This is a genomic window from uncultured Alteromonas sp. (genome assembly GCF_963976965.1).
GTDB lineage: Bacteria > Pseudomonadota > Gammaproteobacteria > Enterobacterales > Alteromonadaceae > Alteromonas > Alteromonas naphthalenivorans.
Genome location: NZ_CAXBMP010000001.1, coordinates 1 through 57671, shown reverse-complemented (window position 1 = coordinate 57671; position 57671 = coordinate 1). Strand labels below are relative to the sequence as shown.

The following is a 57671-nucleotide window of genomic DNA, read 5'->3' as shown; positions in this document are numbered from 1 at the left end:
TTCAAGCCAAAATGTAGAAATCACGGTATCGACTTCTTCGCGAATTATGAAGTCGCGATAATCTAAATCGAGTTTGCCTTTATCTAACTTAGCGCTATCAAGAATATCGTTTAACAGGTGCAGCAGTGAACGTGCAGAGCGATTTACCGTGGTAAGGTGACCGTGCTGTTCTGGCGGCATTTTTTCTGCAAGCATTAAATCACTGAAACCAATAATGGCATTCATTGGCGTTCTTATTTCATGGCTCATATTGGCAAGAAAGTTTGTGCGAGCAGCGGCAGCCTGCTCTGCTCTTTCTTTTGCCGCTTTAAGTTCTTCTTCCATTTCCCTTCGGGCGGTAATATCAGAAATAAAGCCATCTAAATAAATAGTGTTGCCTTGCTCATCAAGGATATGAACACCATGTTCGGTCACCCACCGAATATCACCCGCTTTATTAATAATACGGTACTCAATACTGAATGCTTTATGGGCAGCCACTTCTGCTTCTACGCGCGCCACATCATCGGGGTGACAAAGGGAACCAAACGTAATTTTAGGGTGTGGCAAAATAAAATCATCTGCGGCATATCCCGTTATCTCGCTTACTGCTTGGCTGATAAACTCCATGGGCCAATTAGGCTCATTCAAACAACGATAAGCCATACCTGGGATATTAGAAATAAAACTCCTGAACTTAGCTTCACTTTCACGCAGCGCATCTTCCATTGCTTTGCGTTTTCTTAAGTCAGAGAAAAAACCAACGAATAAGGCATTACCATCTACCTTGGTATACCCAATCCCAACCCGAACAGGGATATATTCCCCACCTTTACCAACAATGACCACCTCTCGGCTGGTTCCAATTATTTGCTCAGTCGGTACTGATTTTTGTTCAAAGAAATCGCTGCTGTAAATTGATTTTTTGTCATCTGGCGCCAGTATTTTTCCTTGTTGACCAATAAGCTCCTCCGGTGAATATCCTGTCACCGCAGTGACTGCCGGGTTAGCTGTTTTAATAATGCCGGTACTGTCTACTGTAATAATGGCATCTACCGCAATATCCGTAATAGCCCGCTGAATTCGTTCGCTCTCGATAGCACGTGAACTGACATCTTTGTACTTAAACAACAAGGTAATACCCAGCACTAATGCAATGAGCGTAACCGTAACCATTGCAATTGAAAGTGCTAGATAAATTGATATTTCAGAAGGCTGTGAAGTAAACTCCATCCCTGGCGGCATAACAAATCTGGCTGCTAACATTCCCGTGTAATGCATACCTGCTATGGCAAGGCCCATTACAATACTTGCAATTAAAGCATCCCTTCCCAAGCTCGACTTTTTTATCCCCACAGCACTTAGGCCAAATTTGATCCATAGGGCCAGCATCGCGAGGCAAACTGCGACAACAATTGAGAGTATAAATAATGAAGGGCTGTAGCGAAGTAAAGGCGACATTTCCATAGCCGCCATACCGCTGTAGTGCATGGTGCCGATGCCTGACCCCACAAGCACGCCGCCAGTTAATATTTCGGTGAATGAAATGGTAGGCTTTGTCATGAGGTAAAGCGCTACCCAAGCCGCGGCTATGCCCGGTAATGCAGACGCTAAGGTTATCCCTACGTCATAGGAAACGGCGGTGCACAACTCAAAGGCGAGCATACCCAAAAAGTGCATGGCCCATATCCCGCCCCCCATGGCGATACTACCCGCACTGAGTAAGGTGTATTTTCTGAATTTATTAGTAGAAACGGCGGCCTGAGTGGCGACGTTAAATGCCATAAATGACGCAAAAATAGCAATCGTTAACGATAGTGCTACTAAGCCAAAGTCATAACTTCCATCGAGCAAGGTGACCTCTTGCCCTATCGTAAAATATTCTTGAATCATACTACCCAAAAGCGCGCATTTCGAAGCGAAGGAAATTTAAGAATTATCAAATATACCAAGGGTATATTTCTTCTTTTTCTATTATTAGGGTTACTTTTACCATTTTACGTTCACTAATTAAATATGCGCTGTAAATTAAATTGGCCAAGCGTGTGCCGGCAATCCCGCTTAAGAGCCGGGCTTATATATGAGCTTTGGCAATTAAGCGAAAGCTACCACCTTTGGTGCATGCAAAGGCTTTACTGAGAAATTTAGGATGGTCTGTATTGACAACAAAACAGGGGGTTAGCGTGAAGACATATAATGAAGTGAAGTAATTGAGAAATGAAAATCAAGAAGCTGTGCTTTAGAAACAAAAAACCCCGGCATAAGCCAGGGTTATAATGTGGTTGCGGGAGCAGGATTTGAACCTACGACCTTCGGGTTATGAGCCCGACGAGCTACCAGACTGCTCCATCCCGCGTCTGTTCTTTTGAACTACTGCTTGTCTCTATACTTAGACAACTCAGTATTTAAATCGTTTAATTTTCTGTGGTTGCGGGAGCAGGATTTGAACCTACGACCTTCGGGTTATGAGCCCGACGAGCTACCAGACTGCTCCATCCCGCGCCAGAAAATAACGTTGTTGGTTTGAGGTGTTTGATGTCTCCCTTCAACGTGGGGCGTATTATACATACGCACTTTTGTAACACAAGGACTTATTACTTAATTATTTCACTTTTCTGACTGAACGCTTTAATTTTAATCGTTACGTTCAATCGGCAAACAATTCAAGGTTAATAATTAAACGTTTAGGGTTTAAAGCTTTCCATTTTTGTTGCCAGTTTAAAATCTAATTCGCTTAAACCACCCACATCATGAGTAGTTAATTTCACTTCAACCCGGTTATAAACATTAAACCATTCTGGATGATGCTTTAATTTCTCTGCCCAAATAGCAATTTGTGACATCCAACCAAATGCACGAATGAAACTTTTAAAGGTAAATGTCTTTTCAATAGCATTATCGCTTAATGCCCACCGTTCGTTTTCCTCTAAACCTTCATTTAAAGTTTCAAGGTTGTCTTGAATTTGTTCACGGGTTAATAGCGTACTCATTTAAGCCTCCTTTTTTATAAGTAAACAATGTAAACAATACGCGTTATGAATTCAGCTTTTTAGATAAGAAAGTGATGAAGTAAAAATACAAATATTGGCGAGAATTCTTTACATAAAAAAGCGGCCTAAGCGAATGCGCATTGTCATGAGCACTCAGCATAGGCCGCTGGGTTTATTCAGGCTAAAAAGGTTGAGTGTTAAAACTCTACCGCTAACCGTGCATAAATTTGACGCCCACGGGGGTCATGCACTTTTGAATCAAAACCACTATTGGTAAACAACTGAGGAGGATCTTCATCAAATAAGTTCAATCCGCCTACAGTGACAACATAACTTTGTTCCGTTTCAAATAGCGAACCTAAGTCGATGTTGTACTGAGCATCTACTGTGACATGGCTATCTACTTCGTATAAACCATTTGTACAGGCACCTAAGTTTGTAGTGCCATCTGCGCAGTTTTGGTCATCATCGTACGAAGAAATGTAACGAACAAATAAGTTAGCCGCGTGAATGTCGTTTTTCCACGCAAGACCGAAGTTCATTCTAAGTTCAGGTGAAGAAACCCCGATATTGTTGAAGTTTCTGCGCCCTGCCCCGTCAATATTACCCGCTTGCGGATCCATCAGGTCATATTTCATGGTGTAGGTACCGTTTAAAGACGGCGTGAAACTACCAAACTCAGTGTCAATCTTGTAACTAGTCACAAAATCGATACCCGACGTTTCCATCTCACTTGCATTCACGTAAGTGTTGTTAACTTGTAACACAGGGCCATTTAACGGGTCGCCAGCACGAATAATGCGGTCGGTATCGGTAGGGTCAAGATTTAATACTGCTTGCGCATTTTCCTGAATGATTAAATCTTTGAACTCAAAGTTCCAGTAATCAAGCTCAATAGAGAAATCTCTGAAAGGCTCGTATGAAAAACCAATATTATATGCAGTAGATTCTTCTGGTTTAAGATCTTCGTTACCTGAAGTCCTCACCGCAACAAACGCCGTAGCACCTTGTACTGGGTCAATAAGTTGTTGTAGTGACGTAGCCCCACCTTGTGCTAAGAACACGGTAGGCGCTCTAAACGACGTAGATATCGATCCCCGTAGCGAGAATTCATCAGTTGCACGATACGAAACCGCAAGCTTAGGATCTACTGTGCTACCAATGCTACCGCCGTAGTCTTCATATCGAACGGCGAGTTGCATATCTAAATCTTCACTTAATGGTAAAGCAAGTTCACCAAAGGCAGCCCATATGTCTTGGCTTCCATCAATATCTGGATTACCTATAACGAAGGTGAAGCTGTCTTGGTTAGCCAAATCATCATAATCTTGGCTTAACTGCTCTTCGCGATATTGCACACCTACTGCTAACGCAGCAAACCCACTACTCATTTCAAAGATATCGAATGAAGTAAATGCTTCGAACACTTCAAGATCAGCTTTTGAATCTATGATTTCTGTGCCGGTGAACGAGTCAACTACATAATCAGAGTTAGGTGCTGACGAATAAGCAGTAGCAAAAGGGTTGAAGAATTCACAATTCCCTTCGCCAGGTGTTCCCGCAATAGGATCACATGCCGAGCCACCTAGACCATACAGCGCAAGCTGAAATTCAGTGTTTAATACATCAGGTACTTTGAATAAGAAATCATTCACTGCACGGGTATAACTCACCTCCCAGAAACCGCTGTCAGTCACACCTTGCAAATTGGTGCTGAATCTAAAGGTATCTGATTCTGTGTTTGCTGGATCACCATCGAAGCCATTTCCTTCAGCGCGGCCAAAGAAGGCAACAGACTGACCGAATGGATTTTGAGGGTGGTAATCAGGAACAATCGGTGATGTTAAAATAGGAAAACTTGGCGCTCCGCCACGTTCGGCACGGTTACGCGCCATACTAAGCTCAGCTGTCCATGTAATATCATTAGCAAACTCATAGTCTGCTCTTACATAGGAATTTATTCGACTTTCATCGGCAACATAAGAATAGAACTTACCAAAATCGAAGCCGCAGAAGCCAACCTCTAAGCCTGGAATTGTACCACTTGGAGCAAGCAAGCTTGGTGCACCACCGAATTCCTCACACCCGTATGGGTCTATGATAGGTAATGAGCCAGCGCCTGGAATAGTCACAAAGTATGATGCAGGGTTACCTAACGCACTGGTGTCATCTTCAGGACGACTTAGACGTCGGTCACTTAGAAAGAGCGGTGAACGGTTGGTGTAGCTTATTGCTGCTAGTACACTGCCCTTGTCACCTGTTGCTCCCCATAAACCTTGGAATATGTATTCTTTGTTATCGCCATGGGCGCCGTCTTGATAATCAACACTGACCATCGCACCATCGTAATTACGTTTGGTAATAAAGTTGACCACCCCTGCAACCGCATCAGAACCGTACAAGGCTGATGCACCGTCTTTTACGACTTCCATTCTATCAATGGCAATCATAGGCACGAGTGAACTTGTATCTACGAAATTTAACCCTTCGTTCGTAGGTTGAGCGGTTACCACTTGGCGTTTGTTGTTTAACAATACTAAGGTAGATGCAACACCCAACCCACGTAAGTTAATGTTTGAGGTGCCGGCTGTGGCGTTTTGTGTAAAGGCATCAGGGTTGTTCTCTGCGCCAGTATTAATCGTTAATGTTTGTGTAATATCCGCTATATTTTTAGCACCTATTGAATCGATAGCAACGCTGTCTACTACCGCTAACGGTGAAGGTGACTCAAAGTTCTCACTGCGACGAACAAAGCTCCCTGTAACGAGAATTAACTCTACATCTTTTTTACTTTTAGATTCAGCTTCAACTTCTTCGTTAGCATCTTGCGCATACGCTAAAAAAGGAGAACAAAATAAGGCAGAACTGACTAAGGCAGCTACTGCAGTCTTACGCGTTTTAAATTTCATAGTGTGATTCCAAATCTGGGCGCATCACTACCGGTAAAACCCACACTTTCCGCTAGCAACAGGCTGGACGATTTCTCATTGTTATTGTGAAAGGTCAATGAACAATCTTTGACCTGCAATATTGATGTTAAGCGTCATCACACACTTTGTAAATTTATTGTGAATAATACATTTACATTAATTTTACACATGGTCAGACCACACAAACTTTTGTCTAACACCTATAAAATTCATTTAGTTATTGCGTAGTTATTTCCCACTCTTGTATTTTTTGCTTATCAATTTTTCACCGCCAAAAAAACCGATTTAATTTTCTTTTACAAAACATAAAGTTAAAGAAAAACTATGACGGAATAAATCTTGAATAGACACTGCATATTGTTTGCTAAATGAAAGAGTTCTATGGATTTTCCGAATATTGATGACTTTTACCAACTGATAAACCAGAAGCTTGAGGGTTGGATCGAGAGCGGAATTAAGCACTTACCCAACTTTGTAGTAGCAATATTAATCGCTATTGTTTTCGGAATACTGGCAAAAGTAGTCGGAAATATTGTCGGAAAGGTAATGCGAAGAGCATTCGAGTCTCGACAAATCGCCAAATTACTTACCTCTATTATTAAGTCGCTCATTGTTGTCTTCGGTATTTTCATTGCGCTGGATTTTGTTGGCCTTAAGGGAACGGTTACTTCGTTACTTGCCGGTGCGGGTATTGTGGGTTTGGCCATCGGCTTTGCTTTTCAAGATATGACGGAAAACCTTATTGCGGGAATTGCGATGGGTATTCGTAAACCATTCGAAATCGGTGATGTGGTTAAAGCTGAGGGGGTTTTCGGCACGGTAGAGGAAATTAACCTGCGAAACACCTTGGTATCTACCTTTTACGGGCAACGTGAAATCATTCCCAATAAAATTCTCTTTAGAAATATCTTAACTAATTACTCAGTGGAAGGTATTAGACGTATTGAGGTTCCTGTTGGCATTTCCTATGCCGATGACATTGAAAAAGCCGCCGAAGTCATTACCGACGCTATGAATGAAAAAGACTATGTAATAAAGAAAGACGAAACGGCGGTTTACGCAGCGTCATTTGGTGATTCTAGTATTAATCTATTGCTTTGGTTTTGGATACGATACCCAGGCGACCCCGGCTTTATGGTGGTACGCCATGAAGCGATATGCACTGTTAAACGTGTATTGGAAGAAAACGATATCTTAATTCCCTTCCCTATTCGTACATTGGATTTTAATTCCAAGGGAAGCGATAACCTTAACAATATGCTTGAAAAGCAAGAGGCCACATTAGAAACCGAATCTAGTCCAACTCGCAGTTCTGGCGATCAACCAGATGCGGATGGCGAAGCAAGTGATGAGTAAAGCATCAAAGTAACATTGATTATTAAACCAGGAGATATGCCATGAAAAAGTCAGTTTTGTCGTCATTTTTAACATCGAAATTACTTAGAGGTAGTTTTACTGCCCTGTTGTTTTCATCTGCTGTAGTAGGTATGAATGGCTGTGCAACGGTAGAAGGTGCGGGAGAAGACATTCAAAGCGCTGGTGAAGCGATTGAAGAAGGTGCTGAAGACGCATCTAATTAACTTCACACGAATATTGTATTTAGGCCACGCTGTAGACGCCTATAGTCGTGGCTTACAATACAAATGCTTAATGCCAGTTAACGTCTTTCTATCGCTGGAATTTCAATATAGGCATCTGGATCTGACGCCTTTAACGCTTCCAGTTTACTCTTTCTTTTTGCTCTTTCGTCAATGGTTTCTCCAAAAACCTGTAAGTGTAAGTCAGCGATAAGCGCCTGCCCTTCGCCTTTGCTTATTACCCCAAGAAGCTCGCCTGCATGCATAAACCCTTGCACCCGGTATTTATCTGCATCTACGTTTTTTCCTTCTTTACTTGCGTTGTACAAACTAACAAGCTGAGTAGTACAAGCCTCCAGGAACTTAGTCGTTTCTTCTTCGTTATTCATCGCAGCGCTCCTTACTATTAATTTGTTATTGCCTCTAGATGAGCTTTCAGTTGCCCTTCTTGTAAGCATCCCTTGCCTAGAGTTTACCTATTTAAGTAATAGAAGTGGAATGACTAATTTATCTGTTTTATGTGCATTTCAACTAAAGTTCATTGGTAAGCTTTTAATATCTTACCTACGATTTAGGGAGTGTTAGAAACGTTTTTCTAGGAATACACCATAAAGAGTAGTGAGCACACCATGCGATTACAAATAGCTACAGGATTGATTACAGCCTTGGCATTTGCCCCTACTGTTGCTGCAAAAGGAAATGCTCATCATTGGCAAACGTCACCTCATCATCTTTCCGCCCTTGTAGGCACAACGTATACAGAAGAGTGCGGTAATGCGTTTACCCTAGGTATTGACTATGAATATCGTATTAGCGATTTCTTGGGGCTTGGCTTCGTTGCCGAATATGCATTTGAAGATTTAGACGCCTACACGTATTTACTGGTTGCGGACCTCCACATTACTAACCGCTTTATCGCCCAGATTGGCCCCGGGGTAGAATTTCACGGTAGCCATAAAATGGAAGTTGCACGATTAGGTTTTTATATGAGTTCGAGATATCTGGTATTACGGTCTCGCCGCAACTGCACTATGACTATCATAGAAACCATGAAAGCGCTGTGGTTGCCGGTCTTGCAATTGGTATGTCTTTTTAACGATTTGAAGATGAAAATATAAGAATAAAAGAAAAACCGATTTGCACTAACTTAGTGCATTTGTTTGGCGTTGAATCAAACAACTTCCCAGCTTACTTCTTCGCGGCCTAACACTGACACTCCTTTTAAGTAAAATCACAAACATGCCGCGACTACCCGTGTTGAAAGGCCTATAGTAATAACAATCAACGACTTTGCGGATAATAATAAACCCCGATACTCTTAATTACTCTCTAGATTCAATTGAGTAAACTTGGCTGGAACGTTATTTGCTGCATGTAAGTGTGTATATTCACGCATTGATTTCAAATCGGTCTTAGTGTGAATGACTTCGTCGCGTATTTGTATGTTATTGGTCAAGGGATAGCCATGCCAGAAGTTGACTTTGCAGGCTTACTGTTAGTGCCTGAATTAGTTATCACCTTTACTGTGATAATTGCGAACCTTTTTATGTTCTTAATTAAGCGCATCTTTCTACGAAAGTTTTTGTTGCTTACCGATCGCACCTCACATTTCTACGACTCGTTACTGGCACACTCTTTAAACCTGCCCCTCACCATCCTTATTTTCGTCATCGATATTTGGATTTTAAACTGGCTGTTCGACAAGTACGGTATTGTAAACGCGTCCTATGCGAGCTCAATTTCCCTTGCGTCTAAAATATTACTGATCACTGCCGCTATTCTTTTCTTAAATCGTTTTGCTGTTGGGTTACTTGCCAATCAAACACAGCGCTCAGATTCACTTAGAAGTAGCACGGGCATTATTAAAGGCATAGTGAAAGGCCTTATCGTAGGTATTGGTATATTAATAATGTTGGGTACGTTAGGCATTTCAATTACCCCTATTATCGCGTCGTTAGGTATCACATCGCTTGCCGTTGCGCTTGCCCTTCAACCCACTCTAGAGAACTTCTTTTCAGGGGTACAACTGGTTATGGACAAGCCTATTAGAGTAGGCGACTTCATTGAATTAGAGAGTAAAGAGCAAGGTTTTGTAGAGCGTATTGGTTGGCGCTCCACGTGGATAAAAATGTTACCCAACAACACTATTATTGTACCAAATAGTGTATTAGCTGAATCTAAGATAATTAATTATTTCTACCCGAGTAAAGAGTTATCAGTACCGGTTGATGTAGGTGTACATTATAACTCTGATCTTGAGCACGTAGAGAAAGTCACCCTTGAGGTAGCCAAAGAAATATTGGTTTCCCATGAATGGGGAATTGATGATTACGATACCTTCGTGGTGTACCACACCTTTGATAATTCCAGCATCAATTTCACGGTGATGTTGAGAGCAAAAGAGTACTTCCATCGCTTCTTTATAAAATCAGCATTCATAAAGGCATTACATAAGCGATATGCCGCAGAAGGTATTATTATTCCCTATCCAATACGCGCCATTAATACCGAACAAGAGAGCCCGCGTATTGATGTTCAAACTACCAACATCCCCAACAACGCGGGCGAGCCTCCTAGCCAGTAGAGTACACAGTAAAAATATAGTGTACTCACAGCGAATTTATTACTCGCTAGGTTGCATTACTGCCAACATAAGAAAAGTCCCCACCAGTGCTGGTTTGCCTGACGAGGCCAGCTCGCAGCTTGATTCCATTTTAAATAGTTTACCAGCAGGTTTGTTGACGACTTCTACCAATTTGAAGTGATATTTGATTGCATCGCCTGATTTCACGGGCTCCAAAAAACGTAATGAATCGATACCATAGTTAATGGTTGATGCAATTTCGTCAGATGCAGCAAGTACACCTTCAAAGGCCTTAGGCATAACCGACGCGGTGAGAAAGCCATGCGCAATAGTAGTTCTAAATGGGCTCTCTTTGTTACACCGTTCAGTATCAAGGTGTATCCATTGATAGTCACCCGTAGCTTCAGCAAACTGATTAATCATATCTTGCGAAATGGTGAGCCATTCAGCTTGTTCAAGGGTTTCCCCAACCTCTAAGTCGATGAGTGTTTTCATATTTTTTGACCAATGGTAGTTAATTTAAGACGAACAGTACTATTGATGTATTGAATATTTCAATTAACTTTTAATAATAGGTATTTATAAATAACCTTGTTACAATAAGGTAAAAATAATATTAACCAAAGAATTCGCCAGTTACTTTTTGGTATTTTCATACTGGCACTCGCCAGACAAGGATTGCGCAATGAATCTTAATAGAATTGATTTAAACCTCTTCGCCGTATTCGACGCCATATATACTGCGGGAAGCCTAACAAAAGCAGCTGATGTATTGTGTATTACACAACCTGCGGTGAGTAATTCACTGGCTCGTTTACGGGAAATGCTGAACGACCCATTGTTCGTAAGAACCGGTCATAGCATGACACCCACCCCTGTTGCACAGAATATTATTGTACCTGCGAGACAAGCCTTAGCCTTGTTAAGAAAAAGCGTGCAAGAGAGTCATACGTTTGACCCTTTAACTGCAGAAAAGGCATTTAACTTTGCTAGCAGAGATTTGCTAGAAGTTAGCATAATGCCAAGGCTGGTTTCGCGGTTACAAAACCTAGCGCCCAATATTAGCCTAACTAATTACGAAATTCCTCGTAGTCAGATTGTATCTGCGATGGCCAGCGGTACCTTAGATTTCTTCGCCGATGCGTCCACATTTAGCGATCCGCATTTATGCAAAGAAAAAATAGCGCAAGACAGATTTGTGGTTTTAGCACGAAAGAACCACCCTGCGTTAAAGAACGGTTTAGATTTAGACACCTTTTTACGCTTAGGTCACATTAATGTGTCGCAACGTAAATCAGGTGCCGGCCCTATTGATGTAGCACTAGATAGAATGGGTAAACGCCGTAAAGAAGTTATGCGAAGCCAACACTTTTTAACTGTGCCCAGTACAATTGTGAAAACCGACCTTATAGCTTGTTTGCCATTTCATCTAGCTAAACACTACGACTTAGCCATTTATGAATTACCTTTCGATCTACCTACCGTAGAGTACTTCTTATATTGGCACGTAAGTGCAGATCACGATTACGCCCATATGTGGATGCGTGAGCAGATTATGGAAGTGTCGAGCCACTTTAAAAGCCATTAACGTTTACTCGTTATTCCCTAAGGCACACCTCTTCTTAGTGGTGTGCCTTTTTTTGCGCTTACCCTTTCAACGCCACTTAGATATTAAACTGTATACCTTAGTATTAGACCAAGGCTTTCTAACCTCAAAAATTTTGCGTTTAATAGAACCCAACGAACGAACATACTTTTAAATTAAACCGAGGAATTGACCATGTTGAAAATCGTTAAAACTTCGCTAGTTATCGCAGCAACTCTGGGTGTATCTGGCATGGCGCAAGCCAACGTAAACGAAGCATTAGCAAACATTTGTACTATCGTACAAGCAGATGATAAAGGTGAGCTACGCAAGAAAATGCGTTCTGTAGAATCAGATTATCGCCTTAAACTAAAAGATTATTATTCGGGTGTTAGCTGTAGCGGCAACAGCCTGATACGTACAGCAATGCTGAGCAACGCTGTAGAAGCAGGTTCACTGCTAGTTAAAAAGATGCCAAAGAGTGATTTATCAGCACCAGAAACAGACGGTAAGACGTTGCAAGCATGGGTTGCTGAGAATGGTTTGGAAGGTAACGAAATTGCCACAGTCTTGAGCGGAAGATTATAAGCAGCCCTGAGCGGACGTTTACAAATAAAAAATTCACATACCATGTGAAAAGATTCAACATGGTTGCAGAGTAATCTGCACTTAAAGAGGCGACCACAAGGTCGCCTCTTTTCTTTGTATCTACTAGACGAGAGCTGGCTCGTTTGGTGCACTTGTTAGCGATTTAGCTATTTCTAAAATAGACTCACCGCTATAAATTCGGCTCAAGTAACCTTGATATACAGGCGTGAAGCCTGCCTCATCGCTTAAATCACCGAAAACACTGGTCACTTTCAAGAAAGACAAAGCATCATCTTGGTAACGTGAAGCAGCATTGTGCAATTCATCAGCAAGTTGATCTTGAATAACGAGCGGCGTACCTTTTTGCGACGTGCGTTTATCTGAATAGAAACTCCACGCTGCAAGTATTAGGGCACTAATATCAACTTTTCCACCATTTGCTAAGTTCTCACGAATGGTAGGTAACAAAAACACAGGAATTTTTGCTGAGCTTTCCAAACAAATTCTGGACAGTGAATCTTTAATGTACGGATTTGCAAATCGTGCTAGTAAAATATTTTTGTAATCGTGAACATCAATACCTGCAACCGGATCTAGGGTTGGCATTACTTCATCTACCATGAAGGTTGCTAGCAGAGAACGAAGTTCCGTTTGGGCTACACTTTCATGAATTGTATCAAGCCCGGCAAGTGAACCCGTTAACCCCAACACAGAGTGACCCGCGTTTAGCATTCTTAGCTTCAATTTTTCATAAGGTGCCACATTGTCTACAAACTGTGCACCAACATCTTCAAACGCTGGGCGTTCATTGCAAAATTTATCAGCAATAATCCATTGATCGAACGGTTCGCATACTACAGGCCAGCTGTCTTCAATACCTGATTCAACTAATGCCGCTTTGTCTTCATCAGTCGTTGCGGGAGTAATGCGATCGACCATTGAATTAGGAAAGCTTACGTTTTCCTCAACCCAATTAGCAAAATCGGTATCCGCAAGACGAACATAAGACAACAACATGGCTTTGAGTACATCACCATTATGTTGAATGTTATCGCACGACATCACCGTAAAAGGTGCGATGCCCATTTCTTTACGCTTTTTAAGTGCTGCCGTTAAATAGCCAAACACTAATTTTGGCGATTCTGGATTGGCTAAATCGTGCTGAACGTCAGGATTTTGTGCAATAAATTCGCCGGTAGTGGGGTCGAAGTTATACCCACCTTCAGTGATAGTCAGCGAAACAATTTTAATTGCCTCGGACGCCATTTTATCAATAATGGCAATGGGGCTATCGCCCGCAATTAAAAAGTCGGTAAGGGCACCAATAACACGGGCTTTACGTTCACCATTTGCGTGCTTTTCTACCAATGTATAAAGGTAGTCTTGCTCTTTTAAAAGTGATTGCATATGACGGTCAGCTTCACGCAGCCCTACCCCACATATACCCCATGAAGTGTCACCTGTTACGTTCATATACGCATCTACGTACATGGCTTCGTGGGCACGGTGGAAGCCGCCCACGCCAACATGAACAATACCGGCTTCTACACGAGATACATCGTACTGAGGTACAGCGATGCTCTCATCAAGAGAAGATAACGCAGTACGGTTCAAACGCATATTAGTTGCTGGTTGCATAAAAAACCTCTATTTCGCAAGTGCTTTGTGGCGACGCATTGACCAGTAAGCAGTAGTAAAGTAAATAATTGTGCATACGAAAGCCAAGTTAAAGAACATCTCTCTGTTACTTTCGTAATTGGCTACATCTGGGCTTAACGAGAAGGCATTAATGGCTAATAACGTCGTCACCAATAAGCTACCCCAAGACACAACTTTTAGTAATTTCGATAACATTGACGTGTCTATTGCAGGTGTTGGAATCTCAGCGCCTTGACGCTCCTGCTGAATTTCAACTTCTTTATCGAAAGCATCCATTTCTGCTTTTTCTTCAACGTATTGACGCTTTGCACCATACTTTGCGGCCAACAAGGTGTAAACAATAATGGTGAATATCCACGTTGGAATAAACAGGTAATAGAATGAAATAACATCCAATGCATTAAGACCAAATCCAAATACAAGCCCTAATCCCCAGGTCGCTACTGCAGGTGTGCTGTGGGTTAAGTTTTGGAAATGTGCCCAATAACGAGTGTAACCAATACGCGGGAAGATGACGTGTTCAGCGAATACAATACCGCCAACAGGAACTACTAATAATCCAGCATAGGTTAATAAGGGAAGCAGTTTAGTAAATACGAATGGGAAACACGCGATAACAACGGTAACCATGCCTACTGTGGCGGTGGTTTTAATTCGAGATTTATCTTTAAAAATAGCTTGAGCTGCTAAGCCCGCGCGGTACAAGTTAGCATTCGCGGTTGTCCAACCAGCAACAATAACAATGACCAACCCTGATAGACCTAATGCGTGGAAGGCGACATCACCTGGGTCTAATTCTGTAATAGATTTTTGGACGATAATAGCAGTACCTGCCCCCATAATACCTGCAGAAATCCATGCCACATAGTGACCGAAAAGCATACCAGCAGAAGTAGTAAGGCCGTAAACTTTACGTTTAGCAAAACGAAGCATAGCCATATCAATCAAACCAAAATGGGTGATTGTATTTGCTGCCCAAGAGAAGCCAATAACTTCGAGTAAGCCAATACCCTGTTCACCAGAGGGGGTTAAACCAGTCCATACCGACACAGATCCTATGTGCATGAAGTCAGCCCAACTTGTTAAGAATGTTTGACCAATTACTGCATCAGCCAATGCTGGCATTAGCACTAATGGACCACACACAAACATAGTGAATAACCAAGGTGCGCAAATACGAGAAAAATCAGACACCGCATTGAAGCCGTACATGGCGACAAACACCACGATGACGCCAACCGCTGCAACAACACCTACAAACGCCAGGTTCGTTGGATACCAATCAAGTTGGGCGGGAATATTCAATGCGAACCTGACCGCCGTAGCAGATACGGTTATCATTGCGGCAGATATAACGGTAAATATGATGACGTTGGCCCAGTTATAGAGCTTGGTCATCGAATCACCCGCAATTTTATGCAAGTAAGTATATAAACTTAGGCGTGTATCTACGGCGATGGGCGTAGTGATTAGCGTCCAACTAAGTACCGCTAATATATTACCGATAAGTAAACCAAACAGAATGTCGGTCATGGTTGCGCCTAAGGCAACAAAGGTAGCACCAAACACAAACTCGGTGGCTGCAACGTGCTCACCAGCATAAAGTCCCATGAAGTGCTTCCAGCCCTTCAATTGGTGTTTTGCAACTGGGAGTTGCTCGTCACCTATCTGTGCAATGTCGCCATTGCTTGAATCTGTTTTCATTTTCTATCTCGCTACTTTATTCACCGCTTTGGTATGTCCAAAGTGCATTTTACTGCTAGCTACCAAAACTACACTTGTTATGAATATTATTATCAGTACGTTAACACTCATAAAACGACGCCTTCACCCAAAACATAATTGGAAATTTTTAGGTTTGGCTCAGTAACCGTTAACCCAAATGGGCATTTGCCACAGCTGTGAGTTATTTCTCACGGGCAATACTTACATATCGATGTTTAAATGTAAACGGAATTAACAAGCCTAACGTTATAATTCGGTTAACAAGTTAATTTGTATCCAATAAATGTTATTACTTGTAGGTTCATTTTTGTTTGAATTTAACTGTTATTACTGTGCCTATAGGGGGCTTGTTGACTTAAAAACTCGGTAAGGGCACGATATGTTATGCGTAAGTAAAATAAGTATTTTGAAGTGATACGGCCTGGCAGCCTGTTTAATACTCTTTCGTCATTTACCTCAATGGAAGTATTCTACTGACAAAATGGTGAGAAATGATGAAGAATAGCCTGAAGAGGCGTTTTTTCCCCCAGTTGTAGCGTGTTAACCCAAAGGGCTTTCCCTTCATTTTACTCATAGAGCTAAATAGCTTAATTAGGTAAACTTGAATTGGTTTATTCTCGGGCTTGTACGTAAAATTGCTTCTTAATGGAGTACATGCGTATCTGGAATGCATTAAGGAATTACATGACAATTGAAAGCAGCCTTGTCATTTTCGACTGTGATGGCGTGTTAATTGATAGTGAAATGTTGTCGATGCAAAGCTGGCAGCGCTTACTTGAGACTTATGGAGTGTCGATTAACGCGGAATATTTTATCAGCAAATTTCTTGGCAAAAGTATGCAACATGTTGAACAACAAATTCATCATGATTTTGGCCTGACTGTCACCACTCAAATTAAAGATGAATTTCATATTTTGCTGAAGCGAAGCTTTGCTAAAAATTTGATGCCTACGCTGGGCATTGAAAGCCTACTATCTAGGCTAACGGTTCCCTATTGTCTTGCTACTAGCAGTTCGCCCGAGCGCACAGAGTACGCCTTATCTTGTACTGGTTTAAGCCAGTATTTCACTGGCAATATATTTACACGCTCTTTAGTAAAAAATGGGAAGCCAGCCCCCGATCTTTTTTTATACGCGGCTGAAAAAATGGGTGTTGCGCCTAAACAATGTATTGTTATTGAAGACTCCCCTGCGGGCATTGAGGCTGGTATTGCCGCAAACATGCAGGTTATTCATTACACGGGGGGGAGTCATTTAAAGGATATGCCAACAAACCACACGACAACCATTTCCCATTGGGATAACTTTATACAAGCCTACCCTAAGTTGGTATCTGATTGATGGAACAAGAATAAATGAGTAAAAAACAACAACTAGAAAATCAACGTCTCGACGAAGCCGCTCGTGCTGGCTGGCTTTATTATGTAGGCGGTAAGACACAAGACGAAATTGCGAAACGTTTAAATACTTCTCGACAAAGTGCCCAGCGCTTAGTGGCGCTGGCCATGTCTGAAGGGCTCGTGAAGGTGCGACTCGAGCACCCTATTGCCCGTTGCATGGAGTTAGCTGAAACTATTCAACAGCGCTTCGGTTTGCAATTTTGTGAAGTCGTGCCCTCTGTGGTTGGCGACGAAAACTCTACCTTAGGCTTGGGGCAAGCAGGAGCCAGTGCCATAGAGCGCTCGCTTAAATCTGACTCACCACAAACAATTGCATTTGGTACTGGCCGCGTTTTACGCGCGTGTGCTGACGAACTAGCATTAATGAACTGCCCGCAGCACAAAATTGTGTCTTTGGTAGGGAATATTGCCAACAATGGTGAAGCCACCCGCTATGATGTTGCAGTACACATTGCCGATAGAGTAAAGGCCCAACATTACCCCATGCCACTGCCTGTTATTGCGGGTTCTGAAATTGAACGCGAGCAACTGCATCAACAAGCTCACATTGCGCGAATTCACAAACTGGCTCGACAAGCAGACATTACTTTTGTAGGCATTGGTAATTTAGGCAACACATCGCCACTGCATGTTGATGGCTTCATTAACGATAACGAAACGCAAAGCTTGTCGTCTATGGGGGCCACTGGAGAGGTCATCGGATGGGTTTACAATCGTGAAGGCGCTATTGTGGATTGCGAAGTAAATCGAAGAGTAACCAGTAGCAAATTAACCCTAGCGTCTGATAAGCCAGTTGTGGGTATTGCGGCAGGTATGAATAAGAAAGACGCTATTTTAGGCGCGTTGCGATCTAAACTTATCAATTCACTCATTACCAATGAAACCACTGCCCAAGCCTTACTCAATAGCTAACAGGCTTTTTTCGTAGGCCGTATTTTTTAGTGAGTTTTTTTCTTAGAGCGTAGATGGGTAATCGTATTGGTTATTTATCTACGCCTATTAATAATGTAATTAAATGCTGCAGTTCAACACTACCAATTGATTGTGCTAATCAATAATGCTATTTAATCGCTCCACCACGCCCACTCTTCTTAATAAAAACAGATTTCCCTAAAACGCTGCTTTTATCTAACGATATTCAAACAAAGCGTAAAAAATTAGCGATTCTGAGCTGGATAGGTGAGCAAAATCCATGTCCATTTACCTTTTCAAATTTATTTTTCGCTTTTTTCACCGATAAGTTGACGTAGGTTTGCCGTTTCAATTTTTTCTTATACTTTAGGTTGGCACCTTGTAAATAAAGGGCTAGAACCCAACTCCCATCCCACAACTTTGGTATAAGGTATACTTTGGGATACCCTGTTATTTGCTTCCATGTTTTCTGACCTGCCCATTTGGTTTTTAATTATTCCCGAACCGAACAGACAAACTTTAAATTAAACATTAAATACGAAAGGAAATTAACCATGTTGAAAATTGTTAAAACTTCTTTAGTTATCGCAGCATCTACTCTAGCTTTCTCTAACGCAGCACAAGCCGATGTAAACGAAGCGCTAGCCAACATCTGTACTATCGTTCAAGCAGACGATAAAGGCGAATTACGTAAAAAGATGCGTCGTGTACAATCAGATTTCAAATTAAAATTACATGATTACTACTCAGGTATTTCGTGTAACGGCAACAGCCTAATCCGTACTGCTATCGTAAACAACGCGGTAGATGTAGGTACACTTTTGGTTAAGAAAATGCCAAGTCGTGAACTACAAAACCCAGAAGCAGACGGTAAAACACTTCAAGCGTGGATTGCTGAGCAAGGTCTTCAATCAAGCCCTATCTCTAGCGAGCTTAACGAACGTATCTAGTTTTAAGATACTTCGCACCATGTAAAGATACAGCAGTTCAACATGGTAACGGCAGGATGCCGTGCTTGTGGCCCCGAGAGGGGCCGCGCCCCTTTTCCCATATCGCTTTTCTCACACTTTCTTAAATAATCCTACGTTGCAAAATCAGTTATTTCTTTTGCCGCCCAATTCGCTTGCTCTCTGTGAACCCAATGTGTTGCCGTATCGTGATACACAATTCGTAGGTCGGGAACGTACACTGTTAAACCATTCAAGATACCTTCATCAAACGCATCATCTAAACGCCCCCATAATACCAATGTAGGTAAAGTGACGCGTAGAACCGGTACGCGTAAGCGTGACAATTCTGTTTCAGGTGCGTGCTCATCGGGTGCCATTTGTGGCATTTCTCGGTAATAGTTCAGCATGGCTGACAATGTTGGAGTATTGCGCCAACTACGAAGTAGTCTTTGCCCGTAGCTATCTGGGCTAGCTTTATGATCTTTATTTTTGGGCATGGCGCTTTTGGACATCGCGTTTTTGGGCATGTCTCCGTCAAACAGAGCAGAGCCGAGCATCCCCTTAAGCAACGCAAAATCGGTCTGCTTTAAAACTGCCTCTGCATCGTCTGCCACTAGCGATTTTATGTATTCACTTTTCTTGCGCTGAGCGCGACTGGTTTTAAGCGCTTGGGTGAAAGTGCTTGGGTGCGCGGCATTTAAAATAACCAGCTTAGTAAACAAATTAGGTTGAAAAGCTGCTAGCGGCCAAGCTATCGCCCCACCCCAATCGTGACCCACTAGTATCGCTTTTCGACCTTCGCTAACTGTTTCAACAAATTCCTTCATACGAGCAACCAAGGAAGGAACTTGGTAATCGCTCCTATCTGTCAATGGATCTGATTGATGGTAGCCCGGTAAATCAGGCGCAATAATATGATAATCAGGTGGCAAAGCATTGATGAGCGCTTCCCATGTATGGGCATTTTCAGGGAATCCATGAAATAAGATAAGTAACGGGCTATTTGAGGTTTGCCCTTTTCTTTCTAGATAATATATACGGTGATCTTGAATAGAAATGGTGTGAGATGTTACTGCGTTTAGTGGCATACCTAGCCTTTCGCAAAACGGTAAAGATAAAAATGCCGAGCAGGTGCTCGGCATTTCATTACATATCGTGTTTACTCGATAGCAAACATGCTTTCTGGCATAGACATAAGGTTGTCTGCACCTGAATGCATTGCTGATACAAGTGAACGGGTACGCGTTAGTAAGCGATCGAAATAGAAACCAGTAGTTAAGATTTTACTCTTATAGAACTCGGTCTCAGTACTACCTGCATCAAGTTGCTCTTGTGCTTTAACGGCCATTTTCAACCAGAAATAAGCGACTGTCACATAGCCTGAGTACATAAGGTAATCCACCGACGCGGCACCAATCTCATCAGGATTAGACGCTGCTGCTTTACCAATATTCATGGTAAGTTGCTGCCACTCATCTAAATGAGACGTTAATGCATTAGTCCATGCACTGAACTGCGCTTTACCGCGAAGCGATTCGCAATATTCACGCACTTCTTGCACAAATACATTGAGCAATTCGCCATTAGAGCCCATCACTTTACGGCCTAATAAATCGATGGCTTGAATACCTGTAGTGCCTTCGTACATAGTACAAATTCGCGTATCACGTGCTAACTGCTCCATGCCCCATTCTTTGATGAAACCATGCCCACCGTACACCTGCATACCGTAGCTAGTGCTTTCTTGCGCTGTTTCTGTCAAGAAGGCTTTAACAATCGGTGTTAAGAACGCAAGCTTAGTATCTGCCAGTGTCTTCTCTTGTGCATCATCACCGTAAAGGGTCACATCAACCAACTGCATGCAGTAAGCAGCTAATGCACGGTTACCTTCTGCAAACGCTTTTTGCGTAAGTAACATACGACGAACATCAGGATGTACAATAATGGGATCTGCAGGGCCATCTTGGTTCTTACGACCCGTTAAAGAACGAAATTGAATACGATCTTTAGCGTAACGTAATGCACCTTGGAAAGACGCTTCAGAAGCAGCTAAGCCTTCAAGACCAGTACCGATTCGCGCAGTGTTCATAAAGGTGAACATGCAGTTAAGGCCGCGATTAGGTTGGCCAATCAAGAAGCCTTTCGCACCGTCGAAGTTGATCACACAGGTTGCACTGGCTTTAATGCCCATCTTGTGTTCAATACTGCCACACGCAACGCCGTTGCGATCTAGCTTTTCGCCTTCATCAGACACGTTGAACTTAGGTACTACAAATAACGAAATACCTTTTGTCCCTTCTGGCGCGCCAGGCAAACGAGCAAGTACAATGTGAACGATATTTTCAGACATATCGTGCTCACCGGCCGAGATGAAAATCTTCGTCCCCGTCAAGCTGTAGCTGCCATCGTCTTGTGGTTCTGCGCGGCATTTAAGCATGCCCAAATCTGAGCCACAATGCGCTTCTGTTAAGCACATAGTACCTGTCCATTCACCGCTAATAAGCTTCGGTAAATACTGGTTTTGAAGTGTTTCAGTTCCGTGCGCTTTAATAGTTTCCATGCAGCCTTGGCTTAAGCCAGGGTACATAGCCCACGAGTGGTTTGCACCGGAAAACCATTCAGCAATAATAGAAGAAAGTGAATAAGGCAGTGCTTGACCACCAAACTCTTCAGGGTGAGACATACTTGGCCAGCCGCCTTCAACATATTGCTGATAAGCTTCTTTAAAACCAGCCGGCGTAGTGACTTCACCATCTACCCACTTACATCCTTCTTCATCACCCGACATATTGATGGGTGCTAGGCTGTTTTCAGAAAACTTAGCCGCTTCAGAGAAGATAGCTGATACTAAATCTTCTGATGCTTCATCAAAGCCAAGCTTTTGATAATGTTCTTGATAGTTTAATAGCTCATGTGTAACAAACATGGCGTCGCGTTGTGGAGCTTTATAACCTTCCATACCAAATACCTATATAACTTCAAATAAACCAGCAGCACCCATACCGCCGCCAATACACATAGTACAAACAACGTATTTCGCACCACGTCGTTTGCCCTCGATTAATGCATGACCCACCATACGTGCGCCACTCATTCCGTAAGGATGACCAATTGAAATTGCGCCACCGTTTACGTTTAATAATTCATCAGGAATACCTAGCTTGTCGCGGCAATAAAGCACTTGCACTGCGAAGGCTTCATTCAATTCCCACAAACCAATATCGTCCATGGTTAGACCGTGCTGCTTTAACAGCTTAGGAATGGCAAACACTGGGCCGATACCCATTTCATCTGGCTCACAACCTGCTACCGCAATACCACGGTAAATACCTAATGGTTGCGCTTGGCCTTTAGCGGCAGAATGCTCATCCATAATGACAGTAGCACTTGCACCATCAGACAGTTGACTCGCATTACCCGCAGTAATACACCCGCCTTCAATCACAGGGTTCAATGAACGCAAACCTTCAAGCTGGGTTTCAGGGCGGTTACCTTCGTCTTTCGACAACGTGACTTCCTGCTCACTGGTCTCGCCGGTTTCTTTATTGAAAATGGCTTTAGTGGCCGTAATTGGCACAATTTCGTCGTCAAACTTACCTGCTTCTTGACCCGCCGCTGTGCGCATTTGGCTTTGATAAGCGTATTCGTCTTGCACATCGCGGCTAATACCGTAACGCTGTGCCACAACCTCAGCAGTTTGCAGCATAGGCATATAAATATTCTTATGCTTAGCCACTAATTGTGGGTCTACCGCGCGAGACATGTTCATGGCTTTGGTTTGAACCAAAGAAATTGAGTCTAGACCGCCAGCAACCATAATATTGGTGTCGCCAGTGCGAATACTGTTTGCGGCATTAGCAATAGCATACATACCAGAGCTACATTGTCTGTCTAACGTCATACCTGCAACGGTAACTGGCAAATCGCCAGCTAATGCAGCTAGACGACCGATGTTCATGCCGCCACTGCCTTGCGTTAGGGCAGCGCCCATGATCACATCGTCGATACTGGCAGGATCGACACCGGCACGTTGTACGGCGTTACGAATAGCATGACCACCTAATGTAGGGGCAGGTAAATTGTTAAGTGCACCTTTATAGGCACGGCCAATAGGCGTTCTTGCGGTACTTACTATTACTGCATCGCGCATAGCGTACTCCTTAGTTTTTAAATTTTGCGAAGCTACTGCGCTCTTGCGCTAGCTTGATTAATAGGTCGCTTGGTTGTAACCACATTTTTCCGTAGTCACCCAGTCTTTCAGCGTAGGTAGATAGCTTATCGACGATTTCCCCAAGGCCAACTTCATCGGCATACTGCATAGGACCGCCACGATAAACTGGGAAGCCATAGCCATAGACATAGATAACATCGATATCGCTAGACTTAGCCGCTATGCCTTCTTCAAGAATACATGCGCCTTCATTAATTAGGGTGTATAGACAACGCACCAAAATTTCTTCATCGCTTATGTCATCGCGCTGCGTAACCCCTAGGCGAGCAGCTTCTTGTTTAGCAATTTCTAGTACTTCAGGGTCTGGAATGGGAACACGGCTGCCAGCTTCATAAAGATAAGCACCCCTGCCCGTTTTAAGACCGTTACGATCTTTCTCAACTAAACGGTCTGCCACAGCACCGTATGTAGGGTCATGTGAAATAAAGGCTTGGCGAGACTGGCGTACGTAGTAACCAATGTCTAATCCTGCCATGTCACCCATAGTGAATGGCCCCATAGGCATACCGAATTGTGTAAGCACGCGATCGACTTGCTCAGGGCTTGCGCCTTCAAGCAATAAACGGTTAGCTTCACGGCCATAAGGTTCAATCATGCGGTTGCCAACAAAACCGAAACATACGCCAACCAATACCGCTACCTTCTTAATGCGCTTGGCTAATTTCATACAGGTTTTGATAACGTCAGCCGACGTATCTTCAGCTTTAACCACTTCAAGCAACTTCATAACGTTAGCTGGCGAGAAGAAGTGAAGACCGATAACATCTTGTGGACGTGAGGTACACGCGGCAATTTCATTCACATCAAGGGTAGACGTGTTAGACGCTAAAATAGCCCCTGGCTTACAGACTTTATCTAAGGTAGTGAAAACGGTTTTCTTCACTTCCATTTTTTCAAATACAGCTTCAATAACAAGATCTACATCAGCTAGGTCGTCATACGTTGTGGTGCCGCTTAACAGCGCCATACGTGTTTCCACTTGCTCTTGGGTTAACTTGCCTTTTTTGGCTGAGTTTTCATAATTTTTACGAATAAGCGCCAAGCCTTTATCTAGCGCTTCTTGCTTAAGCTCTAGCATAGTGACTGGAATACCCGCGTTCGCAAAGTTCATGGCGATACCGCCACCCATGGTGCCAGCACCAATAACCGCGACTTTTTCAATACTGCGCTCTGGCGTGCTCTTGTCGAAATCACTCACGTGACCCGCTGCTCGCTCGGCAAAGAAGAAATGCTGTTGTGCACGGGCTTGTGGGGTGTTCATGCATTCCATGAACAATTTACCTTCGTGCTTAAGGCCATCTTCAAAGGCTAATGTATATGCGCCTTTTACCGCTTCAATGCATTTTAAGGGGGCAAAAAATCCGCGTGCTGCTTTTTTCGTTTGTGCGGTAACGGCATCAAATACGCCCTGCACTTCTTCAGACATAGTCAGGGTAATGTCACTGGTACGTTTAATACAATTTTCAGCATTCAGTGACGCTAAGTATTGTTTCGTGTCTTCCAGCAAATGCTCAGGCTTGTCTGAAATCTTATCGAATACACCTGGAAGCTTCACTACCGAGGTAGGCTTACCCGTAACAATCATAGTTAGCGCGGTAGCAGGATCGGCTAAGCGCGGTAAACGTTGTGTTCCACCCGCGCCTGGCAATATGCCTAGGTTGACTTCTGGAAGGCCCACTTGGTTTCCAGCAAAGGTAATTCTGTGATGACACGCTAACGCGACTTCTAATCCGCCACCAAACGCAGGACCAGGCAATACTGCCACTACTGGCTTGGTTGCATTTTCGATTTTGTCGAGTACTTCAGGAAGGTTCGGCGATAAATCGCCACCGGAGAATTCACTAATATCAGCGCCGCCTGAAAATAGGGCGAGAGAAGAAGTGATAACAATAGCACTAACGCTGTCGTCGCTTAATGCGCTTTCAATGCCATCTATTAGCCCAACTCGTACTGCACGAGAAAGCGCGTTTACTGGCGCACTTTGCATAGTAATAGTTGCTACGCCCTGTTGGACTGTGTAGCCCACTGCCTTGTTTTCCATCTCTGTCATAACGATATCCTGTTATTCACGTTAACTGGATGTTATTGCAGTGTTGTCAATCATCCAAGTTTATTGGTGTTATAGACATTCATCACAATATTTAATATGGACAGCAACCCCTTTATTTGTGCCCAACTCCCCTTGAGCGCATATTCGATAAGGTATAAGGAAGATTTGACAGATCACCTCACTAGTGTTTTTGTTAACTAACACAATAATTAGTTACATATAATTTACATTTGAGGTGGGCAAGTATGCAAGTCTTAAAAACCCCTGAAAGTGCATTCTCTTCTATTACCGAATTTCCCTATAAGCCGAGGTACGTAAACGTTACCGATACGGTAAGTGGCGAAATAGCCATGGCTTATTATCAGTGCGGTCCCGAAGATGGCCACACTATTCTTCTTCTTCACGGCGAGCCTTCTTGGGGCTACCTTTATCGCACCATGATTCCGATATTGGCCGATGCAGGTTTTAATGTGCTCGCACCTGATCTTATCGGCTTTGGCCGTTCAGATAAGCCCACTAGGCGGGAAGATTATACCTATGCCCGCCACCTTATCTGGCTTAAAGACTGGTTTAATCAAACCGTTGAAGGGAAGGTAACGCTTTTCTGCCAAGACTGGGGGGGATTGCTAGGCTTACGGCTGGTAGCCGACATGCCCGACCGCTTTGCTGGCGTCATGGCATCTAATACCTTTTTACCTACCGGTGAGCACAAGCCCTCTGAGGCATTCTTGAACTGGCGTCGCTTCTCGCAAGATGTTCCTGTATTTCCTGTATCAGGTGTGATTAAAGGCGGAACCGTATCTACGCTTTCTCAAGAAACATTAGATGCTTACGACGCCCCCTTCCCCTCTGAAGAATATAAAGAAGGAGCCAGACAATTTCCGTTATTAGTGCCCGCCACACCTGATGATCCACAAACCCAAGCAAACCGAGATGCGTGGGAAAGATTAAAACAATTTAATACGCCATTTATGACCGCATTCAGTGACAGCGACCCAGTAACCGCTGGAGGTGACAAGCTGATGCGGTCTTTGATACCTGGCTGTCGTGGCGTGCAGCACACCACGGTAGTGAAAGGCGGACATTTCGTACAAGAAGATAAAGGCCCTGAATTGGCCGACCTTCTTATCACTTTTATTAATGCAACTGGACAAGCTTAAGGAACCACCATGGATTCATTGTTAGATTTTAGCAACAAAGTGATATTGATCACCGGCGCGGGCAGCGGTTTTGGCCGCTTATTAGCAGAAGGTTTAGGAAGCCGAGGTGCCAAGCTGGTGCTATCGGATATTAACGAAGAAAACTTAGCAGCATGTCGCGCTGACGTTGCAAGCTATACTGATGTAGTCACCAAAGCAGGCGATATTGCCAGCGAGGCATTAAACAAAGCTTTGGTGGAGTTGGCAAAAGACAAGTTTGGTCGTTTAGATATCGCCATCAACAATGCGGGCATTGCTCATGTGCCTGCCCCTATGCATGAAATGACCGAAGAGATAATAGACCTTCAGTTTGCTGTGAACGTAAAAGGCGTGATGTTTGGTATGAAGTACCAATTGCCACAAATGTTGTCGCAAAAGCAAGGGCATATCTTAAACGTGAGTTCACTTGCTGGATTAGGCGGGGCTCCAAAAGGTGGCGCTTATGCTGCTGCCAAACATGCGGTTGCTGGCGTGACTCGAACTGCTGCTGTTGAATATGGACGTAAGAATGTACGGGTAAATGCAGTGTGCCCTTTTTATAGCCCTACCAATATTTTAAATGTGGATGGTTACAACACCAAAGAGGCGCAAGCCCAACTAGGTATGGGAAGCCCAATGAAACGGTTAGGCGAGCCTCAAGAAATTGTGAATGCCATGATCCTCATGTTGTCCCCCGGTAACAGCTATATGAATGGACAAACTATTGCGGTAGATGGCGGGGTAACAGCATGGTAAGCACTTGGTAGATGTCTGTTGATGGTTTGGGGGGGCATCCAAAAGTATTAGGTCTCATACCTAAGTATGAAGAGTGATGTTTTGTTTTAGTGCGACTTTAGTTGTAATGAAGGGGAACAAACAAAACCTTCGGACGAAGCGACTTATTGGTCGCTTCTGACTTTTTTCCCAACCACAGTATACGTTTAGAGACTATACACTGAGAGCACTTATGAAAATGACACTAAGACACTTCATTACTGTAAGCAGCGTTGTTGTTGGTTTGGGCCTATCTTCGAACGGTTTCGCTAACGAACTGTCAACGCAATACGCAACGTCTTCGTCAGTACAAATATCTGGCTTTCAACATGTAAACTCTGCTCAAAATTCGCCAGTAATGGTAAAAAAAGTACGAAGCCAGTCGTCTTCTTTTGCGCTTAAACGTTTAATCTCTGTTTCAACACAGAAGTCATCTGCGTCTAACGCTACGCGCTTACTTCATACTGCATTGCCACAGGGTATTGTTGTAGCCCAGTAATAGCCTGTTAATAGCAGTCATTGCTGGTAAATGCTAACATGTCAGTAAGTATTAGCCGCCCGGTTTCTAGCTCTAGCTACCTATTTCTACGTCAGCTTATTCAAGCCTATTAACATGTACCTTTTATAGCCAACCACTCAATGCGTTGCCAAATAAACGTCGTTCACTTGTCTGCACTAACCCGCTTGTACTCTATGTCATAAGTATGCCACAATACTGCTAAAAGTCCGTTAGACATTGGTTGGAGATAGGCATGGACGTTGACCACATTAAAGTATTCATTCCCAGTAAAGATTACGAAGTATCGAAACGGTTTTACTCCCAAATTGGCTTTAAAGGTGAATTTGTTTCCGATGCGTTAACCTTATTTGAAAATGGCGATTGCCAATTTTTTTTACAGAACTTCTACAGTGAAGATTTGGCGAAAAACTTTATGCTGCAGGTTTGTGTACTGGATATTGAAACAGCACATTCATTATGTAAAAAAGCTACCGATAAGCTTAAGATTTCGGATGTTTCTATAGAAACGTGGGGGAAGGTATTTTATCTATGGGGGCCAAGCGGCGAACTATTACATATTACTGAGCTTAGAAAAACTTAGGCAATAAAAAAGCATGGCACCTAGTGGAATAATCACCTTTGGTTAGCCATGCTTTTACGCTTTAACTATTGTGCCTTTTGGGCTGTTCTCTGAAGAGGTTAATTTAAGAGCTTATTTTAAGATGCTCTTTTAAAAGCTACGGCGTAATAACCATTTTACCTTTTACTTCACGGTTCATCACTTTAGCCATGGCTTCAGTGGCACGCTCCATAGGTAAGGCCTCATCTACCACTACTTTCACTTTACCTTGCACATACCAGGTTAAAAGCTCTTGCATGTTAGCAGCAAACCCTTTTGGATCGTGCTGCGTAAACGACCCCCAAAATACGCCTACTACCGAGTAGCCTTTTACTAACGATAAGTTCACAGGGAATTGAGGAATTTCACCGCCTGCAAAGCCAACTACAAGCAATCGCCCTTCCCACGCCATACTGCGGCTACAAGCGTGGAATGTGTCGCCACCAACGCATTCGTAAACCACATCGGCGCCTTTGCCGTCGGTGGCTTCTTTAATAGCATCTTTTAAGTTCTTTTCTTTGTAATTAATAAGTATATCTGCGCCATGCTCTTTGGCTAATGCAAGCTTTTCTCCGGTAGAACAAACGGCTATAACCCTTGCCCCCATTTCTTTACCAATTTGCACTGCCGCTAAGCCAGTACCACCAGCCGCCCCCGTGACCACAAGCGTTTCACCCGGTTGAATTTTAGCACGCTGTTTTAGTGCATGATGGGCAGTAGCATGGGCAGTCACTAATGCTGCACCTTCTTTCACATCGATAGGATCCGGTAGTGGCATAACATGCGTAGCAGGTACCAGTACTTTTTCGGCAAAGCCACCTAGATTAGATAATGCAATAACGCGCTGGCCTACACTAATATGCTTTACGCCTTCACCCACTTCGGCTACCACCCCAGCCACTTCATTTCCTGGCACAAAGGGGCATGGCGGTTTCATTTGATATAAACCTTGTACAAGTAGCCCATCAGGGAAATTTACACCAGCCGCTTCTACGTTAACGACTACGTGACCTGGCTTAACTACTGGGTCATCAATTTCTTTGCATTTTAAATCGTCTATTGGTCCGAATGCTTCACATACAATCGCTTTCATAGCCACTCCTAATAATTCGTTTCTTCGCCTACCGCTCGCTTATTAATGAGCGCGGTGGTTTAGCTGTTTTGATGAATCGTTTTATTCGCAATTTGTGCCAGAGGGCGCACCATAGCGCCTAACTGCATTGCCTTGTCGCTTGATGCGTTTCCATCATGTGCACGCTTTACTACCCCTTGCAGGATGGCTGCTAAACGGAAAAAACTAAACGCGAGGTAAAACGTCCAGTTGTCTATCTTGTCGATACCCCGTCGCTTGCAATATGCATCTACGTATTCTTCTTCACTAGGAATTCCTAACGCGTCTCGGTCTAATCCACCCAAACCGGAAGCGTGGGCAATGTCACTCGGTAAACGCAGCTGCATGCATTGATAGGCTAAATCGGCATACGGGTGCCCTAAGGTAGACAGCTCCCAATCAAGCACCGCAATGACTTTAGGTGCATCAAGGTTAGACATATCAAACATCATATTATCTAACCTAAAATCGCCATGAACCAAGGCTATTTGCCCATCATCTTCAGGCAAGTTTTCTTCTAAATAAGTAATAAGCTGCTCAATGTCTTCAACATGCTCAAGCTCAGAAGCACGGTATTGCTGAGTCCACCGGCTTAACTGGCGAGAAAAGTAACTTCCTGGCTTGCCGTAACTTGTTAACCCAGCGGCTTCAATATCAACACTGTGCATAACAGCCAGCACGCGGTTCATTTCATCGTACATAGCGCCCCGAGTTTTCGGGCTCTCTACTTCCGGTAAAGCGCTGTTCCAATAAATGGTGCCTTCAACGTAGGCCATAATGTAAAACATACTGCCAATGATGTCGGCATCTTCACACAAGTGATAAACCTTAGGCACAGGTACTTCTGTATTACTTAGCGCATTGATAACGCGATACTCGCGGTCAACTGCATGGGCAGACTTAAGCAGTTTCCCCGGCGGTTGGCGACGCAGCACGTAAACGCCAGAATCAGCATTTAGTTTAAACGTAGGGTTAGATTGCCCACCTGAGAATTTCTCTGCCGACAACACCGTGCCTATTTCTGGGCACGCCTTATTTAGGTAGTGATTTAGCGTTTCTATATCTAGCGTGTGCGTAGCCACAGATACTCCTTAAGCGTTCTTTTCGGCAATCAGATTGCGACCTAGTTGCATCATGTGCACTTGGTCAGGTCCATCGGCTAGACGAATGGTTCTGGCATACGCGTACATGGCTGACAAGGCGTAGTCTTGACTTGTACCGGCAGCGCCATGCATTTGAATAGCTTCGTCAATAACCTTACAGGCCATTTTGGGTGCAACAATTTTAATAGCAGCAATAATATCTCGAGAGACCTTATTGCCGTATCTGTCCATTTTATCGGCAGCCTTCAGCGTTAGTAAGCGCGCTTGCTCAATATCACAATGCATTTGTGCAATACTTTCGCGCACAGACTGCTGTTTGCTAAGTGGCTTACCAAACGCTACACGCTGTTCTACTCGCTCGCAGGCTAAATCTAAGGCGCGCTGGGCACAGCCAATTAAACGCATGCAATGATGAATACGGCCAGGGCCTAAGCGACCTTGCGCTATTTCAAAACCGCGACCTTCACCGAGTAATAAATTACTTACTGGAACACGTACGTTATCGAACAAAACTTCAGCATGCCCTACAGGTTCATCAAAATAACCCATTGCGGCCATTGGGCGCACAATGGAGACCCCTTTCGTATCCATTGGCACTAAAATTTGTGACTGTTGCTGATGACGAGCAGCTTCAAAATCGGTTTTACCCATGACCACCATGATTTTGCAATTTTCGTTCATGGCACCACTGGTGTACCATTTGCGCCCGTTGATGACGTACTCATCGCCATCTCGGGTAATTGAGGTTTCAATGTTAGTCGCATCACTTGAAGCAACTGCTGGCTCGGTCATGGCAAAGGCAGAACGAATTTCGCCATTAAGCAGTGGCTCTAACCATTGCTTTTTCTGCTCTTCATTTCCGTATTTCGCCAATACTTCCATGTTGCCTGTATCAGGCGCGCTGCAATTGAAAATTTCTGAGCTAAACAGCACCCGTCCCATCTCTTCACACAAAGGGGCATATTCAGCATTTGATAATCCAGCGCCATAAGGCTTGTATTCCTCAGGTAGGAAAAGGTTCCACAGGCCCGCGTCTTTAGCGCGTTGCTTGAGGGTTTGCATCATAACGGGGGTTTGCCAACGATTTTCACCATTTTCTACCGCGTGAACATATTCCTTTTCAATTGGATACACTTCTTCTTGCATAAAGGCTCTTAATTGCTTTAAAAGCGTTTGTGTTCTTTCATTATATTCAAAGTTCATAACTGTCCTTATCCGCTAATAGCGCTGGTTAGCTGTATGTCACAGCGTGCAATCTATCCACAACATCTAAATGTGGTACGCTGTTGAAATTGTTCAAATGCACGCCACGAGTATTCGCGAAGCACTGAGAAAAACTCGCATTTCTGATCTGCAAGTTCATGTTAATAACCGTTGGAGCGTCGTATCCGAGTATGTGTTTTAACATCATGGCAATTGCACCACCTGAACTCACTACTAAGACTCGCTTAGCCTCTGTGGTTTGAAGCGCGCCCAGCATAGTAGCAACCCTATCTTCGAAGCCTGCCCAACTCTCATCCAATAAGTTATGGTCGAGTTCATCAGCTGCCCATGCCAGCATGGCTTTTTTAAGCAACCGGTAATATTCTGCTCGAGACGCACCTTCTGGCACTTTTTGATCTGGATATCGGGTTAAAAATGCTGTTGCCACAGCCTGAAAATTAAATTCGTTCAATTCGCTGTTGATGTTCGCTTCAGGTAAAGAACCTATTCCTTTGGCAATACCTTCGGCGGTTTCTCTGTGGCGCACCATGTCACCCATAAAAACGCTATCGAAAGTAATATCACGCTGCTTGAAATAGTGCCCGAGCCACTGTGACTGCTGCGCGCCTAAATCGCTGAGCTTGTCGTAGTTTGCTGCGCCAAAAGATGCTTGTCCGTGGCGTACTAGATAGATGTCAGTCATACTACTCTCTGATGTTATCATTATGTTAACCATGGTAAGAAAAGTAGCACCATAAGTTTAATTGATATTTTGAATGGGAATACATCATGTTAGGCTATGGGGAGTAAAGGCGACTGCACACGCCCCAATGACGTTGAAGCTGTTGGTTTTGGGTTTATTTCTACCATCGTTGCAGCGGCTTAAAATTACTGCAACACTAAGTTGTTACGTTATTTTTTGCACAATGATGCAAAGCGTAAAATTACTGCTAAGGTTCTAGCTGTAGTCAAACGACGCTATTCGTTTGAAATGGGTTAGATGTCAGGTAAAATAAAAAATGAAAAAATTGCTGCCCAAGCACACTCTCGTCGCACTAGGTGTCTCATTAGGTATTGCGGCGAGTTGCACACCTTCACTTGCTTACAGCCAAGATAGCGCCTTAGAGCATATCACCGTTCAGGCACAAAAAACGTCACAAAATTTACAGGAAGTCCCTGTTGCCGTGACCGCCCTTTCCGGCGACGATTTAATTGAAACCGTGGTGAAAGACGTCTTTGATTTGCAAAACTATGTGCCTGCATTTGGTGCGTTTCAAAATCAAAGCGTGACTAATTCAGGGTTTTCCATCCGCGGTATTGGCACATCATCACAAAATTTCGGCTTCGAATCTTCTGTGGGCTTATATGTGGACGGGGTTTATCGTTCACGGCAAAATGCCCTTATCAACGATTTAGTTGATATTGCTGCTATCGAAGTACTGCGCGGCCCCCAAGGCACCCTATTTGGTAAAAATACTGCAGCAGGTGCAATGACGCTTACCTCTGTGGCGCCAAGTCATACTGATACTGACGGATTTGTAGAAGTATTGGCGGGTAATGATTCATTATTAAGGGTAAGCGCTGGTGCTTCGTTCTCGTTGGTTGATGATATATTAGCCATGCGTATTTCAGGCTTTAAAACCGATGGTGATGGCTATATTACCGATGCCACTTCTGGGCAAAGTTTAAATAACAAAAACCGCTCAGCCATAAAGGCTCAGTGGCTTTATACGCCAACAAAAAGCGTGAGCGTTCGCATTATCGCCGATTACGGTGAATTAAATGAGCGTTGTTGCGGTGCACTTACTTGGCAAAATAATTTTCAGGCAAATGACATTCCTGGTAAATTTGGCACCGATGCGTTGTTATCTCAGCCCACCTTTAACGCCACCATTTACAGTAATGACGATTTCTTCGATTTCACCTCGTCGTTGTCCCAACCCCCTATTTCAAAAATGGAAGATAAAGGCGTTTCGGGGCAAATTGAGGTAGCCCTTAATGAGCAATGGTCTTTGGTAGGTATTACGGCTTATCGCGCCTTTGACAGCATAGATATTGTAGATACTGATTTTTCAGATGCGGATCTGTTAACTGCCACTAACGACGCAAAACAACAGTCTTTCTCTCAAGAATTAAGACTGCATTATAAAAGCGATAAAATTCGTGGCCTTGTGGGAGCCTATTACTTTAGTCAAAATTTAGATCTAACCTTTAACACCACGACACAGTCGGCTTTCGATAGCTTTTTTAGCATTGCAGGTGCTGAATTACTTCCTTTAGCAAATGCGATTGATGGACTTAGTGCGGCCACTGGCGGGTTAATAGCCCCTTCTGGGGTGGCAGCACCAAGCAATACCGTATTTATGCACACGGCAAATCAAGAACAAGACAGTGTTGCATTTTTTGCCCAAGCTGACTGGTTGCTGTCTGACACAATCACCTTGACGACTGGCATGCGTTTTACCGATGAAAAGAAGTCGATAGCTGGCCGGTACACCGAACAAGGCCCAGGTATTGATGGCTTGAGCGGCGCTCCCGAAAGCAGGCCCAATATAGGTGCTGCGGTAACAGCGTTAAATGATATTGGCGTAGCGCTCAATACTGGTACTGCAATTAGTCCAACCTCGCTAAATGCCCTAGCGCCTTTTCAACAGGCGGGATGGGGGTATTTTTTCTTGGGTTCATCAGCGGTACTGCCACGACCTGATTTAAACGAAGCAATAGATGATAGCCAGTTAACGGGCACGATAAAGCTTGCTTATCAGGCCAATAAAAACCAACTAATTTATGCCAGCTTAGCCTCTGGTTATAAAGCAGGCGGCACTAATACTGATCGTATTTTACCGTCTTTAGATGCCACTTTTGAGGCCGAAAAAGCGCGTAGTGCAGAAATAGGCTTGAAACAGGATTGGCCTGATTATGGTGTGCGGGTAAATGTTGCGGCGCATTATTCAACCATTGAAGATTTTCAAGCCACCACTTTCACAGGTACCGGTTTTAACCTGCAAAACGCAGGCGACATTCATGTGAAGGGACTGGAGCTTGAAACCACTTGGTTAATGAGTGCAAACACGGAACTTCAGCTTATTGCATCACGCACGTTAGCCAATTTTGATACCTTCAAACAAGGTACATGTTGGGTGGCCTATTCATGGCATACGGGTATTGACGATCCGGGCCGTGCGTCACCTGCCGACCCGTATTGTGCACGAGACGGTGACAGAGTGGGTTTTGAGCCTCAAAATAGCCTTTCAATTATGCTAAACCATCATTTTTTAGTAGCGAGTTACGACGCCACAATAAGCGCAGATTATCAGTATACAGGGGAAGTATATTTGGATGATTCCAACGACCCCTATAAACAGTCTGGTTCATACGAGATTATTAATGCACGACTTTCACTTCAGCTTGAGGAATGGGACACCGAAATTATTGTATGGGCTCGAAACCTTTTGGATGAAGAATATATCGCTAGAAGTGGTTTTGATGTGCCAGTGCAAGAAGGAAAACTGATGGCCTACCCAGGCGCACCTCGCTCCTATGGTATATCGGTAAGAAATCGTTTTTAACTATTGCGTTTGTTAAAACAAAAGCGATGTAACCTTAAATAAAAAGCCCCATTTATTCATCTATTTTGGGGCTATTTATCTACTTCGTGTCTACTTCGTGGCAGTTATGGACGCAGTTAAGGCGGCTTTTATGGGGCTTGCACAGGGCTTTTTATGAGGCCATGTATAAGACTGTTAAGGAGCGGTGTATATAAACTGCGTATTGCACATAACTACTTTAATGTCGGTAATTTGTTTGCCAGTACTGCATGGCACTGAGCAATAATCGACAACGCGATACTTTCTGGCAAGTCGCCGCCGATATCAAACCCCGCAGGGCTGGCGAAGAAGCCTTGAAAATCACTTTCTTTAATCCCAGCTAACGCGAATATTTCATCTTTACGGTGAATAGGTCCTAACATGGCCACGTACTTCAGCGGGTACCGAGATAACATTGCTAAGGCATTACTGTCTATTTGTCGGTGATGAGACATCAACACCGCTGCATCGATATTGTGTTCTGCCACATGCAAATTCAGTGCTTCGGCTTCTGTCGACTCGACAATAAAGTTAGCATCACCGAAGTGCTCTACCCTTGCCTGTGCTGGCCTAGGATCCCATACGCTCACCGACCACCCTTGCTGCACTGCCATCTTCACCACAAAAGTGGCATCGTATCCACCGCCAACGATAAGTAGGTGTGGAGGCGGTTCACAAGGTACTGTTAGAAAGCACTTACCGTTTTGGGTATCAAGTAAAGCGGCCGTTTTTTTAGCTTCAGGCTTCACACGAGTGGTGTTGTCAGCCTGTTCGCTGCTACTCGCTTGCTGGTTGTCGCAAACGCTAACAGAGGAGGAAAGTTCGCCATTAACTTCTTGCTTCCATAAACAAGGTTGCCCGCTCACCAAATATGAATACACAGTATGTAACTGTAAATAGTGATTATCATTAGTTATAGGTAACAGCGCTAAATGTACAACCCCGCCGCAGCCTACACCTAGTTTAAAGGCAATGTCTTCTTCATCGTTATCATCATAAACTGCTGTACGATGCTTACCATCTTGCATTACCCGCTGGGCTTGTTTGTTAATGTCTGATTCAAGGCAGCCACCACTTAACACACCTAGTTGATGCCCAGCATTGCTGAACAACATGACAGCCCCGGCTTTCCTGTAACAAGAGCCTTCCGTCTTATATATAAGCCCCAGCACCCACTGGTGGGCATCCTTTAGCGGATGCCACTGGGCTAAAAGGTGTATTAGCTGATTACTCATTGCTCAGTAGATGCCTGAACAATAAATTGCGCTAACGTATCTGGGTCTTGTGCACCTGCAACACCGCTATTACCAATCACAAAAGTAGGTACGCTTTGAATACCACGTTGCAACCATAAGTTCTCGTGCTCTCGAACCACATCTGCATAAGTTTGATTGGCAAGAAGTTCACTTACCTCTTGCTCGTTTAGCCCCACAGACACCGCTTCGTTGACTAACACGTCTATATCATTCACGTTTCTTCTTTCACTGAAATAGGCGGCAAATAAGCGTAATTTTAGCGCTTCTTGCTTACCGTTTTCCCCTGCATAGTGCAGTACTTGGTGTGCATTGAAGGTATTCGCCATACGCATGCCGTCGAAGTAATCAAACTTAAAACCAACCGATGCACCTGCATCAATAAGTTGTTTTCGGTTTTGATCACTTTGTGCTGGTGTAAGCCCGTATTTTTCCATTATATGTTCACGAACATCTTGCCCTTCTTGCGGCATGTTCGGGTTAAGTTCAAACGGGTGAAATTGAATAGTTACTTCTATATCGTCTAATTGCGCGATGGCTTTTTGTAGACGTTCGTAACCAATAATGCACCAAGGGCAAACTACGTCTGACACCATATCTATCGTTACTTTTTTCATTGCACCTCCAGCGCGAAGCCATAAATATTGTTGGTTTTTAAACACCTACTAAATGAATAATGTATTGTAGGGGTGAACCTTTCAGCTTCAACCAACATTGCTATTTTTACCGACCAATTCATCAAGTTCTTCGTTCACTAACTTCACAACAGCGTTAGACCACAATTGATAGCCTGCAACTTGCGGATGAAAGCCATCTTCAGCCATGTATTTGAGCGTGTTGTCTGATTGATCATTACCTATTGGGTTTAAGGTTAGTGTGAGTACGTTAACCCCATGATATTTGTTCACCAGCTTAAGCAAGGCGGTATTGAGGTACTTCGCTCTTTGCCCTAACACCCAACGTAACGGTTGGGGTAGCGCGGGAAATTCGTGCATAGGAGGCAGTGCGGTAAATACCACCAACCTGCACTGGTATCGCGCTTTTAGTATTTCGATTATTTGCGTGACATTACTACGCCACCGGCGCCAGGACGTAAAACCTGTTACATCATTTACCCCTATTGAAATAACCGCCACGTCGAACGATCTGCATTGAAGAGGCGTGTCGAAACTATGGGTAGAAGTGATTGTTGATAGGGACGTTGAATTAGCATAATACGTAGGATCAAGGTTGGGTTTAGCCCGCTGCAACATGGATAACAAATCCGTACTGTTAACCCCTGTCTTGGCCTTTAACTCCCAATTAACGCAAAAGTTTTCCGACAAACTGTTAATTAACCAGCCAGACAGTGCTTGTTCTTGAGTAGATACTCCCACGCCAGCGGCAGCGGAATCTCCTGCAATAAGCAACGCCAAGGGAGCCTTCATTTTCTGACAGCTTACCGGAACGCCGCTATGTGCATCGCCTTTAAGATGCACCTTGTTGGGGACATTGCTAGCGCACTGGCAACAACCCACTCTTTTACCGGTAGGTTCCGGTAATTTGAGCGTTTTTTTCCTTACTAGCAGGCCTTGTACTAGTAAAATTGGAAAAGTGACTATAATGAGTATGTTTAAGAGCAAAACCTTGAACGAGATCAATAAACACCTTACTAGTTTGCATTATTATCAATGATGAAATGGGTTTACCACGAAAGAAAGACCCTCTGTATAAGTGTCTTTCGCTACTTTACTAGCAAACTAAGCAGAAAATAACTATGAATTCGCCAATTGATCGCGCCACAAGTACAATTACAAAATATGCACAACAGGCGCCACGTTACACTTCTTACCCTACTGCGCTTAAATTCGAGTCGGTGAACGACGGGTTATTAGAGAGCGCGTCTGAAAACTGCGGCGCCGATACCATAAGCTTATATATTCACATCCCTTTCTGCGAACAGCTTTGCTATTACTGTGGCTGCAATAAAATAGTAACTCGCCACAACGAAAAAGCCGACCATTACCTTAGCTATATTGAAAAAGAGATGGTAGCGAAAAAATCGCTTTATAAAGATAAAAAAGTAGTCGCGCTTCATTTAGGTGGAGGATCTCCCAGTTTTCTTTCAGCAATACAACATACTTATTTAATGTATTTGATTAAGAAACACTTTCTTATTTCAAGCGAAGCAGAGTTTTCGATTGAGTTAGATCCTAGAAATGTGACCTGTGAATACCTAGAAGATTTAAATGAGTTAGGTTACACCCGCGTTAGCTTTGGTGTACAAGATATAAATGTAGATGTTCAGCAGTCTATCAATCGGGTTCAAAGTACGGCGCACATTGCCAGTTTAGTGTTTGATGCAAAAAACATAGGGTATACCTCGGTTAATCTAGACATAATTTATGGTTTGCCCAAACAAACTATGGAGAAGTTTCGCACCACGGTAGTAGCAGTAAAAGCCATGTCACCGGACAGAATCTCTCTTTTTAGTTATGCCCACTTACCCGACAGATTTGCCGCCCAACGCAAAATACCGCTAGATACTCTACCCACCCCGGATGAAAAAGCGGCAATGCACCAAATGGCAGTAGAAAGTTTTTCTAAAACAGGCTTTGAAATGATTGGTTTAGATCACTTTGCGAAGCCCAGCGATACCCTAGCCATGGCTAAGCATAACCATGTATTACACCGAAATTTTCAAGGCTACACCACGCATAAAAACAGTGATTTACTTGGTTTGGGCGTATCTGCCATTAGTACAATTGGCAATGCATATGGCCAGAATCCTAAGCAACTCAAAGACTATTACAACCGGTTGGACAACGACATTCCGCTAACCGCTAACGGCATTGCGTTAAGCCTAGACGATCGCATCCGCCGAGACGTGATTATGTCTTTAATGTGCAATTTGTATTTAGACAAAAAAGACATTGAAGATAAATATGGCATAAAATTCAATGGCTATTTCTGTATTGAATTAACGAGCCTTAAATCCTTAGTGACCGACGGTATTATTGAGCTTAGTGACCGATATATTAATGTGCCCGATAAGTCTCGCATTTATATAAGAGCAATATGTGCAAGGTTCGATGCTTACCTAAATAAAGATCATCATATCTCTCGCTATTCAGCGGCAATTTAGACAATGGGAATATAAGGCTGGGAATTTAGACCTAGAAAACTTAGATCTAGAGAACTTAGATCTAGGAAGTTAGTACCTAGGAATAGTAAACGCTGCACTTTAAAACGCTTTGCAAACCTACTGAAGTTTGAACCTAGCCACCACGGATAAACCAGGTTCAAGTTTCAACCTTTCAATCGACAAGGTGCTTACTCTGGCATACAACACTTGATTACCATGAGTTAGCATCACGATTGCGGTTTGTAGTTGCTGGTTTTCAGATTGCGGTATTTCAGGGTGGTAAATTTCCACTACTTCGCACGGTAACGCGTTTAAGATACTGCTAGAGGGCACATTCACTTTTGTATTGGTATCGATACTCACCTCGCTGGCAAAAACGGCTATTTTTCCTCGCTGCTGATGCTGGTCAGTGCTCAACCCTTGCTCGTCTTTATTATTTGTATTCAGTTTACTATCACATTGCACGGTAGCTTTGGCGTACAATATATTGCCGCTTACATTCAAACGCGTAAACGGGTGAGGAAAATCATCCGAGTTCTTAATTATCTCACCTTCTAAAATGGCACAGGGGTTTTCTACGCTTCCTTGGCTAGCGATTTTCGCCATAACGTAAGCTACTGAACCCGTCGCCTCTACCTCGCCATCAACAACAGATATCAGCCCATCACAGAATAGAGCCAAGTCTTGAACATCGTGAGACACCATGATCAATTTTATATTTAGGCGCCCACAGGTTTTGACTAGAAATCGTAGGATTTTGCTGCGTAAAGCCGCATCTAATGCGCTTAACGACTCATCAAGCATCAGCACATCTGGCCCATTAACCAATGCACGCGCTAATGCCACCCGCTGCGCTTCACCACCTGAAAGGCTGTCTATTGATTTATGCAGTAAATGTTCGCACTCACAACCAGCAATAGCATGCTCAACTTTTAACGCCTTTGAGCCAGCATGACGTTCGGCCAGTGCTAAATTGCCTTTTACATTTACATGAGGAAATAGCATAGGCTGCTGAAATACCAAACCTACCCGCACGCGGATGGGCGCGCTATTTACGTTTATTGCCTTGGTAACTGAATGCGCGTTAACTGTTGCGCTAGCAATAGGTTTAGCGTCTTCAGCAAACCAATTAACACTTACTGATGCTTCTTGTTCGAACCCAGCTAGCGCACGAAGCAAACTGCTTTTGCCTGCGCCTGATGGCCCAGTAATACCCACTACCTGCATGGAAGATGGTAATGCGGCTTTCGCACTAATGCGGTTTACTAACGAGACATTGAACTCCAACCTTGTCCTCCTTTTCCATTAAAGCGATACAGCAGCGTAAGCAGTAAAAATGAAAACAATAGTAGCCCCAACGAAAGTGCATGTGCTTGGCCATATTCTAAGGCTTCAACGTGTTCATACAATGCAATTGAGAGCACTTGGGTTTCGCCTGGAATATTCCCCCCAATCATTAACACCACACCAAATTCACCAATGGTATGCGCAAAGCTAAGACCGAATGCCACTATCAACGGCGCTTTGCACAAAGGAAGTATGATGCTGAAAAACGCCTCTATTTTTCCAAAGCCTAATGAATGCGCCACTTCAACATACCGTTTATCGAGTTGAGTAAAGCCGCTATACAAGGGCTGCAGCGCAAAGGGTAATGAGTAAATAAAAGAGCCTATCACTAAGCCTTCAAAACTAAACGCTAGCTGATGGCCTGTGAGCCATTGCCACCCTTCCCCAACTGGGCTTTGGGGCGAAAAAGCCACCAACAGGTAAAAGCCGAGCACGGTGGGTGGAAGCACTAAAGGTAATGCAAGTACCGACATGAATACGGGTTTTAATTTATGTTGCCAATTTGCCAACTTCCACGCCAGAGGAGTAACCAATACCATTAACAGCACGCTGGTTAAAAAGGCCAGTTTTAGGGTTAACCCTACCGCAGCAAAGGCGCTATGTTCTAGCATTTATGGTATACCCCTAGTGACTCTGTTATCTACTCGCTTGTTCTCATTAATACTGGAAGTTACGCTAACCGATAATGAATCATCAGCGGGTTGATAGCCCCAATTGGGCAAATTTCCCTGTACGTCTAATGACAATAAGTAACGAGCAAATGCAGATGCTGCGGCTTTTCTGTCGGCTGCGGCGGTAACTGCAAGGCTTTGTAATATTGGTTGATGTAGGGTGTCGGGAATGAGTATTGCCCCATCGCCTTCGACCCCGCTTTCGACATAAGCATTGCGCCCAGAAATATTTTGCTCATCAGCCTCATTTATTCGCTTATCAGTCCAATTAATTCGCTTGTCAGCTAGGGCGAGGGAGTATGCCACCAAGGCATAATCGGCGTTACCTGTAGTAAAAAACTGATAGGTTTGAAGTACGTTTTTACCCATCACAATATGGGGGGAAACAGCATTCCACTGATTGGTATTAACAAGATACTGCTTTGCTGCGTTGCCATAAGGAGCAAGTTTAGGGTTAGCGATAGCCAGCTTTTTCCCAGCCAATGCCCCAGCAGTAAAGTGTGGTGTTGAAGCGGTAGTATGAGAAGACAGAAAGGCCAACCTACCTTTAGCGTAAACATGCACATCTTCAGCGCTAACACGCCCTGCCTTTATCAACGCATTGGGCCTGGCTGTATCGGCAGAGAGGAATACATCAAATTGAGCACCATGAGTAAGCTGCGCAAATAGGGTTCCACTGGAAGAAACGGTAACACTGACTTCTTGCCCGGTTTTCTTGAAATAATCATTGGCGATGGTGCGTAAAGGTTTAGCAAAATTTGCGGCTACAGCAATTTGTAATGGCGAAGACAATATGGGCACTGCCGTGTCATAAGTGGCGACATCTTCCTTAGAAGCGACTACTTCATGGTGTTCATCATGCTGATGGTTGTTTTTGGAAATAGCATTATTATCAGCAATGGCATTTTTATAAGCGTAGGTCTGTTCATATGAAGAGAGAGTAGTGTCTGATACTGCCGCATTACAGACAAGACACAGAGTAAAAAAAACAACGGATAGAAACGCACCCGCGCGGCCTTTAGGGTTACCAACTTGCATGCTTAAAAACGCGGGGGAAATTCTTAAATACGTGAGTATCATTTTTAAACACGCCGGTATCTTTGCGCCAACCGCCATTGCTATTTTTCTCTCAACCAGGCCAAAGCGGCCTTGTCGTCTGAGGCTTTTACCTCAACCCAACGAGAATTATCTCGGGTGAACTCTTTTTTCCACAAGGGGACAGATTGCTTAAGCATATCCATTAAAAAGTTAGCGCCTTCAAATGCCGCAGCGCGATGGGGTGCGGCAGTGCCAACCCAGACTATTTGCTCGTCGTTATATAATCGGCCAACACGATGAACCGCGCCTGCCGAGGTGAGCGAAAATCGAGTGATGGCTTCTTGCACTAAGTTGGTTAGGGCTTGCTCTGTCATGCCAGGGTAATGTTCAAGCTCAATACCTAAAATATTACCATCGGCATTGTTGTCTCGTACCAAGCCGGTAAAAGTAACAATAGCGCCTACATTGCCTTTGGCTTTTTGGCTAGCTTCTTGGCGTAAGCGATTGTATAACCACTGTTGATCGAAATCGGCGTCGCCAATTAATGCGAACATGATTACCCCCCTGTTACTGGTGGGAAAAAGGCAAGTTCGTCACCTGGTTGCACATGAGTTTGTATATCGCACAGTTGCTGGTTTCGCGCCATTAATACACTGCCATTCTCGCTACCAGCAGAGGCACCAAGGGCTTGCGACCATTTGTCACTACGGCTTTTTAGCAAGGTAATAACGTCACCCATGGTGATGGCACTTTCAGGCAGCGTTAATGTAAAGCTACCTTCTTGGGTAATTTCACGTAATTGCGCAAAGGTTTTCACGGTTACATTCATGTTGAGTCCTATGAAGGTAAATTACTCACCTAATGTTTTATTGTCGTTGGTGTGGCTGCTAGCCGGCTCATCGATGCTTTGCCAATGACCCGTTTTACCCCCTTTTTTATCGAGTACCTGAATGCCTTCTAAGCGCATACCAGGGTCGATAGCCTTACACATATCAAACAAGGTAAGCAGGGCCACGTTCACACCGGTAAGGGCTTCCATCTCTACCCCTGTTTTGCCACTTAGTTTACAAAAACAGGTGGTTTTTATGCGGTTATTTTCGGGCTCGATGGCAAAGTTTACATCTACTTTCGAGAGCGCAAGAGGGTGGCATAACGGAATGAGATCGGCGCATCGCTTTGCCCCCTGAATACCTGCAATACGCGCAACGGCAAATACGTCGCCCTTGGCAATAGTGGCATTGCTTATTTGGTCGATAACCTCTGGACTGGTATATAAATACCCTTGGGCAGTGGCTTCTCTGACGGTTACTGCTTTATCGCTAACATCCACCATGTTAGCTTCGCCGCCTGCATTTAAATGACTAAATGTGGCCATTACGACACCAAGTGTTTAACGAAATTACAGGGTTTAAAATCGACATCTAACTGGCTAGCAATAATTTTTTCCCAACCGGTTTTACAAGCGCCTGTAGAGCCGGGTAAGCAAAAGATGACAGTATTGTTGGCAAAACCAGCAATAGCGCGAGACTGGATGGTAGAAGTACCAATTTCTTGGTAGCTTACCTGGCGAAACAATTCACCAAAGCCATCGACCTGTTTATCGAACAACACACTGATAGCTTCTGGCGTAGAGTCTCTGTGGGTGAAGCCCGTGCCACCAGTAATTAATATACCGTTAATATCGGGGTTTGCTATCCACGCCGACACTATAGCGCGCTGCTGATAGATATCGTCTTTTACTAAGGCTCTGTCGCCTAAGTTATGCCCCGCAGTATTTAATGCGTTAGTTAAATAATCCCCTGACTTATCATTTTCAAGTGTGCGGGTGTCAGAAATGGTAAGTACCGCCAAATTAAGCGGCTGACTAACTACAGACATAAGAAATCCTAAATTGATATGCGACATTTATTCAGGCTTTGATAAAGTACGCCTAAATTAATACATCATGTTACGTTCAGCTTACCACATTGATGTATGCGGCAACATATACTGCGCCAGCGGCGCTCCGGTTTTTTAGTCAGACGCTGAGCTGTTATAAAGAGTCGATTTTATAACATGCTGCGCCCAACCTGAAAATTGTTGTGGATTGGGAGCATGACTCATTGCCTTGTACCAATATGAATTAAAAATAGTGGTAAAGCTAAAAAGCACAACGTAAATAATACAATTTATCTATGAGGGTAAAAGGATTGTATTCAATAGCTTGGATGTCAATTACTTGGGCAACCAGTTTCCTTTTTGCTACTGTGCCTTACTTGCTCACTTATTTTTACACTAAGGTTAATGCGTAAATGAAAACCCCGCTATCTACTAAGCAGGTAATGCGATACAACCGGCAAATTGTACTGCCTCAAGTTGATATTGATGGTCAGGAATTGTTGGCGTCGTCTCGCATTCTAATAATTGGTGTAGGCGGTTTAGGTAATGCGGCGGCCACGAACTTATGTGGCAGTGGTGTGGGCAAAATTACGCTGATAGACAACGATATTGTTGAGCATACCAACCTCCCCCGCCAAACCTTGTTCGATGAAAGCCAAGTTGGACAGTCAAAAGTGATGGCAGCGAAAGTCAGACTATCGCAAATGAATAGCGATTGTGAAATTGTCAGTATTGAAGCGAGTTTGCTTCAAGACAATATGCCACTTACTGCTGGAAACCGCGCGGGAGAAGAACGCACTGAGACAAACAGCGCAGAGGAAGGGGCTACTAAGACAGGTGCGACTGAATTAGAGAAACCTGAAATCAATACCCACAAACTGTTTGGCGAGCACGACATTGTGCTTGATTGCACCGATAATACTCAAAGCCGCGACCTTATAAACCGCTTGTGTTATAAACACGGCGTTCCTTTAATTTCTGGGGCAGCCATTCGCTTTGAAGGTCAATTATTCGTAGCTAAACCCGGCGAAAGCCAATGCTATGCGTGTTTACGTAGGTTATTTAGCGCGCCTGAATTAAGCTGTACCGAAGCAGGTATTTTTTCGCCCATCGTGAACATTGTAGGGACCTACCAAGCACTGCTTGCCATGCAGGTATTAATGGGAGTAGGTTCAGTTCCGGTAAATACCTTGTTGACCTTCGATGGTTTGCAGCATGAATGGCAACAATGGACGCTACCCGCCACACTGCAGTGTGATGTTTGTGGTAATCAGAATAAAGATGTTGATGAAGGTTAGCGCATATGAGTAACAAAAGTATTAGCATGGGCGTTTTATAAGTTCCTGCATAAGTACTTATATTGGCACTAATATAAGCGCTAGCATTAGCGCTAACGAGAGCATCAATAACTAACAACGACATGAATAACAACGAATTAAAAAGAGAGAGTTATGACAACTGAGGTTGTTAAGCAGCATATTGTCGTGGCGCAAAACGCCTCTGGCAGAAACATGAATGTGCCCATTTACAGAATGCGAGGCGCAAGACCCGGCCCCACCGTATACATTCAAAGTTCGATACATGGCGCCGAAGTGCAAGGTAACGTAGTGATATACCACCTTATCCAACGCTTAAAAGACATGGATATTTGTGGTGAAGTTATCTTGGTACCCAATTGCAACCCGGTGGGCACTAATATAAAAGCCGGCGAATACACCATGGGCCGCTTCGACCCTGTCAACGGCACCAATTGGAACCGAGGCTATCATTTTGACAAAGACAGTGTTGAGCAATTTGCTAACACCGTTACCCCAGAAGAGTCGGTACAAGGCATAAAGCAGCGTTTCAGAGCGTTTTTATCAAACGCGATAGATACTAAGCTTGCCACACCTTGGGGTTTGGGCTTAGCACAGCAGCTAAACTTAAAACTACAGCAATTAGCGGTGAACGCTGATTTTGTACTGGATTTGCATAACGGCCCTGTTTCAACACGCCATATTTATGTGCCTGAGTATGCTAAGCCTAGCGCTAGTTTGTTTAACATACCCCATTGTATTTTTATTCCCAATGTTTTTGCTGGCGCATTAGATGAAGCTACTTTTTGCCCATGGTGGACGCTACAAGAAAGTATTGAGGCAAACCTGCAGCGAAATATTGAGTTTAACGTTGAAGCTTTTACGCTTGAAATGGGTAGCCAAGAGGTGATTAATTTCACCGAGGGCGATGTGGATGCACTTAGTATACTCAGTTACCTAAATGCAAAAGGCGCACTGCACAATTGTGATGTTAAGCCTAATGATATGACTCGGTTAGGGGTAATGCTAAAAGACTATAAAACCCTGTTTACTGACTGGGGCGGCATGGTGGAATACCTGGCAAAACCGGGGGAAAGCATTAAGGCTGGTGAGCCCCTTGCGAAAATTCTAAATATTGACGAGCTTGATAACGATAATGGCAGCCGCTTATTAAACGCTCCTTGCGATTTAATCCCTATTTTGCACTTTCCGTCTGCATCGGTATTAAGTGGCACACAGCTTTATAAAGTATTTACTAATTACGAAACGCTCACCTAACAAAGGTGAGCAGCATGGCGCTAGTGGTCAAATGCGCCTTTTTGTAAAAAATGAACAGTTTGCTTTGCCACTTCTTCGCTATATCGCATTTGAGAATGGCCAACGTCGATGGTGATAAAATCAGTCATGCCTTCCAATTTAGTAGACTCTACTGATACCAGGCCATCGTTTGGCCCGTTGAACCTGTCGTTCGTTAAGCCTAACGGCTTGGTGCCCGCAATAATGCCAATAGTGAAATCTACCGCATCAAGGTTATTGCCCAAGCTTCTAGTGCCAGTGACTAACGCACGGCTAATTCCCCCACCTAGGTTCATTAACCAGCTGTCATTATAATGATCGGCTAATTCACTGCCTTTGTTTGGTGTACCTACCAGTACTACCTTTCCCACGTTCACGGCTTCTAAGGCTTCTTCATGGTTTTGCAAGTATGCTCTAATGACTAAACCACCAAGCGAGTGCCCTACAAAATGTACTTTGGGGGCATTTTGTAGGCACACATCTATTTGGCTGGCTGTTTCATCTAATACCGAAGCCACACTCACCCCGATGGTAGCGTAGTCTAATAGACATACTTTATAGTTCGCGTTCTCCAACCGCTTAGCAAAACGCCACATTGCCCAATCACTTCTACCCAACCCGAGGGCTAGCACAACAATCTCATCATCTGCTTGGTAATTAAGCGGCTTCGCTTCAGAGGTAGCACAACCCGTAGTTAGAAAAAGCACTAGCAATAAAACCGTTAAAACAATTGTTCGGAGCATCATTTAACCTACATTTTTACGCACCTAACCGATAACATATAACTCTTTTTGAGTTTAGTTCGGCGAATTTCTCCCTTATGAGAGTTCCACCACGAATAGGCAAGTGTTCTTGCAAAAGCCTCTTTTTCAGTGGCATTACTGCTTGTCCAAAACTCAGTATACATGCCTTGGGTTATATACCAATTACCAAGCTTTACACCCGCTGGCGTAGCAGAAAATTTATACTTATTGACTTGGGACTGGTCAAAACGCTTAAACAAAGTATTTGGCTGCGCAGCTTTAAGTGTAATAGCCACGTCTTTCTCGCCTCTCCATCCTTCTTTATCAAGATCTGATTCGACAATACCAATAGCTGTCTCTAGCGATTTCCAGTCTTCATCTGATGCCACACGCCATCCCGCAGGACAAATATTTCGCGAGTTGGAAACATCATTCCAATGATAAAGCCTGCCATAGCTTGATAGATTTTTGTCGTTATCATCCGGGACGAAACCCGTATTAACCGGGGTACCGTCCTGAAATTTAGTCGACCTTAAATTCTCAGCCAGCCAGACTCTATCGCCAATTTTCACAGTGCGATAAACATTACCCTCAATATCTTGTATTAAGCTTTGAGCGGAGTTTTGTTCAAAGCTTTGAGCAGCCTGTTGAGTATTGCTTAACTGACTACTATTGTTAGCCGATGAATTCATTGTTATTAACATACTGATACCCACACCAAAAATTAATTTTTTCATCTTTGAGCCTAAGCATAAAGCGCCTGTCTTATTAAATTAAAGCGGCCAGTTAATAGCAGTTTCTTTCTCAGAAAGCGCCCACAACCGAGTTAACGCGTCTTTCTGCACAACAAATGATTCAAGCTTACCCTCACCTACCGGGCCACCAAAATTCATTAGCCCCGTTGGGCCATAATAAGCACGCTCTTTTAAGTTTTCTTCGGTGGCACACATTACCTCTGGGTACGCGCCCTTTTCAGCCGTTTGCGCCAGGCCGATCTTAACCATAAATGCCCACGAAATTCGGGTCATTAAACTCGCGCTTTCCCTAATAAGGGAAGTATTAGAAGCCCCAGGGTGACAAACGTATACCTTCACACTTTTTCCAGCGGTTTTATTTTGCCTTGGAGTTCATAGGCAAACATCATTTGAGCTAGCTTACTTTGGCTGTACACTTTATTTGGATGGTAGTTCTTATCCCAATTCATGTCATCGAATTGAATGGCTCTTAATCCCATTTTGTGGCCTTCACTAGACACCACTACAATTCTGCCTTTTGATGCTTCAATTCTTTCAAAGAGCAAACCACATAATAAAAAATGACCGTAATGGTTTACCCCTAACTGACTTTCAAACCCATCGACAGTTAGCTGTTGTGTGGAAATTTGAGCAATTGCACCATTACACATAAGCGCATCGATTTTAGGCACCTTTTCTAGTATTTCTTGCGACGCGCCCCTTACTGACGCCAATTCCGCTAAATCTAATGGTATAAAACTGACTTTAGCTTCATCACCAAACTCGGTTTGTAGCTTGGCGATGGCAGCTTCTGATTTGCTAGGGTTACGATTTAGCATTACCACGCTCCCCCCTTTCGATAGCAAGATTCGCGTAGCCTGAAACCCCGCCCCACTATTTGCGCCAGTGATTAGAAACGTTTTTCCCGAAAGAGACCCCAAACGCTCGGGAGTCCAACCTTTAGGGCCAAATGGGTTATTCGTCGCCATAAAATTACCTGCCAATGTTGATTATTCAGTCACCGCTTTGCTTGTGGTAACCCGCGTTAGTCTTTGTGACGTGCTTTACATTCAAACCGCACTATAAAGTGCATTATAGTGCTTGAAAGCTAGATTTATCAGGCGTAATAATCGCTAAAAAATGCCTATTTGTATCAATAAATTTATTTTTAGGTTTACTTACAGTAAGAGGATTACTATTGCGGAATTTGAGATTTATTAGACAAAAATTACTTTGTAAAAATACTGTTTATTTACACAGTTAAATATTCAGTTGCATAAGTCCGATTTATTACGGAATTTTTCCGCCTTTCTTGTGGTGTGCTTTAGGGGTTATCATTAATGACTTGCCAATCAGGAGCTTAAAAAATAGACTGGGATAATAAATCAATGAAATATGGAAATTTTCCACCTTGCATAAAGGATTTTTTCCGTACACTAAATTGTTATGTTCTTTAATGAAGGGATCTTAGCTAATTGATTAAATATAGAAACTTTCGAAAAAGCTTAAAGATTGGAAACCTATCAGGACTAGAAAGTGTTTTTGTGGAAATTCTACTCGGCATAATTTTCTTCATTATCGCTCTACACTCGTTTAAATCTGAGATGCTTATTGTTGCTATACCGTTGGGTCTGCTCAGTGTAGGCTGTACATCAGCTTCTGTTATTTCTTTATATTTCTATATCAAGCTTAGACCACGAAGCCAGAAAGGTAGCGAGTGATTAATCGGCACGAACATAACAAGCAAATTAAGCTCGCTCCCTGCGGTCACTGGGACAATTACTCGTTGGCGGCTGCGCCATTTTCGCCAACGAGTAATTGCCCCTTATTAGGGTGTTATGTGCAGGTTTAATTTATGAGGGTTAAATGGATTATTTCTCTTCATGCTCATGCGAAGCCGTTCGCGTAAAACTATCACTTCCTAGGTCAATCGAAAGCTATCAACCTAGAGAATGTGACTGCGACTTTTGTAAGCATCATAGTCTTGCGTACATATCAGATCCGCTTGGAAAGTTAAGCGTTAACTCAAGTGCCTCAGTCAATTTTTTAAAGCAAGGTTCAGAACAAGCCTCCTTTATTCAATGTTCTAGATGCAACCAAGTCGTGGCGGTTTTTTACGATGCAGAAAAAGTTAAAAAAGGTGCTGTATCCGCTACTCTATTTGCCAATCGTCATTCTTTCAATGAATATCAAACCACTTCACCTAAATTGTTGAGTTCGGCAGATAGACGTGAGCGTTGGGGTAATTTATGGTTAACTGTGGTTTTAGAAATAAGCGAAAACACATAACAAAAAAATCAAGTTCGCCCGCTGCGCGGGCTGGGACGCAAACACGCAGGGCGGCTTCGCCATTATGCCCTACGTGCCTGCGCCCCTTATTTAAAAGTTAGAACCACAGGGAACAATAGTGAAAAATTTAGCTGCTTTTATAGTTTTGTTTTGGAGTGTGTTTGCTACTGCGAGCAATACGATTCAATGGAGTAACTTGGCAACAATCGACCAAGAATCCATTAGGTTCACGGCCAGGGAATATATTCAGAATGCCATGCCTGAGCTCAAAGGCGTTGAAGTTAAATTGCTTAATGTCAGTGCAAGCTACGATTTCAGACATGAACATTCGAATTTGCAAGTAATGTTCATGCATTCAATGTCCTTTGTGGAGGGCGAAAGTGAACAACAAGTAGTTTACGTTGATGACAAACCACAAGTAATTGAAATGAATAAGATTCAATACATTTTCATCGACTTTCAAAGAGGTGGTGAGCCTACTCAGCATAGAGTTGAGAAAGTCCCTTTCCATGGCTCTAAACAAGAATTTTTGGAAGAGTTCAGCAGGTTCTAACAAACGCATTAATCACTCGCTTCGCTCGTTGGGGACAAAAACACGTAGGCTCCCTTCGCTTCGCTCGGTATCATAGCCTACGTGTTTTTGCCCATTATGCGTGCCGTTATATTGCAGGAGTAACATGGAAAGTCAGCTCGTAGTTTCATCAATATGGGAAGATGAATCTTTATTTGAAATCTCTATATTCGGTAGCAATGGGCAGTTCTCTGGTCAAGCAGATTGCTATACAAATAGAGAGGAGATTGATCTTCTGGGAAAGCTTCTTGAGAAGTTTCCTCGTAACACAAAAGATGAGTTCGAGTTCAAAAGCCGTTCCACCCCCGATCTTTCATATTTCTCCATTCATGCTTTCTGTATAGACAATTCTGGACATACAATGTTTGCTGTTACTATTGCTCACATCGAATCTTTCACAAATGTCAGAAACGAAAACTATAAAGTTAACTTTGATATGAAAGTCGAGCCTCAAGCAATTTGTAACTTTGGGATGCAGCTTCAGCGCCTAGCGGTTAACCCTCTTGGTAAAACAAAGGCTGTATTGAAAAATGCATTATAACAAAAAAATTAAGTACGCCCGCTGCGCGGGCTGGGACGCAAACATGTGGGCTGGCTCACTTCGTTCGGATTTTAGCCCACAGGTCTGCGCCCCTTATTTAAAAGTTAGGTAACAGATGGATTTGAGTTCAATAGATTTAGCAATAAAGTACCACTCGTTAGAAGACGAAGAATGGGCTAAAAACGGCGGCACTTCAATCATCATCGCTGCTGGTAAGTTTGTTTTTAAAAACAGTGAGTTTAAAACCGCTAAAGAGTTAATAGCACACATTGAGCAACAATCCCCTAAGAATGTATTAGTTCTGTACGACAACGATACCGTTCCAACAGTCATTGTATCTGTAGTAGATCAGTGTAAAAAAGCTAATGTAGGCAAGTTAGTAATAAAGAGCATCGAGGGATATGGACGCTAAGTTACCTAACAAAAAAATTAAGTCACTCACTTCGTTCGCTGGGACGCATACACGTGGGCTGCTTCGCATTATAGCCCACGCGTCTGCGCCCCTTATTTAAAAGTTAGGTCTTCAAAATGGAATTTTACACTTCGTCTCTGAAATGGTTAAACGGTAACCAAGGCGTTTTAGCCGTCATAATATTCCTTTTAACACTTCTATTCGGATGGATTAGCGGAATATTTCGCGCTCTTCAGAAAAAGCCAAGGTTCAAATTATCGCTAATACCTGGCCCAACGTTCACAACAACGACTATTACAGGACACTTAGACAACGGAATACCAACACATAAAACAGCCATTGCTCTGTATTTAAGCGTTGCAAATATTGGAAGCGCTCCTTCTGAAATTAAATATGTTAAGGTCGGATACCATTGGGATATAAAACCATTCCGCAAAGAGTGGTTTAAATATAGGTTGGGCTGGTTTTGGCTAGACTTTCAAACTGCAGCATTAGAGGATTTTCATTGCGAGATCGGGGACAAGATTAAAGTATTCCCTTTTTTGCTCCAAGGAAACTCTCTGACTGGAATAGCAGCAAATACCTACCTAACCGAAGGCAGAGTTGTTAATGGTGTGATCTACTTCGAACAGCAAGAATGCTGGGGAGCAAGTTATCCTAAAGAAAAAAATGGCAAAACGAAGATTAAAATAGCAGTCGTTGATGCCAATGATAAAGCACATGTGGCAACCAAAGAAATTGATGTCGTAGAATTGGGTTATGCTCGTACATTTAACCCGTCATTTGGCTCAACACTGGACACACTCAACGGGCAACAGACCTAACAAGCGCATTAACTCGCTCGCAAGCGCGCTGGGACAATAACACGTAGGCTCAGTCGCTTCGCTCCAATTTTAGCCTACGTGTTATTGCCCGTTATGCGGGTGTTATAAGGCGTCAGCCTAAACCTCGTTTGGCTTAATACAAATCCCAATGCAACTACCCTCACCGGCTTTCACCAACATCGCTCTGGCTTTAGGTGGTTTTAACTTCGCCGCATTGACTTCGAAGGTCGCGCAATAGGCGCTTTATCGCCTAGTTATTATTTCAATTTTGCTAGCGCCATTGCGTCTGTCAGCTCAAATAGCAGCTTGCTTCAGTCAAATCAATACCATCACAGCACTGTTGTTTTACTTGTTTGTGTTAATAATCAATCGTATGCTGACTTTATTAATTTTTAATAAGGCCAAAGGAACAGGCTCTGCTTCTAACAAGGCGCTCAAGTCACTCCCTTCGGTCGTTCGGACGCATTTACGCGGGGCGGCTTCGCCATTATGCCCCACGCAACTGCGCCGCTTAGCTTAAAGTTATACATCCTAGGAAAAGTGTTGTGCTAATTCGAGCGATTAATAGTCAGAGAAGATTAAAACCTTACTTTTACTCGCAGTCTGCGAAAGTTGGCGGCATTGGTTGCCTATTTGGATTTTTAGTAGCATACCCGTTGTTCTTTATCATTGCCTCAAGTTTTGGAATCGATTCAGATATACCAATCCGTAGCTACGATAGTGGAACAGTAATGGTAGTGTTCACAATATGCTTCTTAATTCTTTGCTTATCGTTATATTCATTTTGTGCTTTAACTGCCTTCATTTACTATGGCATAAAGTGCAAGAAAGGACATATTGATAGGCAAGAACTTAATAACATTGTATTTAAAGGTATCTATCCAAAGCGGTGGCAACGTGGGCTTTAGCTCGGATGTATAACAAACCACTCAAGTCTCTCGCTTTGCTCGCTGGGACGCTAACACATGGGCTGCGTCACTTCGTTCCTAATTTTAGCCCATGTATTATCGCCCCTTAGTGGGAAGTTATATGCCAGTAAGCATCTCATGATTTTAAATAAAGAATTAAAACAACTAGAAGAAAAACTAACTCTTCAAAGTTCTTCAGATATAAATCAGGAAGCCAATGAAAACCTGGTTTCATTCGGTTTTAGTAAGCAGGATACTACTCTAACCACTAAAAGGGATATTGAGTTGTTTTTATCCCGTGTTTTGTCGATATACAGTTCAAGTAATGTTGGTAACGATAAATTGTTTTACGCATGGCTCGATGAAATGTCGTCACAAATTCGCGTAAGTGCAGTCTCAACAAATCACAATACATTACCATTTCGAACTGAACTAGAGTGTTGTACTTTGGAAGAACTCGCTACTTCTATAAAACGATACGACAGTGGTGCGTTTACTAGTGGTAGTATTAAGATTTTTAAGAGTAGCATATAACAAAACACTAAAGGCGCTCGCGCTGCTCGCTGGGACGCTAACACATAGGCTGCGTCACTTCGTTCCTAATTTTAGCCTATGTGTTATCGCCCCTTAGTGGGGTGTTAGGAGCCAGTCGATCAATGGATGATTTTTCTAAAAGCATCTCAGAGAAGTTCAAAGAAACGTTTCCTTCTTGGGCTAAGTATTGCTGCGAAAAGCAATACGAAGATACTTTTGTCTTGGAGGTTAAAATTCCGCGCCCGATAAATGATGGTGTTCCGTTCCTTGCTCTTGATACGTGTGATGATGAAGTAACTGTGTCTTTTGATTCATATCACGCTCACTTCAGTGACTTTGGCAATGAAAAGTCATTCGATGATGCTCTTAATTTTATAAATAAGATCATTTCTGAAAAATACGCAATGGTGAGTTACTCTAGAGGGACTAATTGGTGCGGTTCAGAATTAATTGCTTCTTGCAATCTCCCTCAAGATAACTCGGAATATCCATACGCAGACACGTTAGTTATACGCTCATGGAATGGAAGTTTTGATCAGGAAATAGAATGCTTTGCGAAGAACTGAGCAATGCTCCTAACAAACGCATTAACACTCGCTTCGCTCGCGGGGGACAAATACACGTAGGCTCCCCTCGCTTTGCTCGGTATTTTAGCCTACGTATAATTGCCCGTTATGCGGGGCGTTATGTGCCACGGGAAGTTTGGAATCTATGGAAGAATCAACAATAAACCTATTGAGCTTACTTGTATCAATCATCGCTGCTTCTATTTCTGCTGTGGCTTTAATAAGAACAAGAAAGACACAATCAAAGTTTTTGGAATTAGAAAAAATTCATGCTGAGCTAAGCCAGCGTCAAATAAGGGAACTCGAAGAGTCAAACAAAGACAAACTGAGGACGACAATAGATCTAGAAATAGTCTCTGGTTCTTTATTTGTTCGCAATGTAGGCAAATCGAATGCATCAAATATTAATATTTCCTTTGAGAACGATGATGAAAACAGGATCGTTGAGAGCGAACTAAAGCAGCTACCAATTCAAAAGCTAAAACCCTTTGCCGATTATAAACTGCTAGGCTCTTATGATACTTTTGATTCACCGGACGTCATAACCGTATTGGTCAGTTGGACAAATCTTGACGGTTCAAGCGGCTCAAGTGAAGAGGTTTTAAAATGCTACTAGCACATAACAAACAACTGTAGCCGTTCGCTGGCGCTCACTGGGACAATAACACGCAGGCTCAGTCGCTCCGCTCCCAGTTTAGCCTGCGTGTTATTGCCCCTAAGTTGGGCGTTATGTGCAAGGTTGTTAAATATGGATGTCATCTCTTCGCAAATAGAGATTGAAAATTTTGTCAGTACCAAGTGTAAAAAGGTCGCTGTTAGTAAAAGCGGTTGGGACAGTCTGTATATAGAAAAAGAAAATGGCTGTTACTGGATTAAAAGTTACCCAGATGGTGCGTTACATGGAGGAGGTCAGCCAGTTCTCTCCAAAATAGACAAAACAGTAGTAAAAGAGCAATTTGATGTTTGAAGCAATTGCACATAACAAAAAAATCAAGCACGCCCGCTTCGCGGGCTGGGACGCATACACGCAGGGCGGCTTCGCCATTATGCCCTACGTGCCTGCGCCCCTTATTTAAAAGTTATGCATCAGGATGAACATGCAAAATAAACTCTTTTTTGTCGCTCTAATATTAGTAGCCGTATTTTCGTTCTTAGCAGGTAAATATTTTACACATTCAAAAAAGAGTTCAGAATACATAGATGCGTTAGTTACGACTGTCAATTTGTCTTCCGATCGTTGGGATGAAATCCAGCTTCTTACTGTTTTATATGAGGCCTCATTGCAGGACAAAGAAGCTGCGAAATTTCAGTATATTCTTGCAGTGTCGCTCATGTTTCGTGACGATATTCGCCTAAGAGATATCTATAAAAATGACTTTGGTTTAAGTACCGGAACCTACAGTACCAATAACGCCGTCATTGAATCTTTGAAAAAACACGGTTTTACAGAGTGCGCTAACCTAGATGGCGCAAATTTAGTCCAATGCAACTTGGATGTTTTAGAGAATGATGCATAACAACCCAATCAACACACTCACTGCGTTCGCTGGGACGCATACACGTGGGGCGGCTTCGCCATTATGCCCCACATGCCTGCGCCCGTTATTGGAAAGTTAGAAGGCGTCAGCCTAAACTGCGTTTCGCTTAATACAAATAACAGTTCAACCGCCCTCACCTGCTGTTCCCAACTTCGCTCTGGCTTTTGGTGGTTTTAACTTCGCCGCATTAACTTCAAAGGTTGAGCAATAGGCGCTTTATCGCCTAGTTATTATTTTAAGTCAGCAAGCGCCATTGCACTTGGTAGTTCAAATGGCAGCTTGCCTCAGTCAAATCAAAAGCATCACCGCGCTGTCGTTTTACTTGTTTGTGTTAATAATCAATCGTATGCTGGCTTTATTAGTTTTTAAAAATGCCAAGGGAACAGGCTCTGCTTCTAACAAAGCGCTCAAGTTCACTCCCTTCGGTCGCTGGGACGCCTATACGCGGGGCGGCTTCGCCATTATGCCCCACGCATCTGCGCCCCTTAGCTTAAAGTTAGGCGTCATTTACTTACAGCATAAAAATGTGGGTTCAGACGTGACATTCCAGCATCAAGGTTGTTTCTCCAGGTTGTCTTTACGGCTTGCTTTTTCGGTAGTTTCAACGACTTTAGAAACGCATTTTTCATCAACACCCCAACGCCTATATTCAACATCACCAGCTTTTTAAACTCGCTCTTTTATCCAGTAATGTCGTTAACATCTGGCATTTCGCACAGGGTTGTTTTATCTTAAATTCAATAATTTAAACAAGCTGGCTAATGAGCTAGTGGTGGCAGCAAAGCTGCGTACTTTCAGTTGTACGCCTAACAAAACGCTCAAGCCACTCCCTTCGGTCGCTGGGACGCCTATACGCGGGGCGGCTTCGCCATTAT

The 57671-nt window shown here is 43.3% G+C and carries 57 protein-coding genes and 2 tRNA genes (1 of these 59 running past the window's edge); 28 read left to right on the top strand and 31 right to left on the bottom strand.

Annotated features, from left to right (window positions below; translation table 11 throughout):
* The 5 genes from AAC006_RS00295 to AAC006_RS00275 form a co-directional block, all read right to left on the bottom strand.
* Positions 1–1872, bottom strand: the 5' portion of a protein-coding gene (locus AAC006_RS00295) for an MHYT domain-containing protein (RefSeq protein ID WP_339890416.1). Its footprint begins 1458 nt before the window's first position; 1872 of the gene's 3330 nt are visible here — the first part of the coding sequence; the start codon lies at positions 1870–1872; its stop codon lies beyond the left edge, outside the window.
* Between the two features lie 386 nt (positions 1873–2258).
* Positions 2259–2335, bottom strand: a tRNA-Met gene (locus AAC006_RS00290).
* A 69-nt stretch (positions 2336–2404) separates the two neighbouring features.
* Positions 2405–2481: transfer RNA gene (locus tag AAC006_RS00285), tRNA-Met, on the bottom strand.
* A gap of 182 nt (positions 2482–2663) precedes the next feature.
* A complete protein-coding gene (locus tag AAC006_RS00280; protein WP_013783808.1) occupies positions 2664–2969 on the bottom strand; it encodes a 4a-hydroxytetrahydrobiopterin dehydratase in 306 nt (101 codons plus the stop codon).
* 197 nt (positions 2970–3166) lie between these two features.
* On the bottom strand, positions 3167–5878 hold the full coding sequence (locus AAC006_RS00275; protein WP_339890415.1) for a TonB-dependent receptor: 2712 nt from the start codon (positions 5876–5878) through the stop codon (positions 3167–3169).
* A gap of 402 nt (positions 5879–6280) precedes the next feature.
* Between AAC006_RS00275 and AAC006_RS00270 the strand changes: the two genes are divergently transcribed.
* Together AAC006_RS00270 and AAC006_RS00265 are read left to right on the top strand one after the other, a co-directional pair.
* The gene (locus tag AAC006_RS00270) at positions 6281–7255 is read left to right on the top strand and encodes a mechanosensitive ion channel (RefSeq protein WP_208804865.1); all 975 of its coding nucleotides are present in this window, start codon (positions 6281–6283) and stop codon (positions 7253–7255) included.
* Positions 7256–7296: 41 nt separating this feature from the next.
* A complete protein-coding gene (locus tag AAC006_RS00265; RefSeq protein ID WP_057791438.1) occupies positions 7297–7479 on the top strand; it encodes an entericidin A/B family lipoprotein in 183 nt (60 codons plus the stop codon).
* Between the two features lie 77 nt (positions 7480–7556).
* On the opposite strand, the gene AAC006_RS00260 is transcribed toward AAC006_RS00265, so the two are convergent.
* Entirely contained in the window at positions 7557–7865 is a 309-nt protein-coding gene (locus AAC006_RS00260; protein ID WP_057791435.1) for a hypothetical protein, read from the bottom strand.
* Between the two features lie 240 nt (positions 7866–8105).
* Here AAC006_RS00260 and AAC006_RS00255 point away from each other — a divergent pair, with 240 nt between their 5' ends.
* Positions 8106–8594, top strand: a complete 489-nt coding sequence (locus AAC006_RS00255) for a hypothetical protein (protein WP_244360248.1) — start codon at positions 8106–8108, stop codon at positions 8592–8594.
* A gap of 347 nt (positions 8595–8941) precedes the next feature.
* A complete protein-coding gene (locus tag AAC006_RS00250) occupies positions 8942–10060 on the top strand; it encodes a mechanosensitive ion channel family protein (RefSeq protein ID WP_197467658.1) in 1119 nt (372 codons plus the stop codon).
* A gap of 39 nt (positions 10061–10099) precedes the next feature.
* On the opposite strand, the gene AAC006_RS00245 is transcribed toward AAC006_RS00250, so the two are convergent.
* Positions 10100–10555 (bottom strand): MaoC family dehydratase, encoded by a 456-nt coding sequence (locus tag AAC006_RS00245; RefSeq protein ID WP_013783801.1) that lies wholly within the window; start codon positions 10553–10555, stop codon positions 10100–10102.
* Positions 10556–10745: 190 nt separating this feature from the next.
* On the opposite strand from AAC006_RS00245, the gene AAC006_RS00240 reads away from it, so the two are divergent.
* Positions 10746–11648 carry a LysR family transcriptional regulator gene (locus AAC006_RS00240; protein ID WP_013783800.1) on the top strand — a complete coding sequence of 301 codons (903 nt, stop codon included), beginning with the start codon at positions 10746–10748 and terminating at the stop codon, positions 11646–11648.
* 192 nt (positions 11649–11840) lie between these two features.
* Positions 11841–12233, top strand: coding sequence for a DUF3718 domain-containing protein (locus AAC006_RS00235; RefSeq protein WP_013783799.1), 393 nt, complete (start codon positions 11841–11843; stop codon positions 12231–12233).
* A gap of 123 nt (positions 12234–12356) precedes the next feature.
* On the opposite strand, the gene AAC006_RS00230 is transcribed toward AAC006_RS00235, so the two are convergent.
* Positions 12357–13871: a mannitol dehydrogenase family protein gene (locus AAC006_RS00230; protein WP_013783798.1), complete on the bottom strand. Its 1515-nt coding sequence runs from the start codon at positions 13869–13871 to the stop codon at positions 12357–12359.
* 9 nt (positions 13872–13880) lie between these two features.
* Complete coding sequence (locus AAC006_RS00225; RefSeq protein ID WP_013783797.1) at positions 13881–15596, bottom strand: membrane protein; 1716 nt, start codon at positions 15594–15596, stop codon at positions 13881–13883.
* A gap of 705 nt (positions 15597–16301) precedes the next feature.
* Here AAC006_RS00225 and AAC006_RS00220 point away from each other — a divergent pair.
* The 3 genes from AAC006_RS00220 (at position 16302) to AAC006_RS00210 (ending at position 18879) form a co-directional block, all read left to right on the top strand.
* Complete coding sequence (locus AAC006_RS00220) at positions 16302–16958, top strand: HAD family hydrolase (RefSeq protein WP_013783796.1); 657 nt, start codon at positions 16302–16304, stop codon at positions 16956–16958.
* Between the two features lie 14 nt (positions 16959–16972).
* Complete coding sequence (locus AAC006_RS00215; protein WP_013783795.1) at positions 16973–17929, top strand: sugar-binding transcriptional regulator; 957 nt, start codon at positions 16973–16975, stop codon at positions 17927–17929.
* Positions 17930–18483: 554 nt separating this feature from the next.
* The gene (locus AAC006_RS00210; RefSeq protein ID WP_013783794.1) at positions 18484–18879 is read left to right on the top strand and encodes a DUF3718 domain-containing protein; all 396 of its coding nucleotides are present in this window, start codon (positions 18484–18486) and stop codon (positions 18877–18879) included.
* 131 nt (positions 18880–19010) lie between these two features.
* On the opposite strand, the gene AAC006_RS00205 is transcribed toward AAC006_RS00210, so the two are convergent.
* The 4 genes from AAC006_RS00205 to AAC006_RS00190 all read right to left on the bottom strand — a co-directional run bounded on the left by AAC006_RS00205 (position 19011) and on the right by AAC006_RS00190 (position 25160).
* Positions 19011–19967 carry an alpha/beta hydrolase gene (locus AAC006_RS00205; protein WP_013783793.1) on the bottom strand — a complete coding sequence of 319 codons (957 nt, stop codon included), beginning with the start codon at positions 19965–19967 and terminating at the stop codon, positions 19011–19013.
* Between the two features lie 71 nt (positions 19968–20038).
* A complete protein-coding gene (locus AAC006_RS00200; RefSeq protein WP_013783792.1) occupies positions 20039–21838 on the bottom strand; it encodes an acyl-CoA dehydrogenase C-terminal domain-containing protein in 1800 nt (599 codons plus the stop codon).
* A 9-nt stretch (positions 21839–21847) separates the two neighbouring features.
* A complete protein-coding gene (locus AAC006_RS00195; protein ID WP_013783791.1) occupies positions 21848–23029 on the bottom strand; it encodes an acetyl-CoA C-acyltransferase in 1182 nt (393 codons plus the stop codon).
* A gap of 10 nt (positions 23030–23039) precedes the next feature.
* On the bottom strand, positions 23040–25160 hold the full coding sequence (locus tag AAC006_RS00190; RefSeq protein ID WP_013783790.1) for a 3-hydroxyacyl-CoA dehydrogenase NAD-binding domain-containing protein: 2121 nt from the start codon (positions 25158–25160) through the stop codon (positions 23040–23042).
* A 245-nt stretch (positions 25161–25405) separates the two neighbouring features.
* Between AAC006_RS00190 and AAC006_RS00185 the strand changes: the two genes are divergently transcribed.
* The 4 genes from AAC006_RS00185 to AAC006_RS00170 all read left to right on the top strand — a co-directional run bounded on the left by AAC006_RS00185 (position 25406) and on the right by AAC006_RS00170 (position 28212).
* Positions 25406–26320 carry a haloalkane dehalogenase gene (locus tag AAC006_RS00185; protein WP_338456000.1) on the top strand — a complete coding sequence of 305 codons (915 nt, stop codon included), beginning with the start codon at positions 25406–25408 and terminating at the stop codon, positions 26318–26320.
* 9 nt (positions 26321–26329) lie between these two features.
* Entirely contained in the window at positions 26330–27094 is a 765-nt protein-coding gene (locus AAC006_RS00180) for a glucose 1-dehydrogenase (protein WP_013783788.1), read from the top strand.
* A gap of 211 nt (positions 27095–27305) precedes the next feature.
* Positions 27306–27611 carry a hypothetical protein gene (locus tag AAC006_RS00175; RefSeq protein WP_041452510.1) on the top strand — a complete coding sequence of 102 codons (306 nt, stop codon included), beginning with the start codon at positions 27306–27308 and terminating at the stop codon, positions 27609–27611.
* 253 nt (positions 27612–27864) lie between these two features.
* On the top strand, positions 27865–28212 hold the full coding sequence (locus AAC006_RS00170; RefSeq protein WP_013783786.1) for a lactoylglutathione lyase: 348 nt from the start codon (positions 27865–27867) through the stop codon (positions 28210–28212).
* A 136-nt stretch (positions 28213–28348) separates the two neighbouring features.
* Here AAC006_RS00170 and AAC006_RS00165 read toward each other — a convergent pair whose 3' ends face one another.
* From AAC006_RS00165 to AAC006_RS00150, 4 genes are read right to left on the bottom strand one after another with little or no spacing between them, the layout of a single operon-like run.
* A complete protein-coding gene (locus AAC006_RS00165; RefSeq protein WP_013783785.1) occupies positions 28349–29323 on the bottom strand; it encodes an NADPH:quinone oxidoreductase family protein in 975 nt (324 codons plus the stop codon).
* A 59-nt stretch (positions 29324–29382) separates the two neighbouring features.
* On the bottom strand, positions 29383–30402 hold the full coding sequence (locus AAC006_RS00160; protein WP_232363224.1) for a phosphotransferase family protein: 1020 nt from the start codon (positions 30400–30402) through the stop codon (positions 29383–29385).
* A 30-nt stretch (positions 30403–30432) separates the two neighbouring features.
* On the bottom strand, positions 30433–31647 hold the full coding sequence (locus tag AAC006_RS00155; RefSeq protein ID WP_013783783.1) for an acyl-CoA dehydrogenase family protein: 1215 nt from the start codon (positions 31645–31647) through the stop codon (positions 30433–30435).
* Between the two features lie 28 nt (positions 31648–31675).
* Positions 31676–32350 carry a histidine phosphatase family protein gene (locus AAC006_RS00150; protein ID WP_013783782.1) on the bottom strand — a complete coding sequence of 225 codons (675 nt, stop codon included), beginning with the start codon at positions 32348–32350 and terminating at the stop codon, positions 31676–31678.
* 316 nt (positions 32351–32666) lie between these two features.
* On the opposite strand from AAC006_RS00150, the gene AAC006_RS00145 reads away from it, so the two are divergent.
* Positions 32667–35216, top strand: a complete 2550-nt coding sequence (locus AAC006_RS00145; RefSeq protein ID WP_339890411.1) for a TonB-dependent receptor — start codon at positions 32667–32669, stop codon at positions 35214–35216.
* Between the two features lie 212 nt (positions 35217–35428).
* On the opposite strand, the gene AAC006_RS00140 is transcribed toward AAC006_RS00145, so the two are convergent.
* From AAC006_RS00140 to AAC006_RS00130, 3 genes are all read right to left on the bottom strand, one after another.
* Entirely contained in the window at positions 35429–36469 is a 1041-nt protein-coding gene (locus AAC006_RS00140) for an XdhC/CoxI family protein (protein ID WP_288388882.1), read from the bottom strand.
* Positions 36466–37104 carry a DsbA family oxidoreductase gene (locus AAC006_RS00135; RefSeq protein WP_126872754.1) on the bottom strand — a complete coding sequence of 213 codons (639 nt, stop codon included), beginning with the start codon at positions 37102–37104 and terminating at the stop codon, positions 36466–36468. Before AAC006_RS00135 ends, AAC006_RS00140 begins: the two co-directional genes overlap by 4 nt.
* A gap of 87 nt (positions 37105–37191) precedes the next feature.
* On the bottom strand, positions 37192–37914 hold the full coding sequence (locus tag AAC006_RS00130; RefSeq protein WP_260563504.1) for an SGNH/GDSL hydrolase family protein: 723 nt from the start codon (positions 37912–37914) through the stop codon (positions 37192–37194).
* Positions 37915–38243: 329 nt separating this feature from the next.
* On the opposite strand from AAC006_RS00130, the gene hemN reads away from it, so the two are divergent.
* A complete protein-coding gene (hemN, locus tag AAC006_RS00125; protein WP_126872753.1) occupies positions 38244–39611 on the top strand; it encodes an oxygen-independent coproporphyrinogen III oxidase in 1368 nt (455 codons plus the stop codon).
* Between the two features lie 117 nt (positions 39612–39728).
* Here hemN and AAC006_RS00120 read toward each other — a convergent pair whose 3' ends face one another.
* The 7 genes from AAC006_RS00120 to moaB are packed head-to-tail and all read right to left on the bottom strand — an operon-like array spanning position 39729 to position 44545.
* On the bottom strand, positions 39729–40898 hold the full coding sequence (locus tag AAC006_RS00120; RefSeq protein ID WP_126872752.1) for an ATP-binding cassette domain-containing protein: 1170 nt from the start codon (positions 40896–40898) through the stop codon (positions 39729–39731).
* Positions 40877–41569, bottom strand: coding sequence for a molybdate ABC transporter permease subunit (modB, locus tag AAC006_RS00115; protein ID WP_126872751.1), 693 nt, complete (start codon positions 41567–41569; stop codon positions 40877–40879). The genes AAC006_RS00120 and modB overlap by 22 nt, the downstream gene beginning before the upstream one ends.
* Positions 41570–42745 (bottom strand): molybdate ABC transporter substrate-binding protein, encoded by a 1176-nt coding sequence (gene modA / locus AAC006_RS00110; RefSeq protein WP_126872750.1) that lies wholly within the window; start codon positions 42743–42745, stop codon positions 41570–41572.
* A 2-nt stretch (positions 42746–42747) separates the two neighbouring features.
* Positions 42748–43221: a molybdenum cofactor biosynthesis protein MoaE gene (locus AAC006_RS00105; RefSeq protein WP_126872749.1), complete on the bottom strand. Its 474-nt coding sequence runs from the start codon at positions 43219–43221 to the stop codon at positions 42748–42750.
* Positions 43222–43223: 2 nt separating this feature from the next.
* On the bottom strand, positions 43224–43496 hold the full coding sequence (locus AAC006_RS00100; RefSeq protein WP_126872748.1) for a MoaD/ThiS family protein: 273 nt from the start codon (positions 43494–43496) through the stop codon (positions 43224–43226).
* Between the two features lie 21 nt (positions 43497–43517).
* A complete protein-coding gene (gene moaC, locus AAC006_RS00095) occupies positions 43518–44042 on the bottom strand; it encodes a cyclic pyranopterin monophosphate synthase MoaC (RefSeq protein WP_126872747.1) in 525 nt (174 codons plus the stop codon).
* Positions 44042–44545, bottom strand: a complete 504-nt coding sequence (gene moaB, locus AAC006_RS00090) for a molybdenum cofactor biosynthesis protein B (RefSeq protein WP_013783769.1) — start codon at positions 44543–44545, stop codon at positions 44042–44044. Before moaB ends, moaC begins: the two co-directional genes overlap by 1 nt.
* A 413-nt stretch (positions 44546–44958) precedes the next feature.
* Here moaB and AAC006_RS00085 point away from each other — a divergent pair, with 413 nt between their 5' ends.
* On the top strand, positions 44959–45843 hold the full coding sequence (locus tag AAC006_RS00085) for a ThiF family adenylyltransferase (protein ID WP_126872746.1): 885 nt from the start codon (positions 44959–44961) through the stop codon (positions 45841–45843).
* 153 nt (positions 45844–45996) lie between these two features.
* Complete coding sequence (locus tag AAC006_RS00080; protein WP_013783767.1) at positions 45997–47118, top strand: succinylglutamate desuccinylase/aspartoacylase family protein; 1122 nt, start codon at positions 45997–45999, stop codon at positions 47116–47118.
* A gap of 20 nt (positions 47119–47138) precedes the next feature.
* Here the strand turns inward: AAC006_RS00080 and AAC006_RS00075 are convergent, their stop codons facing one another.
* The 4 genes from AAC006_RS00075 to AAC006_RS00060 form a co-directional block, all read right to left on the bottom strand.
* The gene (locus AAC006_RS00075; protein WP_260563503.1) at positions 47139–47879 is read right to left on the bottom strand and encodes an alpha/beta fold hydrolase; all 741 of its coding nucleotides are present in this window, start codon (positions 47877–47879) and stop codon (positions 47139–47141) included.
* A gap of 8 nt (positions 47880–47887) precedes the next feature.
* Positions 47888–48616, bottom strand: coding sequence for a fibrobacter succinogenes major paralogous domain-containing protein (locus tag AAC006_RS00070; protein WP_126872745.1), 729 nt, complete (start codon positions 48614–48616; stop codon positions 47888–47890).
* A gap of 36 nt (positions 48617–48652) precedes the next feature.
* Positions 48653–48883 (bottom strand): hypothetical protein, encoded by a 231-nt coding sequence (locus AAC006_RS00065; RefSeq protein ID WP_339890406.1) that lies wholly within the window; start codon positions 48881–48883, stop codon positions 48653–48655.
* Positions 48884–48969: 86 nt separating this feature from the next.
* Positions 48970–49602 carry an SDR family NAD(P)-dependent oxidoreductase gene (locus tag AAC006_RS00060; protein WP_232363199.1) on the bottom strand — a complete coding sequence of 211 codons (633 nt, stop codon included), beginning with the start codon at positions 49600–49602 and terminating at the stop codon, positions 48970–48972.
* A gap of 877 nt (positions 49603–50479) precedes the next feature.
* On the opposite strand from AAC006_RS00060, the gene AAC006_RS00055 reads away from it, so the two are divergent.
* The 11 genes from AAC006_RS00055 (at position 50480) to AAC006_RS00005 (ending at position 57466) form a co-directional block, all read left to right on the top strand.
* Positions 50480–50902: a hypothetical protein gene (locus tag AAC006_RS00055; RefSeq protein WP_013785560.1), complete on the top strand. Its 423-nt coding sequence runs from the start codon at positions 50480–50482 to the stop codon at positions 50900–50902.
* A 118-nt stretch (positions 50903–51020) separates the two neighbouring features.
* Positions 51021–51455, top strand: a complete 435-nt coding sequence (locus AAC006_RS00050; RefSeq protein ID WP_126872744.1) for a hypothetical protein — start codon at positions 51021–51023, stop codon at positions 51453–51455.
* Between the two features lie 124 nt (positions 51456–51579).
* Positions 51580–52014 carry a hypothetical protein gene (locus AAC006_RS00045; RefSeq protein ID WP_126872743.1) on the top strand — a complete coding sequence of 145 codons (435 nt, stop codon included), beginning with the start codon at positions 51580–51582 and terminating at the stop codon, positions 52012–52014.
* Positions 52015–52129: 115 nt separating this feature from the next.
* A complete protein-coding gene (locus AAC006_RS00040; protein WP_126872742.1) occupies positions 52130–52426 on the top strand; it encodes a hypothetical protein in 297 nt (98 codons plus the stop codon).
* 116 nt (positions 52427–52542) lie between these two features.
* Positions 52543–53250: a hypothetical protein gene (locus tag AAC006_RS00035; RefSeq protein ID WP_126872741.1), complete on the top strand. Its 708-nt coding sequence runs from the start codon at positions 52543–52545 to the stop codon at positions 53248–53250.
* Between the two features lie 1046 nt (positions 53251–54296).
* Positions 54297–54692 (top strand): hypothetical protein, encoded by a 396-nt coding sequence (locus AAC006_RS00030; protein WP_126872739.1) that lies wholly within the window; start codon positions 54297–54299, stop codon positions 54690–54692.
* Between the two features lie 122 nt (positions 54693–54814).
* Positions 54815–55258: a hypothetical protein gene (locus AAC006_RS00025; RefSeq protein ID WP_126872738.1), complete on the top strand. Its 444-nt coding sequence runs from the start codon at positions 54815–54817 to the stop codon at positions 55256–55258.
* A gap of 145 nt (positions 55259–55403) precedes the next feature.
* Positions 55404–55874: a hypothetical protein gene (locus AAC006_RS00020; RefSeq protein WP_126872737.1), complete on the top strand. Its 471-nt coding sequence runs from the start codon at positions 55404–55406 to the stop codon at positions 55872–55874.
* A gap of 132 nt (positions 55875–56006) precedes the next feature.
* Complete coding sequence (locus tag AAC006_RS00015) at positions 56007–56225, top strand: Imm27 family immunity protein (RefSeq protein ID WP_126872736.1); 219 nt, start codon at positions 56007–56009, stop codon at positions 56223–56225.
* Positions 56226–56355: 130 nt separating this feature from the next.
* The gene (locus AAC006_RS00010) at positions 56356–56775 is read left to right on the top strand and encodes a hypothetical protein (protein ID WP_126872735.1); all 420 of its coding nucleotides are present in this window, start codon (positions 56356–56358) and stop codon (positions 56773–56775) included.
* Between the two features lie 292 nt (positions 56776–57067).
* Complete coding sequence (locus tag AAC006_RS00005; RefSeq protein ID WP_339890400.1) at positions 57068–57466, top strand: hypothetical protein; 399 nt, start codon at positions 57068–57070, stop codon at positions 57464–57466.
* The last annotated feature ends 205 nt before the right edge of the window (positions 57467–57671 follow it).

What these genes read in the sequence shown, in the direction of transcription:
- AAC006_RS00280 (WP_013783808.1), bottom strand. Translation starts at nt 2,969, where the DNA reads ATGAGTACGCTATTAACCCGTGAACAAATTCAAGACAACCTTGAAACT.
- AAC006_RS00275 (WP_339890415.1), bottom strand. Translation starts at nt 5,878, where the DNA reads ATGAAATTTAAAACGCGTAAGACTGCAGTAGCTGCCTTAGTCAGTTCT.
- AAC006_RS00270 (WP_208804865.1), top strand. Translation starts at nt 6,281, where the DNA reads ATGGATTTTCCGAATATTGATGACTTTTACCAACTGATAAACCAGAAG.
- AAC006_RS00265 (WP_057791438.1), top strand. Translation starts at nt 7,297, where the DNA reads ATGAAAAAGTCAGTTTTGTCGTCATTTTTAACATCGAAATTACTTAGA.
- AAC006_RS00260 (WP_057791435.1), bottom strand. Translation starts at nt 7,865, where the DNA reads ATGAATAACGAAGAAGAAACGACTAAGTTCCTGGAGGCTTGTACTACT.
- AAC006_RS00255 (WP_244360248.1), top strand. Translation starts at nt 8,106, where the DNA reads ATGCGATTACAAATAGCTACAGGATTGATTACAGCCTTGGCATTTGCC.
- AAC006_RS00250 (WP_197467658.1), top strand. Translation starts at nt 8,942, where the DNA reads ATGCCAGAAGTTGACTTTGCAGGCTTACTGTTAGTGCCTGAATTAGTT.
- AAC006_RS00245 (WP_013783801.1), bottom strand. Translation starts at nt 10,555, where the DNA reads ATGAAAACACTCATCGACTTAGAGGTTGGGGAAACCCTTGAACAAGCT.
- AAC006_RS00240 (WP_013783800.1), top strand. Translation starts at nt 10,746, where the DNA reads ATGAATCTTAATAGAATTGATTTAAACCTCTTCGCCGTATTCGACGCC.
- AAC006_RS00235 (WP_013783799.1), top strand. Translation starts at nt 11,841, where the DNA reads ATGTTGAAAATCGTTAAAACTTCGCTAGTTATCGCAGCAACTCTGGGT.
- AAC006_RS00230 (WP_013783798.1), bottom strand. Translation starts at nt 13,871, where the DNA reads ATGCAACCAGCAACTAATATGCGTTTGAACCGTACTGCGTTATCTTCT.
- AAC006_RS00225 (WP_013783797.1), bottom strand. Translation starts at nt 15,596, where the DNA reads ATGAAAACAGATTCAAGCAATGGCGACATTGCACAGATAGGTGACGAG.
- AAC006_RS00220 (WP_013783796.1), top strand. Translation starts at nt 16,302, where the DNA reads ATGACAATTGAAAGCAGCCTTGTCATTTTCGACTGTGATGGCGTGTTA.
- AAC006_RS00215 (WP_013783795.1), top strand. Translation starts at nt 16,973, where the DNA reads ATGAGTAAAAAACAACAACTAGAAAATCAACGTCTCGACGAAGCCGCT.
- AAC006_RS00210 (WP_013783794.1), top strand. Translation starts at nt 18,484, where the DNA reads ATGTTGAAAATTGTTAAAACTTCTTTAGTTATCGCAGCATCTACTCTA.
- AAC006_RS00205 (WP_013783793.1), bottom strand. Translation starts at nt 19,967, where the DNA reads ATGCCACTAAACGCAGTAACATCTCACACCATTTCTATTCAAGATCAC.
- AAC006_RS00200 (WP_013783792.1), bottom strand. Translation starts at nt 21,838, where the DNA reads ATGGAAGGTTATAAAGCTCCACAACGCGACGCCATGTTTGTTACACAT.
- AAC006_RS00195 (WP_013783791.1), bottom strand. Translation starts at nt 23,029, where the DNA reads ATGCGCGATGCAGTAATAGTAAGTACCGCAAGAACGCCTATTGGCCGT.
- AAC006_RS00190 (WP_013783790.1), bottom strand. Translation starts at nt 25,160, where the DNA reads ATGACAGAGATGGAAAACAAGGCAGTGGGCTACACAGTCCAACAGGGC.
- AAC006_RS00185 (WP_338456000.1), top strand. Translation starts at nt 25,406, where the DNA reads ATGCAAGTCTTAAAAACCCCTGAAAGTGCATTCTCTTCTATTACCGAA.
- AAC006_RS00180 (WP_013783788.1), top strand. Translation starts at nt 26,330, where the DNA reads ATGGATTCATTGTTAGATTTTAGCAACAAAGTGATATTGATCACCGGC.
- AAC006_RS00175 (WP_041452510.1), top strand. Translation starts at nt 27,306, where the DNA reads ATGAAAATGACACTAAGACACTTCATTACTGTAAGCAGCGTTGTTGTT.
- AAC006_RS00170 (WP_013783786.1), top strand. Translation starts at nt 27,865, where the DNA reads ATGGACGTTGACCACATTAAAGTATTCATTCCCAGTAAAGATTACGAA.
- AAC006_RS00165 (WP_013783785.1), bottom strand. Translation starts at nt 29,323, where the DNA reads ATGAAAGCGATTGTATGTGAAGCATTCGGACCAATAGACGATTTAAAA.
- AAC006_RS00155 (WP_013783783.1), bottom strand. Translation starts at nt 31,647, where the DNA reads ATGAACTTTGAATATAATGAAAGAACACAAACGCTTTTAAAGCAATTA.
- AAC006_RS00150 (WP_013783782.1), bottom strand. Translation starts at nt 32,350, where the DNA reads ATGACTGACATCTATCTAGTACGCCACGGACAAGCATCTTTTGGCGCA.
- AAC006_RS00145 (WP_339890411.1), top strand. Translation starts at nt 32,667, where the DNA reads ATGAAAAAATTGCTGCCCAAGCACACTCTCGTCGCACTAGGTGTCTCA.
- AAC006_RS00140 (WP_288388882.1), bottom strand. Translation starts at nt 36,469, where the DNA reads ATGAGTAATCAGCTAATACACCTTTTAGCCCAGTGGCATCCGCTAAAG.
- AAC006_RS00135 (WP_126872754.1), bottom strand. Translation starts at nt 37,104, where the DNA reads ATGAAAAAAGTAACGATAGATATGGTGTCAGACGTAGTTTGCCCTTGG.
- AAC006_RS00130 (WP_260563504.1), bottom strand. Translation starts at nt 37,914, where the DNA reads ATGAAGGCTCCCTTGGCGTTGCTTATTGCAGGAGATTCCGCTGCCGCT.
- hemN (WP_126872753.1), top strand. Translation starts at nt 38,244, where the DNA reads ATGAATTCGCCAATTGATCGCGCCACAAGTACAATTACAAAATATGCA.
- modB (WP_126872751.1), bottom strand. Translation starts at nt 41,569, where the DNA reads ATGCTAGAACATAGCGCCTTTGCTGCGGTAGGGTTAACCCTAAAACTG.
- modA (WP_126872750.1), bottom strand. Translation starts at nt 42,745, where the DNA reads ATGGCGGTTGGCGCAAAGATACCGGCGTGTTTAAAAATGATACTCACG.
- AAC006_RS00105 (WP_126872749.1), bottom strand. Translation starts at nt 43,221, where the DNA reads ATGTTCGCATTAATTGGCGACGCCGATTTCGATCAACAGTGGTTATAC.
- AAC006_RS00100 (WP_126872748.1), bottom strand. Translation starts at nt 43,496, where the DNA reads ATGAATGTAACCGTGAAAACCTTTGCGCAATTACGTGAAATTACCCAA.
- moaC (WP_126872747.1), bottom strand. Translation starts at nt 44,042, where the DNA reads ATGGCCACATTTAGTCATTTAAATGCAGGCGGCGAAGCTAACATGGTG.
- moaB (WP_013783769.1), bottom strand. Translation starts at nt 44,545, where the DNA reads ATGTCTGTAGTTAGTCAGCCGCTTAATTTGGCGGTACTTACCATTTCT.
- AAC006_RS00085 (WP_126872746.1), top strand. Translation starts at nt 44,959, where the DNA reads ATGAAAACCCCGCTATCTACTAAGCAGGTAATGCGATACAACCGGCAA.
- AAC006_RS00080 (WP_013783767.1), top strand. Translation starts at nt 45,997, where the DNA reads ATGACAACTGAGGTTGTTAAGCAGCATATTGTCGTGGCGCAAAACGCC.
- AAC006_RS00075 (WP_260563503.1), bottom strand. Translation starts at nt 47,879, where the DNA reads ATGCTCCGAACAATTGTTTTAACGGTTTTATTGCTAGTGCTTTTTCTA.
- AAC006_RS00070 (WP_126872745.1), bottom strand. Translation starts at nt 48,616, where the DNA reads ATGAAAAAATTAATTTTTGGTGTGGGTATCAGTATGTTAATAACAATG.
- AAC006_RS00065 (WP_339890406.1), bottom strand. Translation starts at nt 48,883, where the DNA reads ATGGTTAAGATCGGCCTGGCGCAAACGGCTGAAAAGGGCGCGTACCCA.
- AAC006_RS00060 (WP_232363199.1), bottom strand. Translation starts at nt 49,602, where the DNA reads ATGGCGACGAATAACCCATTTGGCCCTAAAGGTTGGACTCCCGAGCGT.
- AAC006_RS00055 (WP_013785560.1), top strand. Translation starts at nt 50,480, where the DNA reads ATGGATTATTTCTCTTCATGCTCATGCGAAGCCGTTCGCGTAAAACTA.
- AAC006_RS00045 (WP_126872743.1), top strand. Translation starts at nt 51,580, where the DNA reads ATGGAAAGTCAGCTCGTAGTTTCATCAATATGGGAAGATGAATCTTTA.
- AAC006_RS00040 (WP_126872742.1), top strand. Translation starts at nt 52,130, where the DNA reads ATGGATTTGAGTTCAATAGATTTAGCAATAAAGTACCACTCGTTAGAA.
- AAC006_RS00035 (WP_126872741.1), top strand. Translation starts at nt 52,543, where the DNA reads ATGGAATTTTACACTTCGTCTCTGAAATGGTTAAACGGTAACCAAGGC.
- AAC006_RS00030 (WP_126872739.1), top strand. Translation starts at nt 54,297, where the DNA reads ATGATTTTAAATAAAGAATTAAAACAACTAGAAGAAAAACTAACTCTT.
- AAC006_RS00025 (WP_126872738.1), top strand. Translation starts at nt 54,815, where the DNA reads ATGGATGATTTTTCTAAAAGCATCTCAGAGAAGTTCAAAGAAACGTTT.
- AAC006_RS00020 (WP_126872737.1), top strand. Translation starts at nt 55,404, where the DNA reads ATGGAAGAATCAACAATAAACCTATTGAGCTTACTTGTATCAATCATC.
- AAC006_RS00015 (WP_126872736.1), top strand. Translation starts at nt 56,007, where the DNA reads ATGGATGTCATCTCTTCGCAAATAGAGATTGAAAATTTTGTCAGTACC.
- AAC006_RS00010 (WP_126872735.1), top strand. Translation starts at nt 56,356, where the DNA reads ATGCAAAATAAACTCTTTTTTGTCGCTCTAATATTAGTAGCCGTATTT.
- AAC006_RS00005 (WP_339890400.1), top strand. Translation starts at nt 57,068, where the DNA reads ATGGCAGCTTGCCTCAGTCAAATCAAAAGCATCACCGCGCTGTCGTTT.